Source organism: Salinicola corii (genome assembly GCF_008298015.1).
Taxonomy (GTDB): Bacteria; Pseudomonadota; Gammaproteobacteria; order Pseudomonadales; family Halomonadaceae; genus Salinicola; species Salinicola corii.
The window spans coordinates 1-57,671 of record NZ_VTPX01000013.1 but is presented as its reverse complement, the minus strand read 5'-3'; the positions used below and the strand labels follow the sequence as shown (position 1 = coordinate 57,671).

General features: G+C 63.4%; 47 protein-coding genes (1 of these 47 running past the window's edge). 21 read left to right on the top strand and 26 right to left on the bottom strand.

The annotated features are described in order from the left end of the window. On the top strand, positions 1–319 hold the end of the coding sequence (hpxO, locus tag F0A16_RS18075; protein WP_149436849.1) for an FAD-dependent urate hydroxylase HpxO. It extends 857 nt beyond the left edge of the window; only the last 319 of its 1,176 coding nucleotides appear in the window; its start codon lies off the left edge, out of view; its stop codon occupies positions 317–319. Between the two features lie 55 nt (positions 320–374). Here the strand turns inward: hpxO and ttcA are convergent, their stop codons facing one another. From ttcA to F0A16_RS18060, 3 genes are all read right to left on the bottom strand, one after another. Beyond that, positions 375–1,229 (bottom strand): tRNA 2-thiocytidine(32) synthetase TtcA, encoded by an 855-nt coding sequence (gene ttcA / locus F0A16_RS18070; protein ID WP_149436847.1) that lies wholly within the window; start codon positions 1,227–1,229, stop codon positions 375–377. 76 nt (positions 1,230–1,305) lie between these two features. Next, positions 1,306–1,923 (bottom strand): 3'-5' exonuclease, encoded by a 618-nt coding sequence (locus tag F0A16_RS18065; protein WP_149436845.1) that lies wholly within the window; start codon positions 1,921–1,923, stop codon positions 1,306–1,308. A gap of 10 nt (positions 1,924–1,933) precedes the next feature. Continuing rightward, a complete protein-coding gene (locus tag F0A16_RS18060) occupies positions 1,934–3,751 on the bottom strand; it encodes a DUF294 nucleotidyltransferase-like domain-containing protein (RefSeq protein ID WP_149436908.1) in 1,818 nt (605 codons plus the stop codon). A 781-nt stretch (positions 3,752–4,532) separates the two neighbouring features. On the opposite strand from F0A16_RS18060, the gene F0A16_RS18055 reads away from it, so the two are divergent. The 4 genes from F0A16_RS18055 (at position 4,533) to F0A16_RS18040 (ending at position 11,260) form a co-directional block, all read left to right on the top strand. Further along, the gene (locus tag F0A16_RS18055) at positions 4,533–4,793 is read left to right on the top strand and encodes a DUF4212 domain-containing protein (protein ID WP_149436843.1); all 261 of its coding nucleotides are present in this window, start codon (positions 4,533–4,535) and stop codon (positions 4,791–4,793) included. Between the two features lie 6 nt (positions 4,794–4,799). After that, entirely contained in the window at positions 4,800–6,581 is a 1,782-nt protein-coding gene (locus F0A16_RS18050; RefSeq protein ID WP_149436841.1) for a sodium:solute symporter family protein, read from the top strand. Positions 6,582–6,673: 92 nt separating this feature from the next. After that, complete coding sequence (locus F0A16_RS18045) at positions 6,674–7,189, top strand: hypothetical protein (RefSeq protein ID WP_149436840.1); 516 nt, start codon at positions 6,674–6,676, stop codon at positions 7,187–7,189. 102 nt (positions 7,190–7,291) lie between these two features. Further along, the gene (locus F0A16_RS18040) at positions 7,292–11,260 is read left to right on the top strand and encodes a hybrid sensor histidine kinase/response regulator (RefSeq protein WP_149436838.1); all 3,969 of its coding nucleotides are present in this window, start codon (positions 7,292–7,294) and stop codon (positions 11,258–11,260) included. A 389-nt stretch (positions 11,261–11,649) separates the two neighbouring features. Here F0A16_RS18040 and rpoD read toward each other — a convergent pair whose 3' ends face one another. The 3 genes from rpoD to rpsU form a co-directional block, all read right to left on the bottom strand. Further along, the gene (gene rpoD, locus F0A16_RS18035; RefSeq protein WP_275401766.1) at positions 11,650–13,530 is read right to left on the bottom strand and encodes an RNA polymerase sigma factor RpoD; all 1,881 of its coding nucleotides are present in this window, start codon (positions 13,528–13,530) and stop codon (positions 11,650–11,652) included. 256 nt (positions 13,531–13,786) lie between these two features. Continuing rightward, positions 13,787–15,694, bottom strand: coding sequence for a DNA primase (dnaG, locus tag F0A16_RS18030; protein ID WP_149436834.1), 1,908 nt, complete (start codon positions 15,692–15,694; stop codon positions 13,787–13,789). A gap of 188 nt (positions 15,695–15,882) precedes the next feature. Beyond that, positions 15,883–16,098 carry a 30S ribosomal protein S21 gene (rpsU, locus tag F0A16_RS18025; RefSeq protein WP_075560838.1) on the bottom strand — a complete coding sequence of 72 codons (216 nt, stop codon included), beginning with the start codon at positions 16,096–16,098 and terminating at the stop codon, positions 15,883–15,885. Between the two features lie 276 nt (positions 16,099–16,374). Between rpsU and tsaD the strand changes: the two genes are divergently transcribed. After that, positions 16,375–17,403: a tRNA (adenosine(37)-N6)-threonylcarbamoyltransferase complex transferase subunit TsaD gene (gene tsaD / locus F0A16_RS18020; protein WP_149436832.1), complete on the top strand. Its 1,029-nt coding sequence runs from the start codon at positions 16,375–16,377 to the stop codon at positions 17,401–17,403. Positions 17,404–17,405: 2 nt separating this feature from the next. On the opposite strand, the gene F0A16_RS18015 is transcribed toward tsaD, so the two are convergent. Further along, entirely contained in the window at positions 17,406–18,032 is a 627-nt protein-coding gene (locus F0A16_RS18015) for a glycerol-3-phosphate acyltransferase (protein ID WP_149436907.1), read from the bottom strand. Between the two features lie 193 nt (positions 18,033–18,225). Here F0A16_RS18015 and folB point away from each other — a divergent pair, with 193 nt between their 5' ends. The 4 genes from folB to F0A16_RS17995 all read left to right on the top strand — a co-directional run bounded on the left by folB (position 18,226) and on the right by F0A16_RS17995 (position 21,520). Then, positions 18,226–18,579 carry a dihydroneopterin aldolase gene (folB, locus tag F0A16_RS18010; protein ID WP_149436830.1) on the top strand — a complete coding sequence of 118 codons (354 nt, stop codon included), beginning with the start codon at positions 18,226–18,228 and terminating at the stop codon, positions 18,577–18,579. Next, the gene (gene folK / locus F0A16_RS18005; RefSeq protein WP_149436828.1) at positions 18,579–19,109 is read left to right on the top strand and encodes a 2-amino-4-hydroxy-6-hydroxymethyldihydropteridine diphosphokinase; all 531 of its coding nucleotides are present in this window, start codon (positions 18,579–18,581) and stop codon (positions 19,107–19,109) included. The genes folB and folK overlap by 1 nt, the downstream gene beginning before the upstream one ends. Before the next feature lie 185 nt (positions 19,110–19,294). Next, positions 19,295–20,815: an ATP-binding protein gene (locus F0A16_RS18000; RefSeq protein WP_149436826.1), complete on the top strand. Its 1,521-nt coding sequence runs from the start codon at positions 19,295–19,297 to the stop codon at positions 20,813–20,815. Positions 20,816–20,827: 12 nt separating this feature from the next. Next, positions 20,828–21,520 (top strand): response regulator, encoded by a 693-nt coding sequence (locus F0A16_RS17995; protein ID WP_149436823.1) that lies wholly within the window; start codon positions 20,828–20,830, stop codon positions 21,518–21,520. Between the two features lie 75 nt (positions 21,521–21,595). Here F0A16_RS17995 and F0A16_RS17990 read toward each other — a convergent pair whose 3' ends face one another. From F0A16_RS17990 to ptsP, 4 genes are all read right to left on the bottom strand, one after another. Then, on the bottom strand, positions 21,596–22,132 hold the full coding sequence (locus F0A16_RS17990) for an O-acetyl-ADP-ribose deacetylase (RefSeq protein ID WP_149436821.1): 537 nt from the start codon (positions 22,130–22,132) through the stop codon (positions 21,596–21,598). 70 nt (positions 22,133–22,202) lie between these two features. Next, positions 22,203–23,993 (bottom strand): PTS fructose-like transporter subunit IIB, encoded by a 1,791-nt coding sequence (locus F0A16_RS17985; RefSeq protein WP_149436905.1) that lies wholly within the window; start codon positions 23,991–23,993, stop codon positions 22,203–22,205. A gap of 11 nt (positions 23,994–24,004) precedes the next feature. Continuing rightward, a complete protein-coding gene (gene pfkB / locus F0A16_RS17980; protein WP_149436819.1) occupies positions 24,005–24,967 on the bottom strand; it encodes a 1-phosphofructokinase in 963 nt (320 codons plus the stop codon). Then, positions 24,967–27,864, bottom strand: coding sequence for a phosphoenolpyruvate--protein phosphotransferase (gene ptsP, locus F0A16_RS17975; protein WP_149436817.1), 2,898 nt, complete (start codon positions 27,862–27,864; stop codon positions 24,967–24,969). The genes pfkB and ptsP overlap by 1 nt, the downstream gene beginning before the upstream one ends. 279 nt (positions 27,865–28,143) lie before the next feature. Between ptsP and cra the strand changes: the two genes are divergently transcribed. From cra to F0A16_RS17960, 3 genes are all read left to right on the top strand, one after another. Then, on the top strand, positions 28,144–29,127 hold the full coding sequence (gene cra / locus F0A16_RS17970) for a catabolite repressor/activator (protein WP_149436816.1): 984 nt from the start codon (positions 28,144–28,146) through the stop codon (positions 29,125–29,127). An 89-nt stretch (positions 29,128–29,216) separates the two neighbouring features. Then, positions 29,217–31,121 carry a metallophosphoesterase family protein gene (locus F0A16_RS17965; protein ID WP_338100616.1) on the top strand — a complete coding sequence of 635 codons (1,905 nt, stop codon included), beginning with the start codon at positions 29,217–29,219 and terminating at the stop codon, positions 31,119–31,121. Beyond that, positions 31,118–31,579, top strand: coding sequence for a GNAT family N-acetyltransferase (locus tag F0A16_RS17960; RefSeq protein WP_149436814.1), 462 nt, complete (start codon positions 31,118–31,120; stop codon positions 31,577–31,579). Before F0A16_RS17965 ends, F0A16_RS17960 begins: the two co-directional genes overlap by 4 nt. 76 nt (positions 31,580–31,655) lie before the next feature. Here the strand turns inward: F0A16_RS17960 and F0A16_RS17955 are convergent, their stop codons facing one another. The 8 genes from F0A16_RS17955 to F0A16_RS21805 all read right to left on the bottom strand — a co-directional run bounded on the left by F0A16_RS17955 (position 31,656) and on the right by F0A16_RS21805 (position 40,784). Further along, positions 31,656–33,242, bottom strand: a complete 1,587-nt coding sequence (locus F0A16_RS17955) for a SulP family inorganic anion transporter (protein WP_149436812.1) — start codon at positions 33,240–33,242, stop codon at positions 31,656–31,658. A 45-nt stretch (positions 33,243–33,287) separates the two neighbouring features. After that, positions 33,288–33,932, bottom strand: a complete 645-nt coding sequence (locus F0A16_RS17950) for a carbonic anhydrase (RefSeq protein WP_187776070.1) — start codon at positions 33,930–33,932, stop codon at positions 33,288–33,290. A 555-nt stretch (positions 33,933–34,487) separates the two neighbouring features. Next, positions 34,488–35,288: an MOSC domain-containing protein gene (locus F0A16_RS17945; protein WP_187776069.1), complete on the bottom strand. Its 801-nt coding sequence runs from the start codon at positions 35,286–35,288 to the stop codon at positions 34,488–34,490. 37 nt (positions 35,289–35,325) lie between these two features. Continuing rightward, positions 35,326–35,775: a DUF4385 family protein gene (locus F0A16_RS17940; protein WP_223119822.1), complete on the bottom strand. Its 450-nt coding sequence runs from the start codon at positions 35,773–35,775 to the stop codon at positions 35,326–35,328. 113 nt (positions 35,776–35,888) lie between these two features. Beyond that, on the bottom strand, positions 35,889–38,489 hold the full coding sequence (locus tag F0A16_RS17935) for a TRAP transporter permease (protein WP_149436807.1): 2,601 nt from the start codon (positions 38,487–38,489) through the stop codon (positions 35,889–35,891). Positions 38,490–38,794: 305 nt separating this feature from the next. Beyond that, positions 38,795–39,769: a TAXI family TRAP transporter solute-binding subunit gene (locus F0A16_RS17930; RefSeq protein ID WP_149436804.1), complete on the bottom strand. Its 975-nt coding sequence runs from the start codon at positions 39,767–39,769 to the stop codon at positions 38,795–38,797. Between the two features lie 336 nt (positions 39,770–40,105). After that, positions 40,106–40,588 (bottom strand): DUF192 domain-containing protein, encoded by a 483-nt coding sequence (locus F0A16_RS17925; protein ID WP_149436803.1) that lies wholly within the window; start codon positions 40,586–40,588, stop codon positions 40,106–40,108. A 31-nt stretch (positions 40,589–40,619) separates the two neighbouring features. Beyond that, on the bottom strand, positions 40,620–40,784 hold the full coding sequence (locus tag F0A16_RS21805; protein WP_187776068.1) for a hypothetical protein: 165 nt from the start codon (positions 40,782–40,784) through the stop codon (positions 40,620–40,622). A gap of 238 nt (positions 40,785–41,022) precedes the next feature. Here F0A16_RS21805 and F0A16_RS17920 point away from each other — a divergent pair, with 238 nt between their 5' ends. From F0A16_RS17920 to F0A16_RS17890, 7 genes are all read left to right on the top strand, one after another. Beyond that, on the top strand, positions 41,023–41,892 hold the full coding sequence (locus F0A16_RS17920) for a DMT family transporter (RefSeq protein ID WP_149436801.1): 870 nt from the start codon (positions 41,023–41,025) through the stop codon (positions 41,890–41,892). Then, positions 41,889–42,347: a GNAT family N-acetyltransferase gene (locus F0A16_RS17915; RefSeq protein WP_223119821.1), complete on the top strand. Its 459-nt coding sequence runs from the start codon at positions 41,889–41,891 to the stop codon at positions 42,345–42,347. Before F0A16_RS17920 ends, F0A16_RS17915 begins: the two co-directional genes overlap by 4 nt. 83 nt (positions 42,348–42,430) lie before the next feature. Then, positions 42,431–42,925 (top strand): putative pterin-binding protein, encoded by a 495-nt coding sequence (locus F0A16_RS17910; protein WP_149436799.1) that lies wholly within the window; start codon positions 42,431–42,433, stop codon positions 42,923–42,925. Next, entirely contained in the window at positions 42,922–44,520 is a 1,599-nt protein-coding gene (locus tag F0A16_RS17905; RefSeq protein ID WP_187776067.1) for a GGDEF domain-containing protein, read from the top strand. Before F0A16_RS17910 ends, F0A16_RS17905 begins: the two co-directional genes overlap by 4 nt. Positions 44,521–44,720: 200 nt before the next feature. Then, positions 44,721–44,939, top strand: coding sequence for a DUF1656 domain-containing protein (locus F0A16_RS17900; RefSeq protein WP_149436795.1), 219 nt, complete (start codon positions 44,721–44,723; stop codon positions 44,937–44,939). Then, the gene (locus F0A16_RS17895; RefSeq protein WP_149436793.1) at positions 44,939–45,937 is read left to right on the top strand and encodes an efflux RND transporter periplasmic adaptor subunit; all 999 of its coding nucleotides are present in this window, start codon (positions 44,939–44,941) and stop codon (positions 45,935–45,937) included. Before F0A16_RS17900 ends, F0A16_RS17895 begins: the two co-directional genes overlap by 1 nt. Positions 45,938–45,942: 5 nt before the next feature. Beyond that, a complete protein-coding gene (locus F0A16_RS17890; RefSeq protein ID WP_149436791.1) occupies positions 45,943–48,006 on the top strand; it encodes an FUSC family protein in 2,064 nt (687 codons plus the stop codon). 22 nt (positions 48,007–48,028) lie between these two features. Here F0A16_RS17890 and F0A16_RS17885 read toward each other — a convergent pair whose 3' ends face one another. From F0A16_RS17885 to F0A16_RS17860, 6 genes are all read right to left on the bottom strand, one after another. Further along, a complete protein-coding gene (locus tag F0A16_RS17885; protein WP_149436789.1) occupies positions 48,029–49,066 on the bottom strand; it encodes a trans-3-hydroxy-L-proline dehydratase in 1,038 nt (345 codons plus the stop codon). Positions 49,067–49,084: 18 nt separating this feature from the next. Continuing rightward, the gene (locus F0A16_RS17880; protein WP_149436787.1) at positions 49,085–49,852 is read right to left on the bottom strand and encodes an ABC transporter ATP-binding protein; all 768 of its coding nucleotides are present in this window, start codon (positions 49,850–49,852) and stop codon (positions 49,085–49,087) included. After that, positions 49,852–50,628 (bottom strand): ABC transporter ATP-binding protein, encoded by a 777-nt coding sequence (locus F0A16_RS17875; RefSeq protein ID WP_149436785.1) that lies wholly within the window; start codon positions 50,626–50,628, stop codon positions 49,852–49,854. The genes F0A16_RS17880 and F0A16_RS17875 overlap by 1 nt, the downstream gene beginning before the upstream one ends. Positions 50,629–50,781: 153 nt before the next feature. Next, on the bottom strand, positions 50,782–51,795 hold the full coding sequence (locus tag F0A16_RS17870; protein ID WP_239023879.1) for a branched-chain amino acid ABC transporter permease: 1,014 nt from the start codon (positions 51,793–51,795) through the stop codon (positions 50,782–50,784). 1 nt (position 51,796) lies between these two features. Then, the gene (locus F0A16_RS17865) at positions 51,797–52,711 is read right to left on the bottom strand and encodes a branched-chain amino acid ABC transporter permease (RefSeq protein WP_149436783.1); all 915 of its coding nucleotides are present in this window, start codon (positions 52,709–52,711) and stop codon (positions 51,797–51,799) included. A gap of 121 nt (positions 52,712–52,832) precedes the next feature. Beyond that, on the bottom strand, positions 52,833–53,954 hold the full coding sequence (locus tag F0A16_RS17860) for a branched-chain amino acid ABC transporter substrate-binding protein (RefSeq protein WP_149436781.1): 1,122 nt from the start codon (positions 53,952–53,954) through the stop codon (positions 52,833–52,835). Between the two features lie 430 nt (positions 53,955–54,384). Between F0A16_RS17860 and F0A16_RS17855 the strand changes: the two genes are divergently transcribed. After that, complete coding sequence (locus F0A16_RS17855) at positions 54,385–56,937, top strand: membrane-bound PQQ-dependent dehydrogenase, glucose/quinate/shikimate family (RefSeq protein ID WP_420853084.1); 2,553 nt, start codon at positions 54,385–54,387, stop codon at positions 56,935–56,937. A gap of 206 nt (positions 56,938–57,143) precedes the next feature. Here the strand turns inward: F0A16_RS17855 and F0A16_RS17850 are convergent, their stop codons facing one another. Continuing rightward, a complete protein-coding gene (locus F0A16_RS17850; protein WP_149436777.1) occupies positions 57,144–57,344 on the bottom strand; it encodes a hypothetical protein in 201 nt (66 codons plus the stop codon). Positions 57,345–57,671: the final 327 nt, after the last annotated feature.

Sequence of the window (57,671 nt, the reverse complement as noted above, 5' to 3'; positions counted from 1 at the left end):
GGCGATTCTCGGGGATGCCGCCCACGGCATGGCTCCAGATCTGGGCCAGGGCGGCTGCCAGGCGATGGAGGATGCCTGGGTGCTGGCGCGAGCGCTGGATAGCGCCGGAGGCGACGTGGCGAAAGCTCTGAAAGCCTACGACGAGGCTCGCGCCGAGCGTGTCGGGGAGATCGTCAGCCGCGCCCGCAAACGCGCCGAGACCACGCACGGCGCCGAGCCCGCCGCCACCCGGGCGTGGTACGCCGAGCTGGCCGCAGAAGATGGCAGTCACATCATGGCGGGGATGCGCAAGACGATTCTGGGCGGCCCGCTGGGCTAGAACGCCAAAGGCCCGCCGGACATCGCCCGGCGTGCCTCTGGAACTCCGTGCTCGATCAGGCCTCGCGGGTGAGCAGGTCGAACGCGTCGATCCGCGTCTCCTGCATCCGCCGCTGTTTGGCTTCCAGTCCCTCGAAATCGAACAGACTGCGATCCGCCAGTTGGGACGGCGCGACGTTGGTCAGCGCCTTGAACATGGTTTCCAGTCGCCCGGGATGCTTGGCTTCCCACTCCGCCAACATCTCCTTGACCACCTGGCGCTGCATGTTGGGCTGCGAGCCACACAGGTTGCAGGGGATGATCGGAAACCCCATCTGTCGCGAGAATTCGGCGATATCGGCTTCACGACAGTACGCCAGCGGACGAATGACGATGTTCCTGCCGTCATCCGAGAGCAGCTTGGGCGGCATCGCCTTCAGCGAGCCACCGAAGAACATGTTGAGGAAAAGCGTCTCGAGGATGTCTTCGCGGTGATGCCCCAGCGCCACCTTGGTCGCCCCGATCTCCTCCGCGAAACCGTAGAGCGAACCACGCCGCAGACGCGAGCAGAGCGCGCAGGTCGTCTTGCCCTCGGGCGTCTTCTCCTTGACCACCGAATAGGTGTCGCGCTCCAGGATGTGGTAATCCACGCCCTTGGCGTCGAGGTATTCGGGCAGCACGTGCTCCGGAAAGCCCGGCTGCTTCTGGTCGAGATTGACCGCAACCAGATCGAAGTTCACCGGCGCGTTGCGCTGCAGGCTCATCAGGATCTCCAGCATGGTGTAGGAGTCCTTGCCGCCAGACAGGCACACCATCACCTTGTCACCTTCATGGATCATGCCGTAGTCGATGATCGCATTGCCGACCTGACGGCGCAGGCGCTTCTGCAGCTTGTTGAATTCGTACTTCCGGGTATCAATGGATGCTTGCATGGGTCGGGCGACACAGATGGGTATGAAGGCGCGCTCATGCTATCACTGCGCCCAGCGAGTTGCGATGCTCCAACCTCTAGCGTGCCGTCAACGCACCCTTCTTCAGGCGTATGTACATCAAGGCGGTGGTCACCGCATCGCCAAGGGCGGTGTGGCGACCCATCACCGGCACGTTGAGCGCCTCGGCGACGCTCTCGAAATCCACCGTTGGCGACATCTGCGGCTGCGTCCGGTGCAGTTCTCGCAGATAGAGCCGCGCCATGTCGATGCAGACGTTGGGCAGGCCGAAGGCGAATAGAGGCCGCAACTGGCGGTCCAGCACCGCCAGGTCGTAATCGATGCACCACCCCAGCAGCGGACGGTTGCCAACGAAATCGAGAAACTTTTCCAGCGCCGCCTCCAGCGCGTCGCCATCTTCCAGGTCGACGCCGCGCATCCGATGAATCTTGATAGAGTCCCCGCGCAGGCTGGCCGGCGGCTGGAGGCGCAGATCCAGCGAGTCGCTGGTCAGCACCCGCTCGCCCTTGATGCGTACCGCGGCAATGGAGACCAGTTCGGCGGTCCTGGTGTCGAGTCCGGTGGTCTCGCAGTCGATAGCCACCATCTCGTCGCCCGTGTAGGGGTCGAACAGCCAGCCATGGCGGCCATCGGCTTGACGTCGGCGGTCTAGCGTACGGCGTAGCGAACGTATCATCGCGGCCTCGTCAGTATTCGAGATGAAACCGGTGCGTCAGACGTTGCTGGAAATCCTTGACGATATGCAGCGCCTGGCGCAGCAGGTCGCGCTCCAGCGAGGACAGATTCTGAACCACGACCAGGTTGGGCTCTTCGCTGTTCTGCCGTCCGTCGAGGTGGGTCAGTTGTTGCTTGAGCCGCAATTCGATGAATAGCGCCAGCGCCTCGCCGAGATCCGCGGCAAACTCCGATTCCAGCCGCCCCTGTTCGACGAGTACCTCCAGCCGGGCCGACGTCGATGTCTCGCCGATACGACACTCCAGAGCCAAGGTGCGCACCCCGTGCACGATCGGGAAGATGCCGCCCTTCTTGATGTCGATACCGTGCCTGGGCTTCCTGAGCGTGCCGAACAGAGTCAACGGTGCGGCGAAATGCAGTGCAGCCCTAGCCAGGTAGGAAAGCAGCAGTTCGTCTCGAGAGCAGTTGGCGAAGAGATGCTCGCGCAGGCGCTCCAGCAGACGGGTATCGCCGGCCACACCGCGAGCATCCAGCATGATCGCGAGGTTCATCAACGACGCGCCGTCGCGACGTTCGGCCCAGCGTGTAATCTTCCGCCGCCAACCGCTCTCGTTGTCGACCCAGGCAGGGTTCGAAACCATGATATTGCCCGGGCAAAGCGGATAGCCCAGCGTATGGAGCGTTTCGGTGAATCTCTGCATGACGATCGCGCGATCGGGCCAATCGCTATCGTCGGCGACGATCAGGGCGTTGTCCTGATCGGTCTTGAGTATCTGCTCACCACGGCCTTCGCTACCCATGACCAGTAGACAACTCTGGGCGCGGCAGCGGGGAGCGACAAGAAACTGGAAAGCCTTGTCTACGATACGACCGTTGAGAGCCGCGAGCAGATCCATGACGAAGCGGAGCTTGATCCCCTGGGTCATCATTCCCTGGACCAGCGCCGGCAGCCGCGCGCTGGCACGAGCCAGTGCCTCGAGAGTGTCGGCCTGTTCGAGCTCTAGGCCTACCATGTAGGAGCGGCTCGAGAAATAGCTGAGCACGTCGGTCAACTCGACCACGCCGACCAGCCGATCCCGTTCGACCACCACCACCCTGGCCACTTGATGTCGGGTCATCTGTACCAGCGCTTCGAACAGATACTGATCGGGACCGGTGGAAACCAGCTCGAAGTGAGCGATGGCGATGACAGGTCGCGCCTGCGTCGCGCCTTCCATGACCAAGGCATTGAGCAGATCGGTTTTGGTCACCACGCCGAAGCGACCGCCCTTGCCGACCAGCAGACTATCGGCATGGCTCTCGTTGAGCCGGGAGACGGCCGCGGCGATAGTGGTGGCCGCGTCGACGATCAACGGCGCCCGCATGCATTCGCTGACCCGTGCGAGCATAAAGCCCGCCATGTTCACGCCACTTTCGATGCGGCGCTCGGCCAGTAGTCGGGTCTTTTGCGCCAGCCCGCGACGGAAGAATTCGGCGAAAGTCGAATAATCGTCGCAGAGGCGCAGGAACAACGCCCTGGGTATCACATAGCAGAGACTCTCCTGCTCCACCTTGAAGCGATAACGGCTGCTGCCGTCGAGGATGCTGATGGCCCCGAACAGGTCGCCTGCCGTGTAGTGGGCGATGCGCGACTGGCTAATCGGCGCGTGAGGATCGAACTCTGCGACTTCGCCCTTGTGAATGATGTAGACGAACTCGCCTGGCTGGCCGGCTTCGAGGATGACCGCGTCGCTATCGAAATAGATCAGATCGACGCCACGCAGCACACGCTCACGCCCAATGTCGTCGAGCAGCGTAAAAGGCAACTGAGAAAGATCGATGTCGACCATCAGGCGGTCCCCGTCGCAACGGCGCCGCACCATCGTCGGATACCTTGCGGCGAACACCCCGAGTGATGGTGAAGGCACGACTCGAGGCTTAGCCGGCCAGGCCGGGGTGCCTCGCGACAGTCCGCTCGTACTGTCGTCTCGGCCAAGTTAATTTCCCCCTGCAAAAAGGCGCCATGAAGTCGAAGTCTAGGAAAAAATTCACTATCAATGGCCTTTGGCATCACTCTATTCCGGTAATCTTCATATCGCGACCGATTTTTGGTCCCAAGTCAACTTGATGACAACGACTATTGAGTTTTACGGTCATGATTCGTGAAATTACAAAGACGCAAACCATCGATCTATAACTGCCGCCCAGACTCGATACCATTATTACACTCACACACAGACTTTCGTTCCTGGATACCAGCATGCGTCTCGGTTCCACCCCTGACTCATATTTAACTGGCTAACCATACACGAATGACAACTGCCGCTTTTCCGATACTAAGGTAGGGTATTCAACATCTTGTTTTCATTAACCAATATTGCTATCAAGGATTCAGGGCAATCACATGCCGGGAATGCATCTCGCCAAAGACCAATAGTTCAAACAAAGTGCAACTTTAGTCGCTATACGACGTGTGATCGAAAAGCGCCGATCGGGCGACCCTTCCAGCGCAAAATTCATACACAGGTGAATCACTCAGGATAAATGTGGTTTGTAGATGAGCGATTGTTTTGCCGAATACACATAAACGAAGAGCCACTTCTCACCCTCAATAACGCGGAGCACGATAATATGGCAGATGACAAATCCAAAGCTGCTGCCTATTGGAAGGCGAATCTTCGCCTGATAACCGGCTGCCTGATCGTCTGGGCGCTGGTCTCCTATGGCTGCGCCATCCTGTTACGCCCCTTGCTCGCCGGCATACCGGTCGGCGGTACCGACCTGGGTTTCTGGTTCGCGCAACAGGGTTCCATCCTGGCCTTCATCGGCTTGATCTTCTTCTATGCCTGGAAGATGAACCGGCTGGACAAAAAATTCGGTCTCGGGGAGTAAGCCGGCATGAGTCAATTTGCAATCAACGTTCTCTTCGTCGGCGGCTCTTTTGCCATCTACATCGGCATTGCGATCTGGGCCAAGGCCGGTTCGACCAGGGACTTCTACGTCGCTGGCGGCGGTGTCCACCCGATCACCAACGGTATGGCGATCGGCGCTGACTGGATGTCCGCCGCCTCGTTCATTTCCATGGCGGGAATCATCGCCTCGGCAGGTTATGGCGCCTCCACCTTTCTAATGGGCTGGACCGGTGGCTATGTCCTGCTGGCCCTGCTGTTGGCCCCCTACCTGCGCAAGTTCGGCAAGTTCACCGTCCCTGAATTTATCGGCGACCGTTTTTACAGCAAGTCGGCGCGCATGGTCGCGGTGATCTGCCTGATCGTGGCCTCGCTCACCTACGTCATTGGTCAGATGGCCGGTGCCGGGGTGGCCTTCTCGCGCTTCCTGGAGGTCGACGCGACCACCGGCCTCATCATCGCCGCCATCGTCGTGTTCTTCTATTCGGTCCTGGGGGGAATGAAGGGCATCACCTACACCCAGGTGGCTCAGTACATCGTGCTGATCGTCGCCTACACCATTCCGGCGGTATTCATCTCGCTTGAGTTGACCGACAACCCGATACCGCCGCTCGGCCTGTTCTCCGATCACAGCGCCTCCGGCGAGCCGCTATTGGCCAAGCTCAACGAGGTCGTTACCGCGCTGGGTTTCAATGAATACACGGCGATGGTCGACAACAAGCTGAACATGGTGCTGTTCACGCTATCGCTGATGATCGGTACTGCTGGGCTGCCGCACGTGATCATGCGCTTCTTCACCGTGCCCAAGGTCGCCGACGCGCGCTGGTCCGCCGGCTGGGCACTGGTGTTCATCGGCCTGCTCTACCTGACGGCGCCGGCCGTGGCCTCGATGGCCCGCCTCAACCTGGTGACCACCATCTACCCGGACATGGCCGCCCAGGTCGAGAACTACGAGGATGCCGCCGCCAATCCCATCGCCTATGCAGACCGTCCTGACTGGATTCGCACCTGGGAGGAGACCGGGCTGATCTCCTTCGACGACAAGAACGACGACGGCAGGATCCAGCTCTACAACGACGCCGCCGACTTCTCCGACCGCGGCTGGCAGGGCAACGAACTGGAGGTCAGCAACGACATCCTGGTGCTGGCCAACCCCGAAATCGCCAACCTGCCCGGCTGGGTGGTCGGCCTGATCGCGGCGGGGGGCCTGGCTGCAGCGCTATCCACCGCGGCAGGCCTGTTGCTGGCGATCTCTTCGGCGATCAGTCATGACCTGATCAAGGGGGCGATCAATCCGAAGATCACCGAGAAGGGCGAACTGCGGGCAGCGCGTATCTCGATGTCCGTGGCGATCGTGGTCGCGACCTATCTCGGCGTCAATCCTCCCGGGTTCGCCGCCCAGGTCGTGGCACTGGCCTTCGGTATCGCCGCCGCCTCGCTGTTCCCCGCGCTAATGATGGGAATCTTCTCCAAGCGCATCAACAACAAGGGGGCAATCGCCGGCATGCTCTCGGGCCTGATCTTCACCCTGGTATACATCTTCGTCTACAAGGGCTGGTTCTTCATTCCCGATACCAACAACCTGCCGGACACCGAAGCCAACTGGGTGCTGGGCATTTCGCCGCTATCCATCGGCGCCGTAGGCGCGATCCTCAACTTCGCCGTGGCCTACATGGTGTCCAGCGTCACCGAGGAGCCGCCGCAGGAGATCCAGGACCTGGTGGAAAGCGTACGCTACCCCAAGGGGGCTGGTGTCGCGATCGATCACTAGGCGACAATGCCATCCTGATCAACCAGGTTGACGGGTTTCAATCGAATCGGGCTTCCCAGCGGGAAGCCCGATTCTTTGCGCAAGGAATCACCATGATATGGCATTTGGTCGCGGCGGCCTCGGCTGGCGTGGGCGCCGCCGGCATAGCGCTGTTGTTGCGTTCTCTCAGCGGTGGGCGCCTGCCTCGCTGGATCATTCCCGCCTGCGCGGGACTGGGCCTGCTGACCTACCAGATCAGCTACGAGTACGGCTGGTATGAATCCAAGCGCCAGCAGTTGCCCGAGTCGGCGGCGGTGGTATCGACCGAGAAGGGCCGGATGGTGTGGCGCCCGTGGACCTATCTCTATCCGCTGACCACGGCGTTCAGCGTGGTGGATCGCGACAAGCTGGTGACATCACGAGCCGACGGCGAGCGCCTCGTCGAGTTCGTTCTCTATCGTTTCGAAATGCAGTATCGCGACGTGCTGACCCATCAGGCGTACCTGGTCAACTGCAGTACCCGCGAGCGGGTTCCGCTCGTCGGCGATAGCCGCCGGCCCGATATCGACCGTCTGCGTCGCCTTGCGGACGACGACCCGCAACTCGAGACGGTATGCTTCAAGCGCTGATGTAACACGAACACGCTGCAGCACTGCCACGGCGCGCGGGGTCGTGGCTGCCCGCCGGGCCGAGGTTGCCCTAGAATGGCCGCAGACCAAGGGAGAGAGTTCATGTTTGAAGGCGGATTGTTGATCATCGTGGCACTGCTCTACGTGGCCACGCTGTTCGCGATTGCCTGGCGAGGGGATCGCCATGCCAGACGACATGGCCCGGCGAGCCGTCGGCCGATCGTCTACAGCCTGGCGCTGGCGGTCTACTGCACCTCCTGGACCTTCTACGGCAGCGTGGGTCAGGCTGCGACCTCAGGCTGGTCGTTCGCCAGCATTTTCGTCGGCCCCGTGCTCGCCTTCCTGCTGTTCTGGCCAGTGATCACCAAGATGATCCGCGTCGCCAAGCGACAGAACGTGACCTCGATCGCCGACTTCATCGCGTCCCGCTACGGCAAATCGCAGTCACTGGCGGCGTTCGCCAGCCTGATCGCGCTGATCGGCACGCTGCCGTACATCGCGTTGCAGCTGAAGGCGGTTTCCACCGCGTTCCGGGTCATGACCAGCGACGGCCACGCAGTGAAAGCACCGATCGTTGACGACACGGCCTTCTACATCACCATTTTCATGGCGGCGTTCGCGATTCTCTTCGGCACCCGGGATACCAACGCCACCGAGCACCATGAAGGGCTGATCCAAGCCATCGCCTTCGAGTCGGTCGTCAAGCTGCTGGTCTTTCTGGTCCTGGGCGCCTATGTCACCTGGGGCATGTTCGATGGCCTCGGCGAACTGCTGACGCGTGCCGACACCTACCTGAAATTGCAGCAGCAGCTTACCGAGCAGAACTTCGACACCAGCTTCTGGACTCAGACATTGCTGGCGATGCTGGCGGTCTTCTGTCTGCCTCGTCAATTTCACATCACGGTGGTCGAGAACACCCATACCGACGATGCCAAGCGGGCGCGCTGGCTGTTCCCGATCTACCTAATCGCCATCGGCTTCTTCGTGCTGCCGCTGGCCGCGGCGGGACTCTCGCTGTTCGCCGGCGAAGATCTGGCCCCGGACAGCTACGTACTCGCGCTACCGATCGTCGCAGACCAGCCGTGGCTGGCGATGATGACCTTCGTCGGCGGCCTCTCGGCGGCGACCGGCATGGTGATCATGGCAGTCGTCTCCAACGCCATCATGATCTCCAACGAGATCCTGCTGCCGGCGCTGTTCCGGCTGCGCTGGTTCGAAAAGAAGCCTCGCGACTACGGCCGTCTGGTACTGCGCGCCCGACGACTCACCATCGTCGTCATTCTCGCCCTGGCCTATCTCTTTTATCAGTTGGTCGCCGAATACAGCTCGCTCGCCGCCACCGGCCTGCTCTCCCTCGCCGCCATCGCGCAGTTCGCGCCAGCGGTGCTGGGCGGACTCTACTGGAAGCGCGGCAATCGCCTGGGCGTGGTGACCGGACTCAACGTCGGTTTCGCGATCTGGGCCTACACGCTGTTGATGCCGGCGCTGATCCAGGCCAATCTGCTACCGGAAGCCTGGCTGGTGGGCGGCCCGCTGAGACTGGAGTGGCTATCACCGCTGCACCTGTTCGGCCTCAACGTCACCGACAGCTTCGCCCACGGCGCTATGCTGTCGCTGGGCTTCAATCTGTTCTTCTATATCTTCATCTCGCAGTTGACCCCACAGCGGGTCGTCGAGCGTATCCAGGCCTCGCTGTTCGTCGACAGCATCGAGACTCGACAGACTACGGTCAACCGCCCCTGGACCGGGGCGACCACCATGGGCGACCTCAAGGTGCTGTGCGAACGGTTCCTGGGCAAGTCGCAGGTCGAGCGGGCCTTCGACGACTACGCCCGGCGTAACGCCAAACCGGTGGATAACAACACCCGGGCTTCGATCGACGTCATTCAGTTCACCGAGCGCCTGCTGGCGTCAGTGCTCGGTGCATCGTCATCGCGAATCGTGGTCAACTCAGCGCTCCAGGGCCGCGGTATCGGGATTTCGGATGTCATATCGATCGTCGACGAAGCCTCGCAGGTACTGGAGTTCAATCGCGCCCTGCTGCAGGCGACCATCGAGAACATCAACCAGGGCATCGGGGTGGTCGACCAGAATCTCAATCTGGTGGTGTGGAACCAGCGCTATCTGGAGATCTTCCGTTTCCCGGACAACCTGATCCGGGTCGGCACGCCAATGGAGAAGGTGTTCCGTTACAACGCCCACAACGGCGAATACGGCCCGGGAGATCCGGAGGAACACGTCGAACAGCTGATCGAGAACATCCGCAGCGGCCAGCCCCATCGCTACGAACGCTACCGCCCCGACGGTTCGGTGCTGGAGGTACTGGGCAACCCGATGCCGGGCGGCGGGTTCGTCTACACCTATCAGGACATCACCCAGCAGAAGCGTACCGAGGAAGCGCTGATTCGCTCCGAGAGCAACATTCGCATCTACACCGACAACGTGCCGGCGCTGATAGCCTACTTCGACAAAGAGTGCCGCTATCTCTTCACCAACCGCGCCTACGAAGCGGCCATGGGGATCGATCGCAACGCGGTGATCGGGGAGCGGGCGGAGAACGTGCTGCCGCCGCAGACGGCGCGCCAGCGAACACCCTGGATGCGGCGAGCATTGCGCGGCGAGCGGGTCACCTTCGAGATCTCGCTCGACGATGGCGACGGTGGCGTCCGCTACATGCTGGTGACCTATACCCCCCATTTCGGCGAAGGCGGGCGAATTCTCGGCTTCTTCGCCCTCTACCAGGACATCACCGAACGCCGGCTGGCCGAGATCGCCCTGCGCGAGACCAACGAAAACCTGGAGGAGCGAGTGCGCGAGCGCACCCAGGCGCTGTCCGAGGCCAACGCGGCGCTACGCCAGGAGAACCGGGTCCGTGCCGAGGCCGAGCAGGCGCTACGCCAGGCCAAGCAGACCGCCGAGGATGCCAATGCCTCCAAGACCCGCTTCCTCGCCGCAGCCAGTCACGACCTGCTGCAGCCGCTGAACGCCGCGCGACTCTTCACCTCCGCACTCGGCCAGCAGATCGTGGACGCCGACCACGGGCGCACCATAGGCCACATCGACAACTCCCTGCAGGCCGCCGAGGAGTTGCTGGGCACGCTGCTCGACATCTCCAAGCTCGATGCGGGCGCACTCACCCCGCGCCGCAGCCAGTTTCCGCTGGCCGATATCCTGCAGCCGCTACGCGCGGAATTCGAAGTCATGGCAGACGATCGCGGCCTCGATCTGGACATGGTCACGACCGACCGCTGGGTCGACAGCGACGCCCAGATGCTACGTCGCATCGTGCAGAACTTCCTTTCCAACGCGCTGCGCTATACCCAGCATGGCCGCGTTCTGCTGGGCTGCCGGCGCCGCGGCGATCGCGTGGCGATCGAAGTGTGGGATACCGGCCCCGGCATCCCGGAGTCCAAGCTGAGCGAAATCTTCCAGGAGTTCCGGCGCCTCGACCAGGCGTCGCGCCACAAGGAGAGCGAACGCGGTCTGGGCCTGGGCCTGTCGATCGCCGAACGCATGAGCCGGGTCCTCGAGCATCCGATCCGCGTGCGTTCATGGGTGGGCGCAGGCACGGTGTTCTCGGTCTCCGTGCCGCTGGTCGCCGACCGCCGAGGCGCCGTCAAGCCGGAAGAGGTAGCATCCACCAAGCGGGTCAGCAACAAGCTTGCGGGCACCCGCATTCTTTGCATCGACAACGAGCGACTGATTCTTGAGGGGATGAAAGCAATGCTCGAGGGCTGGGAGTGCGAGGTCTACACCGCCACGTCGATCGGCGGCGCCAAATCGGCAATCCGCAACATGGGGGGCGACCCGGACGCGATCCTGGCGGATTACCATCTCGACAACGAAGTCACCGGCATGATGGCGCTGGAGGCACTGGAGGAGCTCTGCGAACAGGCGGTTCCCGGCATCGTCATCACCGCCGACCGCACCGAGGAGGTCGCCGAGGAGATCAAGCGTGGCGGCTACCAGATCCTGCTCAAGCCAGTCCGCCCGGCCGCCCTGCGCGCCTTGATGACGCGCACGCTGCAGGCAAGCCGTGCGGCGAAGCTATCCGGGGACGACGAATCTTGAGTAAACGACTCATTTCGATTCCGCCACCCAGCGACGCCTATTCAGGCCGGCGCTGAGCGATGAATCGTTCAACCGGGGCTTGCGACATGGATGTCGCAAGAGGCGCGTTGGGCAGGATGCCCTTTTGCGCCGACCCGAGTTGATCGATTCAGTGTTCAGGGTTTCGCAGGTCTGTGGCGTCAATGAGAGGGGGAGCGGCGAGGGGGCGAGCGTTAAGCCCCCTCGTCAGTACGACGCTGAGCCACTGAAGATGCTCGACAGTGAGGTTCTCGACTCAGCTTATCGCGCCCCACTGTTACCCGAGATAAAACAAAGCCCCGCCAACCTCTCGGTCGGCGGGGCTCGTCGTTCGTGCCCGCGATAGGGCTTCGCGATAGCGCTTCGCGCGCTTACTCGTCGAGGAACGAACGCAGCGGCTCGGAGCGTGAAGGATGACGCAGTTTGCGCAGCGCCTTGGCTTCGATCTGACGAATACGCTCGCGGGTGACGTCGAACTGCTTGCCGACCTCTTCCAGCGTGTGATCGGTATTCATGTCGATGCCGAAGCGCATGCGCAGCACCTTGGCTTCGCGGGCGGTCAGGCCGCCGAGCACGTTGCGAGTCGCTTCGATCAGACCTTCGCCGGTAGCGGAGTCGATCGGCAGCACCATGGTGCTGTCCTCGATGAAGTCGCCGAGATGCGAGTCCTCGTCGTCGCCAATCGGCGTCTCCATGGAGATCGGCTCCTTGGCAATCTTGAGCACCTTGCGAACCTTGTCTTCCGGCATCTCGAGGCGCTCGCCCAACTCTTCCGGGGTTGGCTCGCGGCCCATTTCCTGCAACATCTGACGCGACACGCGATTAAGCTTGTTGATGGTTTCGATCATGTGTACCGGGATACGAATGGTACGCGCCTGGTCGGCAATGGAGCGAGTGATCGCCTGCCGAATCCACCAAGTGGCATAGGTCGAGAACTTGTAGCCACGACGATACTCGAACTTGTCCACCGCCTTCATCAGGCCGATATTGCCCTCCTGGATCAGGTCCAGGAACTGCAGGCCGCGGTTGGTGTACTTCTTGGCGATCGATATGACCAGGCGGAGGTTGGCCTCGACCATCTCCTTCTTGGCACGCCGCGCCTTGGCTTCGCCGATGGAAAGACGACGATTGACTTCTTTCAGTTGGCCCACGCTGAGCAGCACCATCTCCTGCTCGAAACTGATCTTGCGCTGCGCCCGCTGCACATCGCCACGGAAAGGCTCGAGACGATCGGCGTACTTGCCGTGCTTGGCGACAAATTCGTCGAACCAGCTACCGGAAGCCTCGTTACCCAGAAAAGAACTGATAAACGTCTTGCGCGGCACTTTGCCTTGCTTGACGAACACCTGCATGATCGCCTTTTCCTGACCACGAATCTGGTCGACGCTGATCCGAACCTGACCGACCAGTCGTTCGAAGTGCTTCGGCGAGAGCTTGATCGGCGAGAACAGTTCGGCCAGACGTGCCTGCTCGGCGTTGGCTTCTTTGGAGCCCCGTCCGTGCTTCTCGATGGCCGCCTTGGCGGATTCGTTCTGCTCGCGAATCTGCTCGAAGCGCACCCGCGCTTCCTCAGGGTCGGGGCCGCCTTCGCTGGAGTTATCGTCTTCTTCGCTGTCTTCGTCGTCGTCTTCATCGTCGCCGCCGCCGATATCGGCTTCGACTTCTTCGGGCATCTCGACCTCGGCGACACCGGGGATCCCTTCGTCGGGATCGATGAAACCGGAGAACAAGTCCGATAGACGCCCCGGCGCCTCCTCATCCTGGGTCTGATCGTAAACGCCGAGGATGGAATCCACTGCCCCGGGAAGATAGGCCAATGAGGACATCACCTCCCGCAGGCCTTCCTCGATTCGCTTGGCGATCTCGATTTCACCTTCGCGGGTCAGCAGCTCCACCGTCCCCATCTCGCGCATGTACATACGCACCGGATCGGTGGTACGCCCGACATCGCTCTCCACCGCTGCCAATGCCGCCACAGCTTCTTCCGCCGCCGATTCGTCGGTGGAATCGTCGGACATCATCAGCGTATCTTCGTCAGGTGCCTCCTCAACGACGTTAATCCCCATGTCATTGATCATGGAGATAATGTCTTCCACCTGATCGGGATCGGCGATATCTTCGGGGAGGTGATCGTTCACTTCGGCGTAAGTCAGGAAACCCTGCTCCTTACCGCGTGCGATCAACTCCTTCAAACGTGACTGCTGTGCATTTCCAGCCATAGAAACCCTACTCGACGAAGAAGAATGAAGCACCTGGGGTGACAGCGCGACGCCCCAAAAGCCGGCTAGTATAGCGCGCCCCCGCTTTTTGCTGCCAGCTTCTATTACCTTTCCCGCCAGGTGTGCTAGTGTGTTTGGTTACCTATCTGGTGGCGATCGCCGCCAATTCAACCTATTCAACCCTGCTCTCGGCCGACAACCTCGCTGATCGACCACTTCACGCTTCCCTGCCGACAGTCTCGATCTTTTGTTTTGATTAACCCGCGTCGCCGTCGATGAGCCGCATGACTCACGACCCCTCGGCCAACTTGCCGATCAACTCCCGCAATCGCTGTTTCTCCGCGTCGCTCAGCGCACCCGGCCGACGACTCTTTTCCAGCAATTGCCGGTACTCCTCGACCGGCGTCAATCTCGCACTCTCGCGCTCGAGATAACGCACCCAGTTGTCCAGCTCGCTGGCTCGCACATCGCGAGGGATCGCAAGCTCTCGACGAACCAACTGATCGAGCCGCTCCCCATCCGGGCTGCCGTGAAAATGAGCCAACAACACCTGAGGAGTGCGATAGCGCCCGGCGCGCAGCAACTGCACTACCTCGCGACATAACCGCCCATCGGGCACCTCGGTGGGGCACCAGTCGACCGATTCCGGCAAGCCGTCGACCAACCCCGGCTCGTGTAGCAACAGATGCAATATCCGAGCCGGAATGGTCAGAGAAAGCGTAGCAGTTCCTGAGCGAGTTGCCGGCAGCCTGTGCCGACTTACCCGATTATTACCATTATCGACCGTCGAGCCCGGGTCTGAAGTGGCTTCGGCATCGCCCTCCGCTGTCATCATCAGCGCCTCGTAGCCGGTGACATCCGTCGTCACCGCCGGACGCGGCATGGGCGCAGCGTGATTGACGAACCAGTCGGCAAACTGCGCCTGCTCGATCCCGCTGCGAGTCGACAACTCCTTTACCAGCAACGACTTGAGGACCCCTTCGGGGAGGAGCCTGAGCGCCTCCAGCACGGCCGTGACAAAACGCTCTCGGCCTTCGAGCTGCTTCAAATCGCGTCCTTCCGCCGCCTGTTCGAACAGGAATTCCGATAGCGGGCTGGCGCAGGTGATGCGGTCCTCGAACGCTTCCCTCCCCTCCTGGCGTACCAAGGTGTCGGGGTCCTCTCCCTCAGGCAGGAACAGGAAGCGGACCTGACGACCGTCAATCATCGACGGCAGTGCCGTCTGCAACGAGCGACGCGCCGCTTGGCGGCCCGCATTGTCGCCGTCGAAGCAGAACACCACTTCGTCCACCAGTCGAAACAGCCGCTGCAGATGATCGGTCGTCAGCGCCGTGCCCAGGGTGGCACAGGCGTTACGTATGCCGAACTGCGCCAGAGCCACCACATCCATGTAACCTTCGACCACCAGCATCCGCGAGAGTTGCCGGTTAGCCTGACGCGCCTCGAACAACCCGTAGAGTTCGCGCCCCTTGTGGAAGACCGGTGTCTCCGGCGAGTTGAGGTACTTGGGCTTGGCGTCGCCCAGCACCCGCCCGCCAAAAGCGATGGTGCGTCCTTTCCAGTCCCGGATCGGGAACACCACGCGGTCGCGAAAACGGTCGTAGGTGCGCCCGGTCTCCTCGCGGTGCACCAGCAGTCCGTACTCGACCTGAACCGCCTCGCTGATGCCCTGCTCGAGCAGATAGCGCTTGAGCGACTCCCATTCATCCTCGGCGTAGCCAATGCCGAAGTCGCGAATGACCTCCTGACTCAGGCCGCGGCGGTCGAGATACTGGCGGGCCTGACGCCCACCGCCGAGCGCCAGACGCTCACGAAAGAAACGCGACGCCAGTTCCAGCAGGTTGACGCCCTCTTCACGCTTCTGCTGGCGCTGCCGGGCCCCCGGATCCTCGCCACCTTCCCGCTCGACCTGCATTCCCGCACGGGAAGCCAGCTGTTCGACGGCTTCGGGAAAACGCAGGTTGTCGAACTCCATCAGGAAGCGCAGGGCATTGCCATGAGCGCTGCAACCAAAGCAGTGATAGAACTGCTTGTCCTGACTCACCGTGAACGACGGCGAATTTTCCTGATGAAACGGGCAGAGACCGCTGTGGTTACGCCCGCTTTTCTTGAGCTGAACTCGCTCGGAGATCACATCGACGATATCGGTGCGCGCCAACAGGTCATCGATGAAGCGCTGGGAGATCTGTCCGGCCATGTCGAGGGGCTCTGGAGAATCGGACTGAAGGCTAGATAGGCTCTATGCTGCCCTTGAATATAGACCAGCCAGAAGAGCCCTGCCCATGTGCCGACATCGGTGAATGGCGGCGGGGTAAAAACAAACGGCCACCTTGGCGGCGGCCGTTTGATCGTCCCTCTGGGTGACCAAGGTCACCGCAGTACGGATCAATACAAGCGTTCGAAACGCTTACGTTCACGCTGCAACTTCTTGGCGTGACGCTTCACGGCAGCCGCAGCTTTACGCTTGCGAACCGCAGTGGGCTTTTCGTAAGTTTCGCGACGGCGGACTTCGGACAGAACTCCGGCTTTCTCGCAGGAGCGTTTGAAGCGACGCAGTGCGACGTCGAACGGCTCGTTATCACGTACTTTAACAGCGGGCATGAAGCACTCACCTACCTTGGGAATTGAGTTCGGTTTGAACGCACACCCGAGAAGACGATCCGGGCGGATTCAGACGGCGTCACGAAAGATGGTCAATCTTCCGCCGATCTCGTCTGCCACGCCACATCCCGGATCTTCAGGGCGCACGACCCAGTCCTGCAGAGCAGAGCATTCTAGTCTCGCCCACGAACCAATGCAAATACCTTTTCGACGGCGTAAACTAGCGCGCCTTCCGCTTCAGCATTTCCCTCAACGACACCGACGGATGATTCGACCATGCGCGTGCTGGGTATCGAAACTTCGTGCGACGAAACCGGCGTCGCTCTCTATGACACCGATGCCGGGCTGCTGGCCGATGCACTCTACAGCCAGGTAGCGCTGCACGCCGAATTCGGTGGTGTGGTGCCGGAGCTGGCCTCCCGCGATCACACTCGCAAGCTGCTGCCGCTGGTCGATCAGGTGCTGGCCGACGCGCAGTTGGCCAAGCAAGACCTGGATGCCATCGCCTACACCGCCGGGCCCGGACTGGTCGGCGCACTGATGGTCGGCGCCTGCACCGCTCACGGCATGGCGCGCGCACTCGACATCCCGGTGCTCGGCGTGCATCACATGGAAGGCCATCTGCTGGCACCGATGCTGGAGGAGACCGCGCCCGCGTTTCCGTTCGTCGCCCTGCTGGTCTCCGGTGGACATACGCAACTGGTCGACGTGCGCGGCCTGGGCGACTATCGTTTGCTGGGCGAATCCGTCGACGACGCCGCCGGCGAAGCCTTCGACAAGGTCGCCAAGATGCTCGAGCTACCCTACCCCGGCGGCCCGCAGGTCGCCGCACTGGCCGAGCGGGGCCGCAGCGAACGCTTTCGTTTCCCCCGCCCGATGACCGATCGACCGGGGCTCGACTTCAGTTTCTCCGGGCTCAAGACTCACACCTTGACCACTCTGCGTCAGCTTCACGAGCAGGACGCCTTCGACGATCAGGCTCAGGCCGATGTCGCCCGTGCCTTCGAGGATGCCGTCGTCGATACGCTGATCATCAAGTGCCGGCGAGCCCTCAAGGAGAGCGGCCGGACAAGGCTGGTCGTCGCCGGAGGCGTCAGCGCCAATCGACGCCTGCGCGAGACGCTCGATATCGCGCTGACGAAGCTCGGGGCCAGGGCATTCTACCCACGCGGGCGTTTCTGCACCGATAACGGCGCGATGATCGCCTACGCCGGCGCACAGCGACTGATCGCGGGGCAGCATAGCCAGACCCTGCAGCCCCGCCCCCGCTGGCCACTGGCGGAACTGACGCCTCCCGGGTGCTAGCGCTAGTCCCGGCCATCGATCTCGCGACGATCGTGCAGCGCGTCTTCTTCATCGAAAGGGGCTGCCAGCATCGGCTCGTGCGCCTCGCGGCGCTGCTCCCGCCACAGCCGAATGTTCCAGGCATGCCGCGCCAGCACCAGCAACGAAAACACGCAGATGACGCCCGTCATCCGCGGCACCAGCCAGTAACTCAGCAGCGGGGCCAGCAGCGCCGACGCCAGCGACGCCACGGCCGCCGTGCGCACTCTCCAGGCGAGCAGAAACCAGCAGAGCGCGCAGATCAACGCAACCGGCGTCGCCAGCATCAACAGCACGCCAAACGCACTGGCCACCGCCTTGCCACCTCGCCCCCGATGCCAGACCGGGCAGCTGTGCCCTACCAGCACACTCAACCCCACCAGCCCCTGGGCCCAGACCGAGAGCGACAACATACCGGCCAGCCACAGCACCGGCATTCCCTTGACTGCATCGATGACCAGCGTCACCAGCGCCGGACGCCAGCCGAAGGCCCGCAGAACATTGGAGAATCCCGGATTCCCCGAGCCTGCCCAGCGCGGGTCGCTCAGCCCCCAGGCTCGGCACACCCAGATCGCACCGAGCAGCGAACCACTGAGGTAGCCAGCCGCCATCAGCAAGCCGGTGACAACGATCGGAGGCAAGATGTCATTCCCCTTGACCGCACAAAGCGGACATCATCGAGAGCCCTGATTCTGCCACTCTCATCGCGTACAATCGACGCCACCTTGGACGGTGCGTCGGCTTCGACTCACCACTCGCACGATGAACGCTGACGGAAATCATCAGCGCTGACGAGGAGTTCGCGTGGATCAGGTAATGATCGAAGGCTTGAGCCTGGAGACGGTGATCGGCGTCTACGATTGGGAACGCAAGGTGCGCCAACGCCTGGAGCTGGACCTGGAGCTTCGTACCGACATTCGTCCGGCGGCCCGTGCGGACGATCTCTCCCAAACACTCGACTACGCCGCCATCTGCCAGCGCCTCTCCGATTACGCCGACGCCAACGCCCATGGCCTGGTCGAGACGTTTGCGGAGCGCGTCGCGGCACTGTTGATCGACGAGTTCGGCATCCGTCATCTACGCCTGACCGTTCGCAAGCCGGGCGCCGTGAGGGCTGCACGCGCCGTGGGCGTGCGCATCGAGCGTAGCGTCGACTGATGCCGCTGGTCGCTCTCGGGCTGGGCAGCAACATCCAGCGCCAGCAGCATCTGACCCGGGCACTGGAGGCACTGGAGGCCCTCGCCACGCCTTACCCGCTACAGCTCTCCCGGGTCTTCGAGAGCCCGGCGGTCGATTTCGACGACGAGCGCCCGTTCTACAACATGATCGTGGCCTTCGAGACAGAGCTCTCCCCGGCGGCGATCGATCGTCACTGCAAGGCGATCGAACGGGATAACGGCCGCCCGGCCGGTCCGGCCAAGTTCGTCGCCCGCACGCTGGATATCGACCTACTGCTGTGGGGCGATAGGGTCGAACAAGGCGGCGCTCGTCGGCTACCGCGGGAGGACATCGACCGCTATGCTTTCGTTCTCCATCCGCTGGCGGAGCTTCTGCCGGGGCACCGGCATCCGGTCAGTGGACTCACTTTCGCCGAACTGTGGGCATCTTTCGACGCTGCCACCCAGCCCCACTGGGCGATCGACTTCGTCTGGGGCAAGCGACGGATATCCCGAAGCGACGAGGTCTGATGTCGAAGCCGCTCTCTACCGCGCTCCGCCCCCGGCGCAACGGGGCAAGACGCCCAGAGCCGGAAGTTCGAAGCGTAGTGACACGTGCAGCAATCTCCACAATTTTTGCCGATTGCCTGAACCGTCACTGCCATGCGTTGCGCCACACTTAGGGACCGTCACCAGCCGTGAAAAAGCCTGCCCCTATGTCTCTATCGCTCAGTAGTCGACGTGACTGGCCGCGGCTGTCACGCCTGAGCTTCAAGCTTTTCGCCATCATCCTGGTCACCAATGTGCTGATCAGCGGCTTGGTATTCGTGTTCGTCTCGCGAAGTCTGGATGAGGGATTCGTCAATTACCTGGAACGCAGCCAATCGACACGGGCCGAGACCCTGGCCAACGCACTGGGCGAGCAGTGGACGCAACGCGGGAGTTGGCAGTGGCTGCGCGACAACCCTCGCGCCTGGCAAAGTCTGGTTCGCAGCCAGCTATGGTCGAGCGACCGCCATCCCCCGACCGGGATCGACCGACAGCTGTCCGACGCCCGCGGCTACGTGCTGCTGGACGAACTGAGTAATCCGGTGATCGGAGAACCACTGCTCAAGCAGCCACCCCAGGATCTCGACCTGGACATTCCGCCACCGCCGGAGCCGCACTTCGTTCCCATTCGCAGTGGCGACAAGTTGGTGGGGCAACTTGGCTATCTCCCTCCGGAACGCCTCATGGCGCGCATGGATCAGATATTCCTCGAGCGCCAGCAGCGCAATCTAACGATCATCGTCGGCTCGCTATTCCTCACCTCGCTATTGCTGGCGGGCGGGCTGGCCTGGTGGCTGGGTCGTCGCGCCCGTTTCATGACGCTGGCGACCCGACGACTGACCTTGGGAGACTACAGTGTGCGCCTGTCCGAACGCGGTCGCGACGAGCTGTCGCGCCTCTCCGCGGATTTCAATCAGTTGGCCGAAACGCTCGAGGCCAACCGGCGTGCGAGACAACGCTGGGTCGCGGATATCGCCCATGAACTGCGCACGCCGCTGGCAGTGCTGCGCGGCGAGATCGAAGCCATGCAGGATGGCGTGCGTCCGTTGTCGCCGGACAACCTGGGCTCGCTTCAACAGGAGGTCGACCAGCTCGGGCATCTGGTCGAGGACCTGCGGCTGCTCGCCCAGAGCGACGCTGGCGCGCTGGACATGCATCTGGTTCCGGTGGATCTCGAGGAGTCGCTGGTTCAGCGGCTCGAGGACAGCGAATTGCGCCTGGAGAGTCACGGCCTGACCCTTCAACTCGACACCGTTCCCATCTGGGTACGCGCCGACAGCCAGAGACTGCGCCAGCTATGGGACAATCTGCTCTCCAACACCATTGCCTATACCGACGGCCCCGGTACACTGCGCGTCACGCTGCGGCAACGTCACGACCAGGCGGAAGTGATCTGGGAGGATACTCCGCCAGGCGTGCCGGCCGACGAATTGCCTCGTCTGACCGAGCGGCTGTATCGGGTAGAAGGCTCGCGCAACCGCCGTAGCGGCGGCAGCGGGCTGGGCCTGTCCATCGCCCGAGCGCTGATCGAGGCTCAGGGTGGCGTACTGACGCCTTCGGCTTCGCCACTGGGCGGGTTGCGATGGACGCTGGCATTTCCACTGGACCTGCCAGCCGAACCCTCCGCCGAGCCCTACCCTCCCGCCATGGAGTCAGCCAGTAGCAATGGCAGCCATACCAACCGATAGGGAGCCGGTTTGATGAACGACACCATTCTGATCGTCGAGGATGAACCCAAGATCGCACGCCTGGTCGCCGACTACCTGTCGAAGAGCGGCTATGCCTCCGACCACATCGACCACGGCAACGCCGTCATGGAGTGGCTGGAGGAGAGCCAGCCGATACTGGTTCTGCTCGACCTGATGCTGCCTGGCACCGACGGCCTCACGCTGTGCCGCCAGATTCGCGAGCGATTTCCCGCCATACCGGTGATCATGCTGACCGCACGGGTCGAAGAGGTGGATCGATTGCTGGGGCTCGAGCTGGGCGCCGACGACTATATCTGCAAACCTTTCAGTCCCCGGGAAGTCGTGGCTCGCGTCAAGGCCGTGCTGCGACGGAGCCATGGCATCACGGGCGCGGACGAGGCAACCCCCGAAGGCGACCATTTGACCCTGGACGAAGATGGCTGGCGCGCCATGGCAGGGAGCGAGGACCTCAATCTCACCGCCGTCGAGTTCCAGTTGCTCAAGGTGATGATGCACAGCCCGGGCCGGATATTCTCCCGCGACCAGTTAATGGATCACATGTATCGCGACCATCGCATCGTCTCCGAGCGCACCGTCGATAGTCACGTCAAGAAACTGCGTCGCAAGATCGCCGACGTCTGGCCGGAGCGAGACATTATCCGCTCGGTCTACGGGGTCGGCTACAAGTACCAGCCGGAAGAGTGAGGCCATCGTCCGGCCGGTCCCGGGAAACGAGGATGGCCCTCCCCTGCCTTAGCGGTTCTTCCTCGGCGGCGCCCCCTACAGGGAAGCGCTCTTCAGGAATCCATCGGCGTCTCTCGCCGAGAAGAACACCAGCGTCACTTCCAGGCCGGGCAGAGCGGGCAGCCGCTCGCGCATCACGTCCGCCACGATGCCAGCGGCGGCGGCGGCCGGATAGCCGTAGATGCCCGTCGAGATGGCCGAGAACGCCACCCGCTCGAACCGATGCTCGGCGGCAAGATGCAAGGCGTTACGGTAGCAGTCGGCCAGCCGTTCGGAACGATCTTCCGATTTGGCGAATACCGGCCCGACCGTGTGGATGACGTGACGCGCCGGCAGCTTGAAGCCGGGCGTCATCGCCACTTCACCGACGGGCAACCCGTCCGGCCAGATCGTGCGTCGCAGTTCCCGACACGCCTTGAGCAGCTCAGGGCCTGCCGCACGGTGAATCGCCCCATCGACGCCGCCGCCGCCCTGCAGACTCTTGTTGGCGGCATTGACGATGGCATCGCCCTCGAACCGGGTGATATCGCCCTCGGCGACGGTCAGGCGATCGCCCTGCCAGTGAATCTTCATTGCGACCTCCGCTAGGCAACACGCGCTTTTGTCATCCACCAACGTAGGTCGCGATACCCACTTTCGCGAATCAGGACGCCTGGCGACTCACCCCGGCAGTGTCGGGCGGGGCCGGGGCGACCGGCACCGTATCCGCCTCGCCACGCTTGAGCAGTGCGTAGCCGACCCCGGTGATCACCGAGCCGGCGGCAATGGCCAGCAGGTAGAGCAGCGCCAGGTTGACCGCGTTCGGGATCAGCAGCACGAACAGACCGCCGTGGGGTGCCATCAGCTTGACGCCGAACCACATCGAAAGCGCCCCGGTCACCGCGCCGCCGAGCATCGAGACCGGAATCACCCGCAGCGGATCCTTGGCGGCAAAGGGGATCGCCCCCTCGCTGATGAAGCAGAGGCCCAGCACGAACGACGCCTTGCCCGCTTCACGCTCGGCCTGGGCGAACCGGCTGCGCCTCAGGAACGTGGCCAGCCCCATGCCGATGGGCGGCACCATGCCCGCGGCCATGATCGCCGCCATCGGCATGTAGGTCTCGGTCGACAGCAGCCCCACCCCGAAGGTATAGGCTGCCTTGTTGACCGGCCCGCCAAGGTCGAAGCACATCATCGCGCCGAGCAGCACGCCCAGCAGGACCGCGTTGGTCGACCCCATGTTGTTGAGGAAGGTGGTCAATGTCGACAGCAGCGCCGCCACCGGGGTGCCGACCACATAGATCATGACCAGCCCGGTGAACAGGCTCGCCAGCAGCGGGATGATCAGGATCGGCTTGAGCGACTCCACGCTGGCCGGCAGCTTGACGTAGCGCGTCACCGCCTTGGCCGAGTAGCCGGCCAGGAAGCCCGCAAGGATCCCGCCGATGAAACCGGCCCCCAGGGTAGAGGCCAGCATCCCGCCGATCATCCCCGGCGCGATGCCGGGACGGTCGGCGATGGAGTAGGCGATATAGCCGGCCAGCACTGGTACCATCAAGGCGAAGGCGGTACCGCCGCCGATCTGCATCAGCGCCGCTGCCAGCGTCCCTTCCTGCTCGTAGGCCTTGATCCCGAACACGAACGAGAGCGCGATACAGAGCCCGCCCGCCACCACCATCGGCAGCATGAACGAGACACCGGTCAGCAGGTGCTTGTAGAACCCGCGCTCCTTCGCGCTCTTGCGCTCGCCGCCAGCCCCTTTTTCGCTGCCGGCCGACTCTACCTGCGCCTCCTCGAAGGCCTTCTGGATCGTCTGCTGAGGCTGCTTGAGTGCGCTGCCGGTGGAGGTGCGGTAGATCGGCTTGCCGGCGAAACGGGTGTCGTCAACCTCGATGTCGCAGGCCAGCAGCACGATATCCGCCGCCTCGATGTCCGCTTCACCGATCGGATTCTGCGCCCCCACGGAGCCCTGGGTCTCGACGTGGATCCGGTGGCCCAGCGCCCGGCCGGCCTGCTCGAGGGCCTCGGCGGCCATGAAAGTGTGCGCGACCCCGGTTGGGCAGGCCGTCACCGCGACGATATGTCTGGCCCGAGAAGGATCCGCCTCGGCCACCGCCGGGGCATTCGCAGGTTCGCTGGCGGCGTCGAACGCCGTCGCCTCGCGGGCGGCACGCTCGAGAAACGCCTCGGGATCGGGCAGCGCCTGCTGGACCGCTGCGCGATAGAGCCGCTTGCCGACGAAGCGCGACGGCTCGGGCACCCGATCGGCGGCCACCACGACCAGATCTGCCTCGACGATCGCCTGTTCCGATACCGGCGCGACCGATTCGAGTTCGCCGTGCATCTCCACCCGGGGCTGCCAGCCGCGACGCAACGCGGCCTGCTCCAGACGCCTCGCGGCCAGAAAGGTCGTCGCCATGCCGCCGGGGCAGGCCGTAATCAGAATGACGTTCATGCGTTCACCGTTCATGCCCCCTCCTGACGTGCGCCGCCGCAGCGAACGACACGCGTCTGTTGCAGTAATTGCTGGAAATCCTCGACGTGTGGGTTGCCGACGCCGACATGCCGGACCGCTTCTGCCGCCAGCGCCGTTGCCTGGCGCAGTGCATCCTGCGGTGACTGACCCGCGATCACCCCATGCAGCAGGGCGGCCAGCAGGGTGTCGCCGGCTCCCACCGTACTCTTGACCTCGACCCTGGGCGGGGTTGCCCGCCATGCGCCGCGCCGGCTGATCCACAGCGTCCCCTCCGCGCCGAGCGACAGTATCGACTCCTCGATGCCGGCCGCGTGCAGCCGCCGGGCCGCATCGAGCTGTGATGCCGGTTCGTCCAGCGGACCGCCGGCCCACTCGGTCAGCTCCTGCTCGTTGGGCTTGACCGCGTGAGGCGAAACCGCCAGCGCTGCCGTCAGCGCCGGCCCGCTGGTATCGACCCAGATCGGGATACCGTCCGCCTTGAGCGTCTCGATCAACCTCGCCAGTGCCTCGGGAGAAACGCCAGGCGGCAGGCTACCGGTGACCACCACGGCCGACGGCGCCGAGATCTCGCAGCATGCGACCAGCGCGGCGGTCAGCTCGGCCAGTGCGGCCTTGGAGACCTCGAGCCCAGGACCGTTGACGTCGGTCACCCGACCGTCGTCCTCGGCCAGCTTGGCGTTGATCCGGGTCTCGCCGGGCAGGCGCAGGCTGGCATCCTCGATGCCGTCGCGCCGGCACGCCTGGACGAACGCGGTATCGTTGTCAGCGCCCAGAAAGCCCGACAGCGTCACGCGGTGGCCCAGCGCCACCAGCACCTGGGCCACGTTGAGCCCCTTGCCGGCCGCCGCCAGATGCGACGACCGCGTGCGATTGACCGCCCCCGGCTCGAGTCGCGGCAACTGGATCGACAGATCCAGCGCCGGATTGAGCGTCACCACCAGCACATGCGCCATCAGAGTGTCTCCAGCGCATCGCGCACGGCCTGGCTGGTGGCCTGGGCCAGTGCCGTCTCGGCATGCAGCCGCGCCGTTGCCTGGGTGATGCCGCGCAGGCGGGCCTTGACCATCGGCACCTGGCGCACCGACACCGATAGCTCGTCGACGCCGAGACCGACCAGCACCGGCACCGCGGCGGCGTCCGAGCCCAACTCTCCGCAGACGCCGACCCATTTGCCCTCGGCATGGGCGGCATCCACGGTCATCTGGATCAGCCGCAATACCGCCGGATGCAGGCCATCCGCCTGGGACGAGAGTTCGGGATGGCCACGATCGATCGCCAGGGTGTACTGGGTCAGGTCGTTGGTGCCGATGGAGAAGAAGTCGACCTCCGCCGCCAGGCTAGGTGCCAGCAGCGCCGCGGAAGGAATCTCGATCATCACCCCGACCTGGACGTCCGCCGCGCCGATCTCCTGCTGCAGCCGGTCGACGATCGCCCTGGCCTGGCGGTACTCGTCGACGTCCTTGACCATCGGGAACATGATCCGCAACGGACGATCACCGGCGGCGGTCAACAGTGCCCGCAGCTGGGTTTCGAGGACGTCGGGGCGGGTCAGCGCCAGCCGGATGCCGCGCAGACCGAGAAACGGATTGTCCTCCGCCGCCACCGGCCAGTAGGGCAGCGGCTTGTCGCCGCCGACGTCCAGCGTGCGCGCCACCAGCGGACGGCCATCGAGGGCATCGAAGGCGCGTTGGTACTCACCGATCTGGGTCTCCAGATCCGGCGCCTCCGGATGCGCCATGAACAGGAATTCGGTGCGCAGCAGCCCGACGCCCTCGGCGCCCTGCTCGACGGCATCCGCGGCGTGGGCGGTGTTGCCCAGGTTGGCGGCGACCTCGACACGTCGGCCATCCGCCGTGCGGCCCTCCTCGAACCGCGAGCCGTGGGCCTCGCGGCGCAGCCGCTCCAGCTCCTTGAGCCGCAGTTCGGCGCGATCGCGGCGCTCCGCGCTGGGACGCACGATCACCCGGCCGAGATCGCCATCGAGGATCAGTTCATCGTCGTTGGCGAGCGTCAGTGCCCGCGGTCCAGCCCCCACCACCGCGGGAATGCCCAGCGCCCGCGCCAGGATGGCGCTGTGGGAAGTGGCGCCGCCGCGGGCGGTCAGCAGTCCCCGCACCTGGGCGGTATCGAGACGCGCCACGTCGGAGGGCCCGATGTCGTCGGTGACCAGAATGTACGGGCGCTGCGGCGGTGTCGGCATCTTTACCCCGCACAACACGCCGAGCACGCGACGCCCCACGTCACGAAGATCCGCTGCCCGTTCGGCCAGGAGGCGGTCCGCCAGCACTTCCTGGGCACGGGCGGCGGTATCGATCGCCTGCCACCAGGCGGCTTCGGCGCTCAGGCCATCGCGCATGCCTTCGAAGGCCGCTTCGTGCAGCTCAGGATCGTCGAGCATCTCGGCGTGCATGGAGAGAATCTCGGCCACGTCGCCGCCCTTGGCGGTGCCGATCAGCGCGCGCAGCTGGTCACGCGCCTCGCTCAGGCTGGCACCCAGGCGCTCCCGCTGGCATTCGGCATCCCCTTGTTTCTCCGGCGTCAGATCGCGAGCCCGCTCGGGATAATCGAAGCTGGGCGCGCGCATCACGAAGACCGGCGCGATCGCCAGGCCCGGCGAGGCGGCGGTGGCCGGCAATACCGTGTCGTCGGCGACAGGCTCCTGCGCGGCCTCTTCCGTTGGCGCCGCGGTCTTGTCTCGAGACGCGTGATCGGCGAGGCCGCCGTCCGCCAGCGGACGCACCGACTCACCGAGCCCGGCCTTGACGGCGGCGACCATCGCCGCCAGCGCCGCCTGGGCCCCCTCCCCCTCGGCGGAGAAGATCAGCGTCTGACCGCGTCGGGCGCCGAGCCCGATCACCTTGGTGAGGCTGGCGGCGGAAACCGTCTCCGCCGCGCCCTCCATCAAGCGCACGCGAACCGGCAGCGACTGCTCGCGGGCCGCCTGGACCAGCAACTTGGCAGGCCGCGCGTGCAGGCCATGCGCATTGAGCAGCGTTGCCCGAGCGGTCTCGGCACGGCTCGACTCGCCGGACAACCGCGCCAGGACATGGTCCGCATCGGCATCGACCAGCGCCTCGCCTTCGCCGCTATCCAGCAGATCCGCCAGCCGCTCCAGCAGCGCCCGGTGAACGTCGCCTTGCGTCGCCACGCAGAAGACGCCATTGACCACGCCCTTCGGACCGCTGAACGACCGCTCCGGTGTCGCCAGCGCCAACGCCGGCTGGCTGACACCGAGGGAAGCGCTCACCAGCCACAGCCCCTGACCGAGCGCGACCGGCTCCTGCTCGGTGATCGCGGCGACGAAGCGTGCATCGACGCAATCCGCCTGGCGCAGTCGCGCCGCCGCCGCCAGCGCCAGCTCGAAACGGTCCCGTGCCGGGAAACCCAGGCACAGCGTGCCGGCGTCCAGGCGGGCCTTGGCCGGCGGTTTGGCGAGCAGTGCCACCATCGCCTCGGCGCTGTCAGTGTTGGCGATGCGCTCGGCGCCCCCTTCGTCATCGAGGACGTGGGTCAAGCGGCGCAGCACCTCGAGATGCTCGTCGCTGGCGGCGGCGATCGCCACCAGCAGGAACACCCGGTTGCCGTCGTGCCAGGTCACGCCTGACGGGAACTGCAGCAGCCGGACGCCGGTCCGGTGGATCTGCCCGCGGCTCTCCGGGGTGCCGTGGGGAATGCCGATACCGCTGCCGAGGAAGGTCGAGCCCTGCGCCTCGCGGGCATGCAGGGCATCGCGATAGTCGGCTTCGACCAGGCCGGCCTCGTGCAACGAGGCGGCGGCCTGATCCAGCGCCTCCTGCCAACTGTCGGCCTGGCAATCGAGCGCCGCGTCTTGCGGCTGGAGGGTCAACATAACGATCTCTCCGAGTGGGTCGTTCGATGCACGATCGCGGCCCGCCAGCCGCAGCGGAATCGGCGGGGCTGGCGGATTCATGGATACCAGCTGAATCGTGTCACCTCAATGGCACCAATGCTCTCTGCTGACGCGCGGTTTGGCAAGCTAGACCTTCGCCTCACGCCCGTCCCGGCACGGTCGTCGCCGAAATCGGACTGGGCCGACAGGACCCGACGCGGTATCGTTCAGACCGTGAAAATGCGCCGCCCTCTCCCATGGACATCGCAGGAGCCCTGCATGAAGCTTGCCGATATCGCCCGACTGGCCGGCGTTTCCCGCACCACCGCCAGCTATGTTCTCAACGGCCAGGCCAAAGCGAGGCGCATCAGCGAAGCCACGGTGGCACGGGTGCTGGCCGTCGCCAATGCCCACGACTATCGAATCGATGCCCAGGCGGCGGCACTGCGGGGAGGCGACAGCCGCACCCTGGGCCTGATCGTGCCGGATCTGGAGAACGGCAGCTACGCACGGTTGGCCAAGCGTCTCGAGCATGGCGCGCGCCGGCAGGGCTATCAGTTGTTGATCGCCGGTTCCGACGACGACCCGCAGAGCGAGCGCGAAGTCGCGAAATCCCTGCGCGCCCAGCGCTGCGACGTGCTGTTGGTGGCCAGCAGCTTGAGCCCCCAGGACCCTTTCTATGTCGAACTGCTGGCGCAGGGACTACCGATCATCGCCATCGACCGACCACTGGATCCCGAACGCTTCGTCAACATCGTGACCAACGGTCGCGCCGCCGGCGAGATGTTGACCCGTTCGGTGCTGGCCAACGAGGTGACGGACGTGGTGTGGCTGGACGCCGTACCGGATCTCTCGATCAGCACCGAGCGGCGGCGCGGCTTTCTGGATGCCCTGGCCGGCGAGGCCCGGTGCCGTCCCCACTGCCTCAGCGGCGAGCGCTACGATCACGATAGCGGTGCCTCGCTGATGCAGCGGTTGCTGGATGACGACGGCTTGCCGGACGCCATCGTCACCGCCTCCTATACCCTGATGGACGGACTGCTCGACGTGCTGCTCGAACACGGCGCCCCACCGGCGGATCTGCGCCTGGCCACCTTCGGCGACGACCGGCTACTCGATTTCCTGCCCTGCAAGGTGAACTCGCTGCCCCAGGACCACGACCGTGTCGCCGAACAGGCGCTGACGAGAGCCATGCAAGCGGCCCGTGGCGACTACAGGCCGGGGCTGGACGTGATCGACAGGACGCTCAAGCGACGGCGCTGAACGCGATGCGATGGATCCTCCCCGGAAGCGTGGCCGGGAGCCACGACTGAAGTATGCTTGGCCCATTGATGCTTTCAGGAACCTGCGACTTGTCAGACGACCTCCCCGACATCCTGGCCGGGCCGATACTCCGCCGGGCGGCGCCCCAGCGATTGGTGCTGTGGCTGGCCGCATCGCGCCCGCTCGAGTTCCGGCTGACCCTGATCACCGACGACGCGTCGTGGACACACCCGTTGGCACCGGCAACGACCCGGGTGGAGGTGGGTACCCGTGCCCACCTCCATCTGATCGACCTGGAGCTGGATGCCGCCCTGCCCCAGGATGTCCGCATCGCCTACGACCTCGCCTATCGTGGCGAGTCCGAGTGGCACTCGATCGGCGACTGGGGCAAGTCACTGTGCTACGGCAGCGAGCCGCTACCTACGCTGGTGCTGCGCTCGCGCTATGACAACCTGCTTCATGGCTCCTGTCGCAAACCCCACCACCCCAGCGAGGACGGCCTGGTGCGCGCCGACCGCTGGCTGGACGGCTGCCATGACGACGCCGCCGCCAGACCGGCGGTACTGCTGCTGACCGGGGATCAGATCTACGCCGACGACGTCGCCGGCCCGATGCTGGCCGCCATCCATGCGTTGATCGCCCGCCTCGGTCTCCACGACGAATGCCTGGAAGGCACGGACATCGCCAGCGGCAGCGAACTCTACGCCCGCGACGAGACCTACTATCATCGTGACGAGCTGCTGCCGGCGATCCGTTCCACGGAGGCACTGCGCGAGAAGTTCTTCGGTGGCGTGCGCAAGCCGATCTTCACCACCGCCAGCGCGGAAAACCACCTGGTCACCTTTGCCGAACTGCTGGCGATGTACCTGCTGGTATGGTCGCCGACACCCTGGCGGCTGATCGAGGTCGAGATGCCGCAACTGGCCGCGGAGGAGCAGGACCGCTACCGCGACGAGCAGCGGCATATCGAGGCGTTCGTCACCGGTCTGCCGGGCGTGGCACGCCTGTTCGCCCATCTGCCCACGCTGATGATCTTCGACGACCACGACGTCACCGACGACTGGAACCTCTCCGCTGCCTGGGAGGCCGCGGTCTACGATCACCCCTTCTCGCGCCGGATCGTGGGTAACGCCCTGATCGCGTACCTGTTCTGCCAGGGCTGGGGCAACGATCCCGATGGACTGGCCGAACCGCTGAGCGCCAGTCGCGAATGGCTGGACTCCGCCAGCGGCGACGGCGCTTTCGACTGCCAGTTGCAGGACCGGCTGGTGACCCGGCTGCTGCGTTTCACCGGCTGGGGCTACACGATCGAGTCGACGCCTCGACTGGTCGTGCTGGATACGCGCACCCGGCGCTGGCGCAGCGAACGCCGCCGACACCACCCCTCGGGGTTGATGGATTGGGAGGCGCTGAGCGAGTTCCAGCAGGAGCTGCTCGGGGAGCCGTCGGTGATCATCGTCTCCCCGGCGCCGATCTTCGGCGTCAAGCTGATCGAGGGCATCCAGCGTGTGTTCACCTGGTTCGGCAAGCCGCTGCTGGTCGATGCGGAGAACTGGATGGCACACCCCGGCGCCGCCCAAACCATGCTCAATATCCTGCGCCACAGCCGCACGCCGCAGCGTTACGTGATCCTCTCCGGCGACGTCCACTACTCCTTCGTCTATGCGATCACCATCCGCCAGCGTCGCGACAGTCCCCGCATGTGGCAGATCACCAGCAGCGGCCTCAAGAACACCTTCCCCGATACGCTGCTCGACTGGTTCGACCGTCTCAATCGCTGGCTCTATGCGCCTTGGTCGCCGCTCAACTGGCTCACCAAGCGTCGCCGCATGCTGATCGAGCCTTACCGACCCGAGCGCCGCTCGAAAGGCGAGCGGCTGTGGAATCGCGCCGGTATCGGCCAGGTCTGCCTGGACGATCACGGCGCCCCGAGCGAGGTGACGCAACTGGGGGCAGACGACTGCGACACACGTTTCTCCAAGGAGCCCCGATGAGCGCGATACGCCTGGCCCGCGCCACCGACCGGCAGGCCGTGGAAGCGCTGGTCACCGCGGCCTACGGCCATTACGTCGAGCGTATCGGCAAGACACCCGGTCCGATCCGCGATATCGGCGACAATCGCTATGCCCGTCATATCGCGGCCGGCCACGTCAATCTGCTGGTGGAAGGCGACGAGGTGGTCGGACTGCTGGTGCTGATCCCCAAGCCCGATACGCTGCTGCTCGACAACGTGGCGGTGGCTCCCGCCGCGCAGGGTCGCGGATTCGGCCGCAAGCTGATGGAGATGGCGGAGACCCGGGCCAGGCAGTTGGGCTTCGATAACGTGACGCTCTACACCCAGGAACTGATGCACGAGAACCTGGCGATCTACCGGCGCTACGGCTATGTGGAGACGCATCGCGTCGAGGAGGTGGGGTTGAGACGGATCTACCTGCGCAAACCGCTCTCCTGAGAGCTGGCTTCATGCCAACGCGAACCGCCGCACCCCGGCAAGGGCGCGGCGGTCGAGACGGGGTCGCCACCGGTGGTCAAACGGCCCGCGCCACGCCTTGGGCCGGCTCGACATCGCCGAACGTGCCGGAGGTACCTTCCACATCGCGCAGCTCGACCACGATGCCGCGGGAAGACGCGTTGCCGACGAAACGGTCGATATCCTCGCGAATGTCCGGATCGATGTAGTTGGCGCCGGTGGCATCGATGATCAGCTCGCCGTTGTCCGGCACCGTATCGAGATACTGGCGCATCTCCTCACGGTTCAAAAACGAGACGTCCTGCTGGAACTTGAGCAGCATGTGATCGCCACGCCGGGTGCAGGCAATCGCCGAACGATAGCCGGACTGCAGCAGGAAGTAGAGACTGCACACCAGCCCCACCAGCACGCCCATCAGCAGATCGGTGGCGAGAATCGTGATCACCGTCACGGTGAACGGGATGAAACGACGCATCCCCTCGCGATACTGCTCCATGAACAGCGCCGGCTTGGCCAGCTTGTAGCCGGTGTGCAGCAGGATCGCCGCCAGCGTGGCCAGGGGAATCAACTCGAGCCAGACCGCCAGAAACGCCACGCTCACCAGCAGCAGGCCACCGTGAATCAGGCTGGACAGCCGCGTGCGGCCCCCCGCATTGGCGTTGGCGGAGCTGCGCACGATCACCGCAGTGACCGGCAGCGCCCCGACCAGCCCGCACACCATGTTGCCGATGCCCTGGGCCTTCAATTCGCGGTGTGGCGGCGAGTGACGCTTGAGCGGGTCCAGCTTGTCGATGGCCTCCAGGCTCAACAGCGTCTCGAGGCTGGCGATGATGGCGATGGTGATGGCGACCGTATAGACCGCCGGGTTGGCCAGCGCGCCGAGATCCGACCGGGTCATCTGGGCGATCAGCTCCGAAGGTCCGGACAGGCCGTCGAGATCGATGTGATGCCCCGCTCCCAGCGCCCAGCCAGGCATCGCGCCGCCCACCAGGCGATCGATGGCGATACTGCCGAGCACCACCAGCAGCGGCCCCGGGATCAGTGCCAGCGCCCGGTGCCGCTTGATCATCGGCTGCTCCCACAGCACCAGCAGCGCCAGACTGAACAACGCGATCAGCGTGGCCAGCGGCGAGATATCGCTGAACAGCGCGACCGGTTCGGTGATGGATGGCATCTCCTCCAGGGGGTGTCCCAGTGCCATGGGGAATTGACCCAGCACCAGGATCAGACCGATGCCGGCCAGCATCCCCTTGATCACCGAGGTCGGCACGAAGGCACCGATCCGGCCCAGCTTGAAGATCCCCATCAGCAGTTGCAGCGCGCCGGCCAGCACCACCGCGATCAGGAAAGCGGAAAAGCTGCCCAACTGTTCGATCGCATCCAGCACGATGACGGTCAGGCCGGCCGCCGGACCGCTGACGCTGAGCGCCGAGCCGCTGAACATCGTCACCACCAGCCCGCCCACCATGCCGGCGACAAGACCGGCGATGGGAGGCGCGCCGGAAGCCAGTGCGATCCCCAGGCAGAGCGGAATCGCTACCAGAAAGACCACGATCCCCGCCGGGATATCGCGGGCAAGATGCCGGAAAGAGAAGGTGTCGGGGTTGTCGCGTTGTGCCGAAGCCGTTTGCGTCGGTGTCGTCATTGTCGTGTCCTCGGATCCTTGAGTCACAGCGTGTCGGCGTTCGATCTAGCCGGCCGCTGCCTGCTGCCAGTTCTGATCGGCCCATTCGGCCTCGCGGCGGTAGACCTCCTCGAGGTGTCCGGTGGCCAGGTCATAGACCCAGCCATGCAGGCTCGGCGCCCGGCGCGCCTCCCAGCTGTCGCTGACCAGCGGCAGCGAGGAGAGCCGCTCGACCTGGGCGATGACGTTGAGTTCGACGACGTGGTCGACCTTGTCGCTCAAACGCGAGAACCGAGCGAGTTCCTCCTTGCGCTCGGCGACCAGTCGCTTGACCTGGCCCAGGTGCTTGTCGACGTAGGGCAGCGCCTGCAGCGCGTCCCCACCGGCGACTGCCGCCTGGATCCCGCCACAGCCGCGGTGACCGCAGACGATGATGTGATCGACCTTGAGCGCGTGGATGGCGTATTCGAGCACGCTCGAGACGTTGGCATCGTCCTCGTGAACCAGGTTGGCGATATTGCGGTGGATGAAAAGCTCCCCGGGTTTGGCATTACAGATCTGCTCCGCCGGTACCCGACTGTCGCAGCAGCCGATCCACAGCGCGGATGGCGATTGCCCCTGATGGAGCCGCTCGAAAATTTCCGGGTCGGAAGCTTTCATGTTGTCGGCCCAGGCCCGGTTCTCGAGTAGCAAACGGTCGAAAAATTGCATGTCCAGCACTCCTGTACGGTGACGATTGGAATCCCTGTCGCTCGACGCCGATGGGCTCGATGGGGCCCACGGTCCCCACGCACGGCACGCGAGGGTCGGTCGAAGCACCGGTCCTTCGGACCGGACTCCCCGCTCTCCCTCGCATGAGACGAAAGGCGCAGGCTTCACATAAAGTCGTAAGGCGGGAGCACCGTTCCAGGCAAGCGAAAATCGCTTTGCCGCCTGCAAATTTTGTAAGGCGGTGTGATTGAATGTTGATTCAGGAAAGCGAGATGCCGATGCCGTCGAGACAGCTTCGTGCAGCCGATCGGCCATCGCCCGGCGGCAAAGAAACGTAAAAACGGGGTTACCGCGATGTGGTTTTCTTCAAGATGAACGGTGCATGACAGGGAGTGTCACGGCAGGTGACAGCGGGCAGGAAACATCAAATATTTAACAAAAACTAATGTAACAGAACACTCGACAACCTGACGCGAAGATGAATGTTTTCGAGGGAAAGTTAACCTCAACGCAGCATGAACGTTACCCGCCGATAACGTTCATGCCGGGTTCATCTCAGCTCAAGAATTCCAGCACCTCGATGGTGTCGCCCACCTGGATCTCTCCGCTGTTTTCCGCCACCAGATTCTGACCGAAATAGACCTTGCCTTTCTCTCCCCGGCGATAGCCGGCCAGCGTCTTGAGTGGTTCCTTGTCGGCACGCTTCTCCCCCCTGAACGGGTCGACCGTCACCATGGCGCAGCGCGAGCAAGGCGCATCGACGCGAAACGTCACCTCGCCGATGCGAATTCGCTTCCAGCCATCCTCAGCGTAGGGCTCTGTGCCGGTCGCGACGAGGTTGGGTCGGAATTGCGCCATGACGTGTGTGCCATCGGTACGGGCGTTGAGATCCTCCAGCGAGGCCTCGGAGATCAGCAACAGCGGATAGCCGTCGGCGAAACTGACTCTGACTCCGATCGCGTCCCGATAGCGCGGGGACCGCTCACCCAGCCACAGCAGCCGCGCCGGTTCGCCGGCGGCGTCACTGAACCACTCATCGAGCGAGGTGTGCGTGGTGGTGGCGGTGAAGGAGTCGGCCCACACCTGGGTATCGAAGGGATGCCCCGAGAACTCCCGACGGGCCACATCCACCGGGGGCAGGACGTCATGGGTCAAGGTCAGGCGCTCTCCGTCGAACTGCGCTCGGACTCGCTGAAGCCCCGGATGCGTTCGCGCGGTCAGAAAGGTGCCGTCGGGCCTGACCACCATGAACCGGCGGTCGCCGGCGAGGCCTTCCTCCTCGACTCGGGCACGTTGCAGGGACGAGCCCGCGGTGGACTTGATCGGATAACGATGGATGGTGGCAAGCGTGGGCACGAAAGGCTCTCCTGTCGAAAAATGATCGGTGACGCGCTCAGCCCCGGGCGGATCGCAGGCGACGCTGGTATTCGCGTTTGGCCTGCTGGTAGACCTTGTCGCCACGCAAGCGGTCCAGCGCCGAACGATAGTGCTCGGCGATGCGGGCCTTCTCGGCATCGGCGTTGCCCGGTCGTCGCTGGCGCCCCGTGGCGTCCCTCTTGCGCCCGCCAGGGTAGCGCGCGTAGCGTCTCGCGCGGGTATAGCCCATTTGCAGATACTTGCGCGTCATGTCCATGCCCACGAAATCGCCGCGTTCGCGATAGCCGCGAAACCGCGCGGAGAGATCGCGGACTGCCTGCCTGGCATCGGCTTCGTTGCGAATCGCCCACAGCGGAAGCAGTTCATCCTTGTAGGGTTGGACATGGAAGACGCCGCGTTCGCCATGGCCGATACGGTAGCATTCGGGATGCTGGCGATAATCGATGGATGCATCGGGAAAGCTCACGCTCACCTCGCTTCTGGTCAAGATGACGTCATCGCTGGCGGCGCGATGACGACCCCGGGATGAAAAACGACCGCCTCGTGAGAGACGGCCGTCATGTCGACACGGGCCCGGCGTCAGGCCGTTGCCGGTCGCTCGGGCTTGCCGGCCGAGGGTCCCCGGCGACGCCGCTGGAGCGCGACGACCAGCCCGAACATCAGCAGCGCCGGGATCCACATCAGCTCTTTCGGCATTTGCGACGTAGGGATACGTACCGAGACGATCTGCTGATCGAAGTCGAAACCCAGCTTTTCCGCCTGACTGCCGAAATCGGTCATGTCCACCAACGTCTTGCCGTCTTCCTGCATCAGGTGCAGACCCAGGCTCTGCAGCCGCTCGGCACCGGTCTCGCCCTCCGTCGCCGGCACCTGGATCACGAAGCTGGTCGGCGCGCCGTAGGCATCGAGCCCCTCGATCCGCGTCATCAGGTGACCGTCGGGGCCGATCTCGCCCAGCGCCTGTTCGAATTGCGCCGGTGGCACCTCTTCGTAAGGCGCATCGACCATGTCCATCCAGAAGCCGGGGCGAAACAGCGTGAAGGCTACCAGCAACAGTAGCAGGCTCTCGTACCAGCGGCTCCTGACCAGCATGAATCCTTGCGTCGCCGCCGCAAAGATCAGCATCGCCACCGTTGCCACGATGAAGATGATGATGCCATGGAGCCAGTCGACATTGATCAGCAACAGATCGGTGTTGAAGATGAACAGGAAGGGCAGCGCCGCCGTCCGCAGGCTGTAATAGAACGCCTGGAAACCCGTTCGAATTGGATCCGCGCCGGAGATCGCCGCCGCCGCGAACGAGGCCAGCCCCACCGGCGGTGTGACGTCGGCCATGATGCCGAAGTAGAACACGAACAGATGCACCGCGATCAGCGGCACGATCAAACCGTTCTGCTCGCCCAGCTGTACGATCACCGGTGCCAGCAGCGCGGAAACCACGATGTAATTGGCGGTGGTCGGCAGTCCCATGCCCAGGATCAGGCTGAGAACCGCGGTGAGCAGCAGCATCAGCAGCAGGTTGCCCATCGACAGCGTTTCGACCAGATCCGCCAGCACCAGGCCGACACCGGTCTGCGCGACGGCGCCGACGATGATGCCCGCGGTCGCGGTGGCGATACCGATACCGATCATGTTGCGGGCACCATCGATTAGTCCGTCCCACAAATCCATGCCGCCACGCTTGATGTCGCTGGCCAGTTCGCTCTTGCCACGGAAGAAGGCGTCGACCGGCCGCTGCGTCAGGATGATGAAGATCATGAAGGCGGTGGCCCAGAACGCCGACAGGCCCGGCGACAGTCGCTCCACCATCAGACACCACACCAGCACGACCACCGGCAGAATGTAGTGCAGCCCCACCATCACGGTGGGTTTGGTACGCGGCAGTTGGGTGATCTCCTGCGAAGGGTCGTCCACTTCCAGTTCGGGGTAGTGGGCGCCCATCTTCAGCAGCGCGATGTAGATGGCGCCGATGCCCAGGGCGATGACCCAGGAAGCCGAATCTCCCAGCACCGGCTTGAGCCAGCCGATGCCATAGTAGACGGCGAACGCCAGCGCCATGATGCCGACCAGCCCGGTCAGGAAGCCGAGAATCTTGTTGAGCCAGGGCCGCTGCGGGTTGCCGCTGGGCAGTCCCTGCATCCCGGCCTTCATCGCCTCGAGATGAACGATATAGAGCAGTGCGATGTAGGAGATGACCGCCGGCAGGAAAGCGTGCTTGATCACTTCGATATACGGAATACCGACATATTCGACCATCAGGAACGCGGCCGCGCCCATGACTGGCGGCATGATTTGACCGTTGACAGACGAGGAAACCTCGACCGCGCCCGCCTTGGTCGCGCTGAAGCCGACGCGCTTCATCATCGGGATGGTGAAGGTGCCGGTGGTCACGGTATTGGCGATCGAGGAACCAGAGATCAGGCCGGTGAGACCGGAAGAAACCACGGCGGCCTTGGCCGGGCCACCGCGATAGTGCCCCAGCAGCGAAAACGCGACCTTGATGAAGTAGTTGCCGGCGCCGGCCTTGTCGAGCAGCGCGCCAAACAGCACGAACAGGAACACGAAGCTGGTGGACACCCCCAGCGCGATCCCGAACACCCCTTGCGTGGTCAGCCACTGGTGATTGACCAGCCCGGAGAAGCTGACGCCACGATGGGCCAGGATCCCCGGCATGTAGGGTCCCGCCAGCGAATAGACCAGGAAGACCAGCGCGATGATCATCAGCGGCGGTCCGAGCGCGCGGCGTGTCGCCTCGAGCAGCAACACGATCCCCACCACGCCGACGATCACGTCCTGCAGAATCGGCGCGCCGGGGCGCTGCGACAGCTGGGCGTAGAAGAAGTAGAGGTACGAGGCGCAGAACGCCCCGACCAAGGCCATCACCCAATCGAGGATCGGCATGCGCTCGCGTGGCGAGCGCTTGAACGCCGGATAGGCCATGAAGGCCAGGAAAACGGCAAATGCCAGGTGAATGGAACGCGCCTCGGTGGCGCTGAAGACACCAAATCCGACGATGAAGGGAAGCGGCGAGGCGATCCAGAGCTGGAACAGCGACCACAGCGCCGCCACACCGAGCAGGAGGCGGTTGGGCGTTCCGGTCAGTTTGCGACCACCGGTATCGGTCGCGGCCAGTTCTTCCAGCTTGGCCTGATCGGGGCCGGAAGTCTTGTTATCGGTCATGAGCAGATCCTGACATGAGGAAACACTGAATCATTGCCTGCGCGAGCGAATCGTTGCGCAACGAAAACCCGGAGCGCCAGCCCGGTCCTCTTTCGCCGATTTTTGCCTTTTCTTGCCTTCGCTCGCCGACTTTTCGTACAAACCCTTGGCGACCGGTGAGTGAACCGACATCGACACGATTATCGGTTCACGCCTGATTCGATGCGACGATCATCGTCGCGGGGATTCCATCCAACGGCGCGGCGGTTGCAGACAACCACCGCGCCAGAGTGTCAACGACGTCTCTCGAGAATGACGTCGAGCCGTTACAACCAGCCCTGCTCCTTGTAGTAGCGCTTGGCCCCTTCATGCAGCGGGGCGGAGAGGCCCTGGCTGATCATGTCTTCCGGCGTCAGGTTGGCGAACGCGGGGTGCAGGCGCTTGAAGCGATCGAAGTTGTCGAACACGGCCTTGACCGTCTGGTAGACGACCTCGTCGTCGACGTCGGCGGACGTCACGAAGGTCGCGCGGACACCGAAGGTCTCGACGTCGTCCGGGTTGCCCTCGTACATGCCGCCTGGAATGGTGGACATGCTGTAGTAGGGGAACTCATCGACCAGTCCTTTGACGGCATCGTCGTTCAACGGGACCAGGTTGGAGGCGACGGTGGTGGTCGCTTCCTGGATGGCGCCGTTGGGGTGACCGACCACGTATGCCATGGCATCTATGTTGTTGTCGGCCAGCGCTGAGGCCATCTCGGCGGCACCGAGCTCGGAAGATAGCGAGAAGACGCTGGTGTCCCAGCCTTCCGCATCCATCAGCACTTCCATGGTGGCGCGCTGGCCGGAGCCCGGGTTACCGATATTGACGCGCTTGCCTTTCAGGTCCTGGATGGAGTTAATGTCGGCATCCTTGCGCGCTAGGATGGTCAGCGGCTCACCGTGGAGCGAGAAGACCGAGCGCAGGTTCTCCATCGGCTGATCGAACTGCGCCTTGCCGTTGTAGGCATTGAACTGGACGTCGGACTGAGCGACCCCCATGTTCAGTTCGCCGGACTTGATGCCGTTGATGTTGGCAACGGAGCCACCGGTGGACGGCGCGTTACACCGAATGCCGCTCTCCTCGGCGCTGCGATTGACCATCCGGCAGACGGACTGGCCGACGACGTAGTAGACCCCGGTCTGACCACCGGTGCCGATGGTGATGTACTGCTGATCCTGCGCCATGGCCGGCGTGGAGATCGATACGGCGCCCATCAGGGCGGAGGAGAGAACGGCTGCGGTTAATGCGTGGCGTTTCATGCGCATACCTCGAATATTTCCCGTTTATTGTGTTGATCGGCGTTCCGATCGCGAAGACAACAGGCCGACCGGCGTGCATCAGGGTGTGATTCAGATCGCACCGTGCCCGTGACTTACCCATTGCAACATAACTTAGCCCCGACGGCGCGCTATCATATAGCGAGTTTTTGGCCGGAAAAACCATCGGAAGGCACGGATTCCGCCCTCTCAGGCAAGAACCGACCTATCGGTCAATCCCCGGACACCGTCACTGAGGGCTTTTCCGGTGATCCCGGGGACATGGGCCGCCTCCCGACCACCATTATCGGAATGACTCATGCCGGAAGCGAATGCGCGTCATGGTGATTCCATCCAGGGCGCCAGCTCGATACGGTCGCCCACCTCGATCCGGCGTTCGACGAAGTAGCCTGCATTGGCTTCCAGTGCGGCCCGGAAGCGCGCCCCCGCCGGGTAGACGGGGCATTGACTCGACGACTCGGCGCGGCAAGGAGACATGGTCTTCAGCGAGCGTATCACGCCGTCCCCGTCGATGAAGGCGATATCCAGAGGAATCCGCGTTCGATACATCCAATAGGCGCTCGTCGCCGGCTGTTCGACGCCGTATAGAAAAAGCATCCCTGCGTCGGCGGGAAGCGAATCGCGCTCCATCAGACCTCGTGAACGCTGCTGCGGAGTCTCGGCGACCTCGACCTGCAGCGTGTACGTGCGTTCGCCATTGTCGAGGGCCAGGGCCTGGCGCGGCAGTGTTTCCCCCCAGACCGGCATCGTGACCAGCGTCGACAACACCCAGGCGGCGTGAACTACGGCTCTCGACACCATGTCTCTCCCTCCCTGGTCGCCAGGCTGACCGTCAAGCCTTCTCCTCCTCGTCGGACTCACGCTGACGCTGGCTGTTCTGCGCCGTGGTCGCCTGGCGCGTAGCGGACTCGCCGCTCCCGTGTCGGTGATCGATGTAGGACAGCACGAACAACTGGGCGACGAGAAAACAGACGCAGAAGATGATTCCCTTGATCATGGATTGGACTCTCGAGTGCGAGGATTTCAGAAGAAGTAGCAAGGAGTATGGGTCAGCTTTGCGTAGGGTAACGCATTCATCGAGCTGAGGAATGCCGATTCCTCTACCCGGTGACCGCCCGCTGAAGCGCTCGGTGTGAGGTGACATCTCAAAATAACCTTGCTCTCGCTCGAGTCGCTGAGACAATGGGCCATCCGGCGCCACTTTCAACGACGCCTTTCAATGACGAGTACTGCACGTGCCTCTCAAGGATTTACTGATCGGCCTGGGTATCATCGCCATCTGGGCTTTCAATATCATCGTGATCAAGCTCGGCATCGAGGATCTGCCGCCGCTGCTGGTGACGGTACTCCGCTTCATTCTGGTCGCCGTGCTGATCGTGCCGTTCACTCGCATCTCGCGTCAGCAGCTCGCCTGGATCCTGCTGCTGGCCATCACCTTCGGCGGCCTGCACTTCCCGCTGCTGTTCCTCGGCCTGCAGCACTCGGAGGCTGGCACCGGCGCCCTGCTGGTGCAGATGGGTACGCCCTTTGCCACGCTGCTGGCTGCGATCTTTCTCAAGGAAAAGCTTGGCCCGCGGCGAATCTTCGGCTTGATTCTTGCCTTCGGTGGTGTCGTCGTCCTGGCCGGAGGCCCATCATTGCCGCCGCCGGCCTCGACCGCCCTGCTGCTCGCCAGCGCCCTCTTCTGGGCTGTCTCGACCATGATCATCAAACTCGCGCCGCCGATTGCCCCGTTGACCATGACCGGCTGGATCTCACTGTTCGCGATACCGCTGGTCGCTGCGGGCAGTTGGCTATTCGAAGACGACCAGTGGCACGCCTTGCAGAACGCTGGTCTGGCCGGCTGGGGGGCGGTCGTGTATACCGCCGTGATGTCATCGATCGCCGCCTACGGACTCTGGTACTGGCTCCTGCAAAAGCATCCCGTCAGCCGCGTTGTACCATTGACTCTGCTGATGCCGGTCTTCGCCGTCATTCTCGGGGTATGGCTGCTCGACGACCCGCTGGGCATCAATAAGGTAGCTGGCGGCGCCATGGTCGTCGCCGGGCTGGCCGTCATCAATATTCGCTTTAGCCGCCACCGTAGATCGAGTCCTGCCTCATGAAATCCGGTCCAATACCCGACATTCTGCCCATGACCATCGACGATCACGCGGACTTCGCCGCGATGATGTCGCGCACCCCGGGCGTGGTGCTCAGAAATGCCGATGGCTACGCGGCAACGCAGCGCTATCTCGCGCGAAATCCCGGGCTGAGCTTCGTCGCGCGACCTGCCGTCGGAGACGGCATCGTGGGCTGCGCCATGGCGGGACACGATGGCCGCCGCGGCTACCTGCAGCATGTCATGGTCGACCCGGACTATCGCCATTTGGGACTGGCCCGAGCGATGGTCGATCACTGTCTGGCGGCACTGCTGGAAGCGGGCATCGAGAAAGTGCATCTCGACACACTGGCAGACAACCACGATGCCCACCGCTTCTGGCGTCATCTGGGATGGGATGATCGCCGCGATGAGATCGTCAAGTTCTCCCGCATTCTGATAGCTGACGCCAACGCCTGAAACAGGGTGTCGAAGGCGCCAGGACGACAACCCCGAAAACCGTCGCCATGCCGATAACACAAGAAAGTCCGGGAGTCGCCATCATGTTACGCCCACTCATCGTCGGAGTACTGATCGCGTTGTCGCCATTGCCAGTAAGGGCGGATGAGCCGCCCTACCCCGCGGACATGCCGCTACTGACGCTCGTCGATTCCCGCGGACAGGTGCTGGCGTCGTTCACGCTATCGAGCCTGGAAGCGTTGCCCAGTCGCGAGGTCACGGGTTCGATCCCGGACACCAGCGATCCCGAGGCTCGCTGGTCAGGGGTATCGATGAACGTCCTGCTGGGAAGCCAGTCGATCGCCGCGCCCGACAGGATGCTCGCCGTGGGCCTCGACGACTACAGCGACATCATTCCCCGTTCGGACCTGGAGCACTACGATCCCATCGTCGCCTACCGCCGAAACGGCCAGTATCTCGCCGTCGACCGTTATGGGCCGCTGGTCGTCATGTACCCCTACACCGACTATCCCGAACTTCACGAGCGCACCTACTACAGCCGCACCGTATGGCAACTGAGCGAACTGCAGCTACAGTGACCGGACCAGACGTCGCAGCAACCGGCAAGGGCCGGCGCTGGCCGGTCATACTGTTGATCGCGCTCGCCGCCGCCATGATCGTCGCCTCGCTTGCGGGACTCAGGCTGATCTCGGAGAAAGGCGATGACTACGCCTCCCCCGGCCTGCACACCGAAGTGTGGCAGAGCTACCAGTTGCGCTCGGAACTACAGCGTCTGCTCGACACCGCCCACGCCGTCGATGACGGCCAGGCCGGCGCCACCTCGCTGATCCTGCGCCTGGGCGTCATGCGCAACACTCTCGATCCTTTCCGCCACACCCCCGTCTTCGACTATCTGCCGCAACCCAGGCCCGAAGTACACGAGACGATCGAGCGTCTCGATTCGCTCAGCGCGGGCTGGATGCAGCGGTTGAACTGGCAGGACCAGGCCAGCGCCAGGCGCGTGGCCGCCGATATGCTGGCCGAGCTGCCGGCGCAATTGCGTCCGGCGCATGACCTGATCGTCGTCTCCAATATCGCCGTCGCGGCGCAGCTCGACAGGGAGCGCCAATCGCTGCAGCAAACGTTTCACTGGCTGACCGTCACACTGATGCTGCTGGCCTGTGGCTGCCTCATTCTTGCGCTACGCATTCTGAGCTCACAGCGGCGCTCACAACGCCTCGCCGGAGAACTGCAGGCGCTCAACAGCTCACTGGAGCGTCGCGTTCAGAGTCGCACACGCCTGCTGCACGAGCGCGAGGCGCTACTGCGTACGATTCTCGACTCGACGCCGAGCGATGTCACCCTGATCAGCGCCGACCAGCGACGGGTGTTCTACGTGAGCGACGACCTGCTGACCCAGACGGGTACCCGGCGTGCCGAGGACTTCCACCTCGAGGCACTGTTCGATAATGGCGACGACTATCGACAGCTCGTCGCGCGACTGGGCCGCGGGGAGACCTTGCATCAGATGGAGGCGCGGCTCTGCCCGAGCTCGCCTTACTGGGCCCTGCTGAGCGCGAGGCCGTTGCGCATTCATGCCCAATCCGCGTGGCTGATCTGGAGTCTCGACATCACCCGGCGCAAGGCGATGGAGCACGAGCTACAGCAGCTGGCCTCCACCGACGCCCTGACCGGCCTCTATAACCGGCGAGCGCTGTTGCGTGCCGCGGTGATGCAACTACGCCGGGAGCGGCGCGCCCCGCTGAGCGTGCTGTTGATCGATATCGACCACTTCAAGCGGATCAACGACGAATATGGCCATCCGATAGGAGATCAGGCGCTACGCGCACTGGCCCGCCAGCTCGGTGACCTGATGCAGGACGACGCCCTGCTCGGCCGCATCGGTGGCGAGGAGTTCGCCGTCATGCTCTCGGGCATGTCCCCCGAAGCCGTCGCCCTGACGGCCGAACGCTTGCGCGCCGCCGTCGCCGGAGCCCCCTTGATCGTGAATGATGACATAACGCTATCGATGACGCTGAGTATCGGTCTCACCCAGCGCCACGAGAGCGATAGTCTCAAGAGCCTGATGATGCGAGCCGACCGTGCTCTCTACCGAGCCAAGTCAGAAGGTCGCAACCGATGTTGCCATCTGCCCCCCGTCGAGTTTACTCCCTCGGAGTTCGACGAGATTTGAGACGCCATCCCCGCTCCATGATGCATCGATTGGCGAGGCCGGCTCTCGAATCGAGTCGAAAATCTCCGGTTGGTGCTCGAGTCCCCGGTTTCCAGCTAGACTGCTCGACAGACGTCACGCTCGTGCCCCCATGTCTCTGACAACAACTTAAATAGCGTGCTAATATTATCCATTTGTCACGCCATCGCCACAGGGGAAATATGGGTATACAGGAAATCGCCGTCGGCGGGATCTTCATCAGTCCCTTGCTGCTCTACACCCTGTTCGGCTTCGTCGCGACCGTCATCCTTCGTTCGTTGCTGCACTGGGTGGTCGGGCAGCGCGCGCTGTGGTACGAAGCCTGGTTCGACGTCTCGCTGTTCGTGCTGTTCACTGCCGGTATCACTTTTCTGTTTTCCGTCCTGCTCGAGAGTACTTGATGCGCAATTCGCTACGTATCCTCATGACCCTCGTCATCGTCGCGCTCGCCGTGGCCGCCGGTGTCTGGCTATGGAACTACTACCTCTTCACGCCATGGACGCGCGATGCCCGCGTGCGCGCGGAGGTCGTTACCATCGCCCCGGACGTTTCCGGTTGGGTCCGCACGCTGAACGTCAACGACACCGGCTTCGTCGCCAAGGGCGATACGCTGTTCGAAATCGATCCCGCGCGTTACCAGGCGGCCCTGGATCAGGCCCAGGCCACGGTGGAGAATCGCGAGGCCACCCTCCAGCTGCGCCAGACGGAAGCCCAGCGTCGCAACCAGCTGAGCAGCCGCTCGATCAGCGCGGAAGATCGTCAGATCGCCCAGATCAACAGTCGCGTCGCCGCCGCCAATCTCAAGCAGGCCCAGGCCGACCTGGCCAGCGCCAAGCTCGACCTGGAGCGCACCCGCGTCGTGGCACCGATCAGCGGTCATGTGCTCAACCTGCAGCTGGCCGCCGGCAACTACGTGACTCGCGGTACCCCGGTGATGGCGCTGGTACAGTCGGACTCCTACTACATCATGGGCTATTTCGAGGAGACCAAGATGTCCTCCATCGACGTCGGCGATCCGGCGGAGGTGATTCTGATGAACGGCGATACGCACCTGCGTGGCCATGTCGCCGGTATCGGTCGCGGCATCGCCGACACCAACACGAGTCTCAACAACCAGCTGTTGCCGCAGGTCCAGCCCACCTTCAACTGGGTACGACTGGCTCAACGCATTCCAGTTCGTGTCACTCTGGACGATATCCCGGACGACACGCTGCTCAGCGCAGGGATGACCGCGACTGTCAGAATTCAGCATGCGGACGGCGACCATCCAACCGAGCACGCCAATGAACCCGCCAGCACCGCCACGCCGAGCAGCCGGTCTGCCGATCGACGGCCGACGGAGCAGGTACAGTCGACCGGTGCGGTTCCGGCAGAGAACGCCGCCGAAGCGCCGCAGTGAGCATCATGCCGCCGCTCGTCAAGACTTACCTGATGCCCGATGCCACGGCGGTCAAGTTCGCCATCAAGACGACCGTGGCGATGATGATCGCGCTCTATCTGGCGCTCTGGTTCAATCTCGACCGCCCCTACTGGGCGTTGATTTCGGCCGCCTTTCTGCAGATTCGACCGATGAGCGGCATGGTGATCGAGAAAGGTATCTGCCAGATCAGCGGTACCTTCATCGGTGCCGTGGCGGGTATCGCTATCATGGCGCTCTTCGCCCAGGCCAGAATTCCGGCGCTGATCACCCTGACGCTATGGATCATGCTGTGTACCTACGTCGGCTCGCTATGGCGCAATAACTATACCTACGGCTGCCTGATGGCGGCCGTCACCGCCATGCTGATCGTGGTGATCTCCAATGGCAGCACGCCCGGCGGCATCTTCAACATCGCGGTGGCGCGGCTATCGGAACTGGGCCTGGGCGCCATCTGCGCCACCCTGGTCAGTTCGCTACTGTGGCCTTCCCGGGTCGGCAAACATCTCTCGTCGCAGGCCGACACTGTCATCAACGAAGCATTCGAGAATGCCGCCCTGCGCCTGGAGGCCAGCGACGACATTCCCGCCATGCAGAAGGCGTTGCGAGGCAGCCTCGGCCCGTTGACGGTGCTGGAAACGGACAGTCAGGCGGCACGCTTCGAAGGGCCGGAGGGGCCGGGCCGAATTCGCGCTACCCACGTGCTGACCCGGCGAACGCTGCGTTTCCTGGCCAACCTTCAGGCGCTGCATCAGATGCTGCACGATCACGCCGACAAACTGGATCCCCGCAGCGCCGAGATCGCACGACAGGTCGCCCGGGGCTTCCGCGAGGCGGAGCACGTCAAGGGCGTCCCAAAGGCCAGGCAGGAACTCCAGGAACTTCGCCACCTCGTGCATGAAAGCGATGAAGAGGGCATGGCGCCACTGGACCGTCGCGCTCGTCTGGGGCTTCGGGAATCGATCGGTCACGCCATGGTGATGCTGGATGCCCGCGAGGCGATTGCCTCGCCCGGCACGCACAAGCTGCGCTCGACCTCTCTGGCCTGGCATCGCGATCATCTCGCCGCCGGCATCAACGCGCTGCGCTCCGGCCTGGTGTTCGGCACGCTGGCCACCTTCTGGATTCTCACCGCCTGGAACAGCGCCATGGTCGCCATGCTGCTGGGCACGCTGTTCTCGTCGTTTTTCGCCAGCCGCGACAATCCGGTCGCGATCACGATGATGTTCTACAAGGGCATGCTTGCCGCCATTCCCAGTGCGTTCCTGTTCGGCCACGTACTACTGTCGCAGGCCAACGGTTTTCCGATGCTGGCGATGCTGTTCGGCACGCCGCTGTTCCTGGGACTTCTCGGCGCGACCAATCCGGCCACGATGGGCTACTGTCTAGCCTTCACGATTTTCAATATTCTGCTGACCATGCCAGGCAACAACATGGACTTCTCCTTCGACAGCTTCGCCAACCGAGCTGTCGCGGTGATCATCGGCCTGACCTGCGTGGTGATGGGTTTCCGGCTGCTGCCCGGACTGGGTACGCGTCTGCGCCGACGCCGCCTGATCAACGCCATCTCCAGAGATATCCGCCACCTGCGGCGGCGTTCTATACGCGATGCCGAAACCCACTTCAGCGGCCACATGGCCGATCGCATACTGCAGTTGGCGCAGCACGACGACATGTTGCCCGAAGACCAACGCCACTTGTTCATTCTCGGGTTGACCGGGCTGGACCTGGGAACCGCGACGCTGCGCCTGCGCGATCGACTCGACGACGCACGGCATCCCGTGATCCGGCGTGCCCATCGCCAGTTGCTGCGGGCGCTGGCCAGCGGCTTCGAGGAGAGCGCCAATGGCCGCCAGCCGCAAGGCATTCGCGAGGCGGGCAAGCGCCTGAACGAAGCCATTGCCGAGCATGGCGACGTTCCCGCCGATCGCCGCGTGCTACTGGAGGGGCTGGTGGAGCGTCTCGAACTGGCACTGGAACGGCTGGGTCGCATCATGGCCGAGCGGCCGCATATCAAGCCCGACCGACAGCCCGAACCCGCCACCCCCTGATCGTGACCGGCGGTCCGGCGTCTCACATCCCGCCGATTCGTGGCCAGGTGTCGGCAAGCCGGTAGCCGCCAGGCCACGGATCCTGCGGATCGAGGGTGTGCTGGTGGGTGCCGGTGATGAAAGCGCGCCCGCGGATCAGCGGCGTGACCGCTGCCACGTCGCCGACGCGCGTGGTCCCGTCGAGTCGGCAGACAAACCGTGAATCGATGATCGATTCGCCGATGAATGTCTCGTTCAATCCGAGTTTGCCCTGGGCGTGCAGCAACGCCATGCGCGCCGAACAGCCGGTACCGGTGGGTGAACGGTCGAGCTTGCCGGGTTGGATCGCCACCGTATTGCGTCCGAGCCAGGCGTCGCCCTCCCGCGTCAGCGGTGCGGCGATCTGGCAGAACGAGACGTGCCGCCAGTCGGGATTGGCGGGATGGTGGAAACCGAACTGCGCGTTGACCGCGTCGGTGATGCGGATACCGACTTCGACCAGTTCTCGCGCCTCGTCCGGCACCAGCCTGAAGCCGAGATCCTCGGCATCGACGATCACGAAGCTGTCGCCGCCGAAAGCCGTATCGACGCGCAGCGTGCCCACCCCCGGGACCTCCAGTTGCAGATCCCGCTGGTCGACGAAGGCCGGCAGGTTACGCACGGTGACGTCGAGGACGCGGCCACTCTCGCAGCGCGCCACGACTTCTATCACGCCACCGGGGGCCTCGAGCACGAGATGGGTTTCCGGCTCCCGCATGGGAAGCATGCCGGTCTCGAGCAGTACGGTTGCCACGCACAGGCTGTTGGAACCGGACATCGGCGGCGTGTCTTCCGGCTCCATGATGATCCAGCCCATCTGTGCGCGGGGATCCTTGGCCGGTACCAGCAGGTTGACGTGGCGGAAGACGCCGCCACGCGGCTCGTTGAGCATGAAGTCGCGCAGGGTCCGGTCGCACGCGATCCAGCGCGACTGCGCCCACAGCGTGTCGCCAGGCGGTGGCGCCACCCCGCCCACGATGACGTCCCCCACTTCGCCTTCGGCGTGACAGCTGACGCTGTGAATCACACGACTGGTCTGCATTCGATACTCCCGAGCCTGCTACTCGCCAACGCCCAGATAAGCCTTCACGATCGACTCGTCCTGGCGAAGCTCAGCAGCCGCGCCCTGCATCCGAATCTTACCGTTCTCGATCACGTAGGCGTAATGCGCCAGGCGCAACGCCAGGCGCGCGTTCTGTTCGACCAGCAGGATCGTGGTGCCAGCCTCGTTGAGCCGCTTGATGATGCGCATGATCTCGGTCACGAGCTTGGGCGCCAGCCCCATCGAAGGCTCGTCGAGCAGCATCACGCTGGGGCCGTGCATCAACGCGCGCCCCATCGCCAGCATCTGTTGCTGGCCGCCGGAGAGCAGCGAACCATCCTGATGGCGGCGCTCGTGCAGGATCGGAAAGAGTTCGTAGACTTCGTCGAGTCGTTGCCGGCGCAGCGCGTTGTCCTTGACCGTGAACGCGCCCAGTTCTAGGTTCTCCTTGACCGTCAGCCCGCGCAGGATGCGTCTGCCCTCGGGCACGTGAACCACGCCGCGCCGGGCGATCTCGTGAGCCGCCAGCTTGGCGATCGACTCACCCTCGAGCTGGACCTCGCCCCGCTGCGCCCGGACCAGCCCGGAAATGGTCTTGAGCGTGGTCGACTTACCGGCCCCGTTGCTGCCCAGCAGGGTCACGATCTCCCCCTCGTGGACATCCAGCGAGACACCTCGCAGCGCCTGGATCTGGCCGTAGAAGGCTTCGACATCGCGGATGCCGAGACGCACCTTGCCCGGTCGCGTCCCGGTTGCCGGCGCGTCGGTCCGGTTGATCGTCTGCATCACAGTGCCAGCTCCTCGTCGTCCTGGCCGAGATAGGCCTCAATCACCTTGGGATCGTTCTGCACCGAATGGGGGTCGCCCTCGGTGATCAGAGTGCCGTGGTCGAGCACACTGATGCGCTCGGAGACATTCATCACCAGGCTCATGTCGTGCTCGATCAGCAGCACGGCAACGCCGCGCTCGTCGCGGATACGCCGAATCAGTTCGATCAGCGCCTGCTTCTCGCCGCTGTTGAGGCCCGCCGCCGGCTCGTCGAGCAACAGAAGCTTGGGCTCGGTGGCCAGGGCGCGGGCGATTTCGACCCGGCGCTGGTGGCCGTAGGCGAGATTGGTCGCCAGTCGCTCCTGGTGGCCCATCAGGCCGACGAAATCGAGGCATTCGAGGCTGGTCTCGAGAATCTGGCGCTCCTCGGCGCGCTGACTCGGCAGCCGAAGAATGGCCGCCAACGCACCGGCTCGACTGCGACAGTGCTGCCCCGCCATGACATTTTCCAGCACCGACATCTCACGAAAGAGCCGCACGTTCTGAAAGGTCCGGGCGATGCCCATTCGGGTCACGGCATGAGGCTTGCGCTTGACGATCCGCTCGCCATCCAGCGTGATGTCGCCCTGCTGGGGTCGATAGAAGCCGGTGATCACGTTGAACATCGACGTCTTGCCGGCGCCATTGGGGCCGATCAGGCTATGGATACGTCCCGCGTCGACACCGAAGTCGACGTCGTGCAGTACGGTGTTGCCGGCAAAGCTCAGCGACACCTGTTTCAGTTGCAGCAGCATCAAGAACTCCTCGAAAAGGTGCTTACAGAACAGGCGAGCGAAGGCGAGACAAGGCAAAAATGGCCGAGGAGACGGAGTTTACTCGGGTAAATGAGTACTCCGAGGCCAGTTTTAACGCGGTATCGTCGAGCGCAGCCCTTTTGCAGGTACCTTTCATGAACGCTTCTCGGGCCAGATACCGCTCGGCCGGAACAGCATGATCAGCAACAGCAGCACGGCGAATATCAGCAGTCGCAGAGTGCCGAAATCGCGCAGCAGCTCGGGGCCGAGCACGACGATGAACGCCCCCAGGATGACACCGGGTATCTTGCCCATGCCGCCGAGCACCACCGCCAGCAGAATCAGCACGGATTGCTGGAAGCTGAAGCTCTCCGGCGAGATGGCGCCCAGGTTCACGGAGAAGAAGATCCCCCCGATGGCCCCGAAGATGGCGCCGGTGACATAGGCCGCCAGCTTGGTCGCGACCCGGTTGATCCCCATCGCCTCGGCGGCATCCTCGTCGTGGCGCACGTAGAGCCATGCCCGGCCCAGACGGGAGTCGAACAGCCGCTGGCTGGCGATATAGGCAAGCACCGCCAGTACCACGAAGACATAATAGAAATCGATCGAACTATCGATGTGCCAGCCGAACAGCGACGGTTCCGGGATGTGCGACAACCCGCTGGCGCCGCCGGTGATTTCCAGGTTGCGGGCGGTGAAGCGCACGATCTCGCCGAACCCCAGGGTCACGATGGCGAGATAGTCGCTGCGCAGCCGCAAGGTCGGCCCGCCGATGATGACCCCGGCGAGCGCCGCCGCCATCAGGGCAAAGGGGATTGCGGCCCAGAAATTGACGCCGAACTGCTGGGTCAGGATACCGACGGTATAGGCACCGACCGCAAAGAAGGCCGCATAGCCGAGATCGAGCAGCCCGGCGTAGCCGACCACGATGTTCAACCCCAGGCACAGCACCACGTAGAGCAGCGCGTTGGTCAGAATGACCGTGGTGTACTGGCTCGAGATCCACGGAGTGACGATCAGGATCGCCAGGATCGTGAGGTGAAGCGCCCGCCGCCGCCCCGGCGACTCGAAGGCCGCATAGAGTCTCTGGAGCGGATTGCGCGGTTTCGTCTTGTGAGCGTCATGCTCGTCCACATCGGGGCGCGTCGGTGGCGAATGCTTGTCCATGTCACATCCTCTCCACTTCGGATTTGCCCAGCAGGCCGGTGGGCTTGAACACCAGTACCAGGATCAGAATCGAGAAGGTGAAGACATCCTTCCACTCGCTGCCGATGAACGGAATGTGCGTACCGAAGGACTCCAGCAACCCCAGGATCAGACCACCCAGCATCGCCCCGGTGATGCTGCCGATACCGCCGATCACCGCCGCGGTGAACGCCTTGAGCCCGATCAGAAACCCCATGAAGTACCAGATGCTGCCGTAATAGGCGCCTGCCATCGTCCCTGCGGCGGCGGCCAGTCCCGAACCGATGAAGAAGGTCACCGCAATGACGGCGGAGACGTTGATCCCCATCATCCGGCACATGTCCTTATCGATGGAGACAGCACGCATGGCTCGACCGTAGAGCGTCCTGGAGACGAACAGCTCGAGCGCGATCATCAACACTGCGGCAGTCGTTACCAGAACGATCTGGTTATAGGAAAGAAAGAGATTGCCGAGATTGAAGCCCCCGAACCCAAGGTCGGTGCTGAAAGCGGTGTACTGGCCACCGGTCATCGCCAGCGCTGCGTTCTGCAGCCCCAGCGACACGGCAAGCGCGGTGATCAGAATCGACAGCCGAGGCGCGCCGAGCATCGGGTGATATGCCACGCGCTCGATCACCACCCCGAGGCAGCCGACGGCGAGCATCGCCAGCAACATGGCCACGAAGATGCCGAGCCAGCCGGCCCCGAGAAAGCCGGAGACCAGGGAGAGCCCGCCGAACCCCGCGAAGGCGCCGGTCATGTAGAGGTCGCCGTGGGCGAAGTTGAGCAGCTTGATGACACCGAACACCATGGTGTAACCGAGCGCCACCAGGGCATAGAAAGAGCCCAGCACCAGCCCGTCGACGAACTGCTGCAGAAAAGAATCGTACCAGGTCATGGCGTTTGTCTCTGGCCAGCGAACAGCGGATGAGAAAGACGAACGCGACGTGGAGGTCACACTCTACGAGGCGTTCCAACACCACCGGTTCGAGCCGAAGCCCGAACCGGTGATGCAGCCGTCATTTTTCGTAGCGGGTCCACTTGCCGTCCTGCCCCTCGAGCACCACGAAGTTGCTTCGCGCCAGGGTATGCTGCGGCGTGAAAGAGATTGGACCGGCCAGCCACTCCTGGCCGTCGGCACTGTTGAGCGCCTTGATGATGGCATCGCCATCGGTGGAACCGGCCTTGTCGATGGCCCAGGCCATCAGCTGCATGCCATCGTAGGCCAGCGGCGCGTAAGGCCCCGGTGCATTACCGAATTTCGACTGGTAGTCGCTGGCGAACTGCTTGGCAGCCGGCAGGAAGTCGGCCGTCGGATTGGAGAATGCGAACACGCCCTCGGCGGCCTGCCCGGCGATATTGAACAGCTCCGGCGAGTTGGAGCCGTCACCCACCGCGATGGTGCCCTGGAAACCGCGCTGACGTAGCTGGCGAATCAGCAGGCCGCCGTCAGCGTAGTAGGCCGTCCAGAATACCGCCTCGGCGCCGGAGCCCCGGATCTTGTTGACCAGTGCGGAAAAGTCCTGCTCACCCTTGTTGACGTACTCGAAGGCCGAGACGGTATGGCCGGCGCCGGTCCAGGCATCGCGAGTCAGGTTGGCCAGATCCTGCGAATAGGCATCACCCTGGTTGACGATGGCCAACTTCTCGATGCCCTTGCCTTCGAAGAAATCGAGCGCGGTCTTGGCCTGGTCGTCGCCGGTGGAGTTGATCATCACTGCGTTGCCAGGGTTGGCCGGAATCAATTGGGTCGAGTTGGCCGCCACGATGACGAACGGGATGTTGGCGTCGCCGTAGGTCTTGAGCGTCGGCTGGGTCGCACCGGAGCAGTAGCCGCCCACGACACCCGCCACCTCTTGCGATGCCAGTCGACTGGCTGCGTTGACCGACTGCTGGGGATCGCAGGCGGTGTCCCCGGTGATCAGCTCGATCTGGCGACCATCCAGCAGCCCGCCATCGGCGTTGATCTCGTCCGCGGCCAGCGATATGGCATTGAACATGTCCTTGCCGTAGGTCGCCTCGGAACCGGTCGTCGGCGCCTGCACACCGATGACGATCGGACCTTCCTGCGCCACGGCCAGAGACCCCGCGGCCAGACTGAGGACGGTCGTAGCGGTGACCAGCTTGAGAAATTTGTTCATACAACGATTACTCCCTTCAGCGCTTATTGTTTGTTCGTACTGCAAAGGGGTCGGGCGTTGCGCCCTTCCGTTCGAAACCGGGATCCAGGCGACGTCGATTCATCCTGCCACGAAAAGTTACGTTTCGACACTGTGCCTTTTGTAGACCCTAGACTTTTTGTATAAAATATACAAGCATCTCGACACCGCCATCCTATCGAACTCCGAAGCCTTTCTCTCGCTCCGCTGCGCCCCGCGCCCTTCGCTTTATATACCGACACGGCATTCGAAGCTGGATGTCTGGTTGAACAGCTTTCGGACTGAATTCATCGTCAGCTTCAATTACCATGACTATGCTGACTTGGTGCAATAGTTTGTCGCATGAAGTCAGCGGCCGCATCGGAGCATGCGGTCAATCGGATTAAATATATTTCATTCAAGGGAGAGTTCAGTGGCCACTACGACTTCTTCCCGCGGCGCTGGCAGCGTTTTTGCAAGGCTCGTCGGGATCATCGTTGCGCTTGTCGGTCTGGCTCTGGGAGCCGGTGGCGCTTATCTAGCGACTTTAGGCGGTTCCTGGTACTACCTAGTCGCCGGCGTGTTGATGCTGATTGCCGGCATTCAACTATTTCGCGGTAGAGTCTCCGGCGCCGCTATTTATGGTGTCGTCTTCGTAGGAACGTTCTTGTGGGCCGCTTGGGAATCGGGACTGAACTACTGGCGCTGGATTCCACGCCTGGATGTCGTGCTGATTCTCGCCATACTGGTTGCGCTCGTCACGCCCGCACTCAAAAATGGCCCGTCCCGCAAAGCCGGCTTCTCGCTGGCAGGCGTGCTATTTCTCGGCCTGGTCGTCGCGGGTGCCTTGGCATTCGTGCCCGGTCGAGGTTATCAACACCTCGAGGACATTCCAGCGGTCGCCGACGAGTCTTTCTCGACCGATGTCGGCAATGCGCAACCCGCCGACACTCCGGCAGACGCAGACTGGGCCGCTTATGGGCGTGATTCGGCTGCGACGAGATTCTCCCCTGCCGACCAAATCACCCCCGACAACGTGGGCGACCTCGAGGTTGCCTGGCAATATCGCACTGGCGATATGCTCGACCATCGCTGGGGTGCGGAGACGACACCGCTCAAAGTCGGTGACGATGTATTCCTCTGCACATCGCGCAATATTCTAATCTCCTTGAATGCCGCGACCGGGGAGGAGAACTGGCGCTACGATCCCCAGGTCTCCGAGGACGCCATTCCCTATACCGCTGCGTGCCGTGGTGTCACGTACTACGAGGTACCGGACGATCGCTCTTCGGCAGCCAACGATCAACCCGCTGCTCAGGGCGAATCCACGGCCGTCAATGGCGAACAGAGTGGCGATAATGATCAGCCATCGGATGGCACCGCATCGAGCCAACCGGCTGTTGCAGCAAATGACGACCCGTCGTGCCAGGCGCGCATCATCTCCGGCACGCTGGATGGCCGCCTGATCGAAGTCGATGCGGCTACCGGCGAACCCTGCGCCGATTTCGGTGACAACGGCCAGGTCGATATCAAGCGGAACATGGGCGAAACGCCAGATGGATACGTCTCCATCAATTCCGCCCCGGTTGTCGTGCGCAACGTGCTGGTTACCGGCCACCAGGTCCTTGATGGCCAGCGCCGCTATCCGCCTTCCGGCGTGATCAAGGGTTACGATGTCGTGACTGGCGAGCTGCTGTGGGCCTGGGATGCCGGCCGGCCGGATCAGAGCGAACCGTTGACTGGTGATGAAACCTACGTGCGTGGCTCCCCCAACATGTGGACCACCGCCGCTGGCGACAGCAAACTGGGGCTGGTCTATCTGCCGATGGCGAACAGCGCTGCCGATTACTGGAGCAGTTCGCGGACACCGGAAGAGAACGAATGGGCCAGCTCGATGGTCGCCCTCGATGTCGAAACGGGCCTGCCGAAATGGCATTTCCAGACAGCCCACAAGGACGTCTGGGACTACGACCCTGGTTCACAACCGACCTTGATCGACTTCCCTACCGGCAACGGCAAGGTGCCGGCGTTGGTGATGCCGACCAAGCAAGGTGACATCTACGTTTTCAATCGCGAGACAGGCGAGCTGCTCGGCGGTGGTGCCGAAGAGCGCCCAGTCCCTCAAGGCGGTGCCGAACCGGAGCAGCGCAGCGAAACCCAGCCATTTTCGCTCTACGCGACGCTGCGTCAGCCGGATATCGACGAGAAAGACATGTGGGGCATGACCCCATTCGATCAGTTGTTCTGTCGGATCCAGTATCGCCAGGCAAGCTGGGAAGGCATGTACACGCCGCCCACCGCCGAACAGCCATGGATCCAGTATACCGGTTACAACGGCGGCTCTGACTGGGGCAGCGTGGCGATCGATCCGCACCGCGGCGTGATCATCGCCAACTACAACGATATGCCCAACTACAACGAGCTGGTGCCGCGTGATGTGGCCAACAAGCTGGGCTGGGTGCCGCGCGAAGAGCTGAAGGAAGACAGTGGTGGTGCCGAAGGTGCGGGCGACCCCCAAGCCAACACGCCTTACGCGATCAATGTCAATGCTGGCTGGCGCGTGCCTTACACCGGCATGCTCTGCAAGCAGCCGCCGTATGGCCATATCCGCGCCATCGACCTGGCGAGTGGCGACACACTATGGGATCGCCCGCTGGGTACCGCCCGTGCCAATGGCCCCTGGGGCATCCGCTCGGGCTTGCCGATCGACATCGGTACTCCCAACAACGGCGGCTCCGTGATCACCGCAGGCGGTCTGATATTCATTGCTGCAGCAACCGACGATCTGATCCGCGCCATCGACATCGAAAGCGGCGAGACCGTTTGGCAAGCACCGCTGCCGGCCGGCGGTCAGGCCAATCCGCTGGTTTACGAAGCCAACGGCCGTCAGTATGTGGTCATCGTCGCCACGGGGCACCATTTCATGGAGACCCCCTCCGGCGACTACGTGATCGCCTATGCACTGCCGAAAGGTGACGGTTCCTGATCGCTCGCATCGATCACCCTGTCTGAGCAAGACTCAGGCAGGGTGACCCAGGCGAAAAGCCTTTCGACAGCCATGAATGACAGAAGCCCGAGATCCACTCATGCGGAACTCGGGCTTCTTTTTCGGACCGGACTATCAGCTCGGCCCCGCTGAAGGAGCGGCGGCCAGTTTTTTTATCACTAGCCTACCGCTACTTCATGGCAGAATTAATTCTGCGCATCTTCCGCTTTGTCCTGAATGTCATTGCCCGCGTCTTCCATGGCATCGCCAGCATTATCCACTGCGTTGTCGACGGACTCACCAGCCTCTTCGGCCGGGCCTTCGTCGTTATCGCAAGCGACCACGCCGAATGCCATGAAACCCACCAGCATTGCCATCGCCATTTTCTTCAATAGTTCGGTGTGCATCGAATCTTCTCCTTGGTAACCACTTCCATGTATTGCCCACCTAACATAGCCGTAGATCGAGAAATCATCCAATGGTAAACGCACCTTCCCCAATTCCTCCTAATTACCCACAGGCAATATAGAGATGTCGGCTTTTAGCGTCACGGCCCTTGCTGCCATTAAAGAGAACGCGTCTCATAGGAATACTAGCGTGGTCCGCGGTGATTTTCTTCGCGGCAAAGAAAAACCCCCAGCTTCTCGCGAAGCTGGGGGTTTGGGATAGAAGCCTGACGATGACCTACTCTCACATGGGGAGACCCCACACTACCATCGGCGCTAAGCGGTTTC

Coding starts and splice junctions, on each gene's coding strand:
- ttcA (WP_149436847.1), bottom strand. CDS start 1,229: ATGCAAGCATCCATTGATACCCGGAAGTACGAATTCAACAAGCTGCAG.
- F0A16_RS18065 (WP_149436845.1), bottom strand. CDS start 1,923: ATGATACGTTCGCTACGCCGTACGCTAGACCGCCGACGTCAAGCCGAT.
- F0A16_RS18060 (WP_149436908.1), bottom strand. CDS start 3,751: ATGGTCGACATCGATCTTTCTCAGTTGCCTTTTACGCTGCTCGACGAC.
- F0A16_RS18055 (WP_149436843.1), top strand. CDS start 4,533: ATGGCAGATGACAAATCCAAAGCTGCTGCCTATTGGAAGGCGAATCTT.
- F0A16_RS18050 (WP_149436841.1), top strand. CDS start 4,800: ATGAGTCAATTTGCAATCAACGTTCTCTTCGTCGGCGGCTCTTTTGCC.
- F0A16_RS18045 (WP_149436840.1), top strand. CDS start 6,674: ATGATATGGCATTTGGTCGCGGCGGCCTCGGCTGGCGTGGGCGCCGCC.
- F0A16_RS18040 (WP_149436838.1), top strand. CDS start 7,292: ATGTTTGAAGGCGGATTGTTGATCATCGTGGCACTGCTCTACGTGGCC.
- dnaG (WP_149436834.1), bottom strand. CDS start 15,694: ATGGCCGGACAGATCTCCCAGCGCTTCATCGATGACCTGTTGGCGCGC.
- rpsU (WP_075560838.1), bottom strand. CDS start 16,098: ATGCCCGCTGTTAAAGTACGTGATAACGAGCCGTTCGACGTCGCACTG.
- tsaD (WP_149436832.1), top strand. CDS start 16,375: ATGCGCGTGCTGGGTATCGAAACTTCGTGCGACGAAACCGGCGTCGCT.
- F0A16_RS18015 (WP_149436907.1), bottom strand. CDS start 18,032: ATGGCGGCTGGCTACCTCAGTGGTTCGCTGCTCGGTGCGATCTGGGTG.
- folK (WP_149436828.1), top strand. CDS start 18,579: ATGCCGCTGGTCGCTCTCGGGCTGGGCAGCAACATCCAGCGCCAGCAG.
- F0A16_RS18000 (WP_149436826.1), top strand. CDS start 19,295: ATGTCTCTATCGCTCAGTAGTCGACGTGACTGGCCGCGGCTGTCACGC.
- F0A16_RS17995 (WP_149436823.1), top strand. CDS start 20,828: ATGAACGACACCATTCTGATCGTCGAGGATGAACCCAAGATCGCACGC.
- F0A16_RS17990 (WP_149436821.1), bottom strand. CDS start 22,132: ATGAAGATTCACTGGCAGGGCGATCGCCTGACCGTCGCCGAGGGCGAT.
- F0A16_RS17985 (WP_149436905.1), bottom strand. CDS start 23,993: ATGAACGTCATTCTGATTACGGCCTGCCCCGGCGGCATGGCGACGACC.
- pfkB (WP_149436819.1), bottom strand. CDS start 24,967: ATGGCGCATGTGCTGGTGGTGACGCTCAATCCGGCGCTGGATCTGTCG.
- ptsP (WP_149436817.1), bottom strand. CDS start 27,864: ATGTTGACCCTCCAGCCGCAAGACGCGGCGCTCGATTGCCAGGCCGAC.
- cra (WP_149436816.1), top strand. CDS start 28,144: ATGAAGCTTGCCGATATCGCCCGACTGGCCGGCGTTTCCCGCACCACC.
- F0A16_RS17960 (WP_149436814.1), top strand. CDS start 31,118: ATGAGCGCGATACGCCTGGCCCGCGCCACCGACCGGCAGGCCGTGGAA.
- F0A16_RS17955 (WP_149436812.1), bottom strand. CDS start 33,242: ATGACGACACCGACGCAAACGGCTTCGGCACAACGCGACAACCCCGAC.
- F0A16_RS17950 (WP_187776070.1), bottom strand. CDS start 33,932: ATGCAATTTTTCGACCGTTTGCTACTCGAGAACCGGGCCTGGGCCGAC.
- F0A16_RS17935 (WP_149436807.1), bottom strand. CDS start 38,489: ATGACCGATAACAAGACTTCCGGCCCCGATCAGGCCAAGCTGGAAGAA.
- F0A16_RS17930 (WP_149436804.1), bottom strand. CDS start 39,769: ATGAAACGCCACGCATTAACCGCAGCCGTTCTCTCCTCCGCCCTGATG.
- F0A16_RS17925 (WP_149436803.1), bottom strand. CDS start 40,588: ATGGTGTCGAGAGCCGTAGTTCACGCCGCCTGGGTGTTGTCGACGCTG.
- F0A16_RS21805 (WP_187776068.1), bottom strand. CDS start 40,784: ATGATCAAGGGAATCATCTTCTGCGTCTGTTTTCTCGTCGCCCAGTTG.
- F0A16_RS17915 (WP_223119821.1), top strand. CDS start 41,889: ATGAAATCCGGTCCAATACCCGACATTCTGCCCATGACCATCGACGAT.
- F0A16_RS17910 (WP_149436799.1), top strand. CDS start 42,431: ATGTTACGCCCACTCATCGTCGGAGTACTGATCGCGTTGTCGCCATTG.
- F0A16_RS17900 (WP_149436795.1), top strand. CDS start 44,721: ATGGGTATACAGGAAATCGCCGTCGGCGGGATCTTCATCAGTCCCTTG.
- F0A16_RS17895 (WP_149436793.1), top strand. CDS start 44,939: ATGCGCAATTCGCTACGTATCCTCATGACCCTCGTCATCGTCGCGCTC.
- F0A16_RS17890 (WP_149436791.1), top strand. CDS start 45,943: ATGCCGCCGCTCGTCAAGACTTACCTGATGCCCGATGCCACGGCGGTC.
- F0A16_RS17885 (WP_149436789.1), bottom strand. CDS start 49,066: ATGCAGACCAGTCGTGTGATTCACAGCGTCAGCTGTCACGCCGAAGGC.
- F0A16_RS17880 (WP_149436787.1), bottom strand. CDS start 49,852: ATGCAGACGATCAACCGGACCGACGCGCCGGCAACCGGGACGCGACCG.
- F0A16_RS17875 (WP_149436785.1), bottom strand. CDS start 50,628: ATGCTGCTGCAACTGAAACAGGTGTCGCTGAGCTTTGCCGGCAACACC.
- F0A16_RS17870 (WP_239023879.1), bottom strand. CDS start 51,795: ATGGACAAGCATTCGCCACCGACGCGCCCCGATGTGGACGAGCATGAC.
- F0A16_RS17865 (WP_149436783.1), bottom strand. CDS start 52,711: ATGACCTGGTACGATTCTTTTCTGCAGCAGTTCGTCGACGGGCTGGTG.
- F0A16_RS17860 (WP_149436781.1), bottom strand. CDS start 53,954: ATGAACAAATTTCTCAAGCTGGTCACCGCTACGACCGTCCTCAGTCTG.
- F0A16_RS17850 (WP_149436777.1), bottom strand. CDS start 57,344: ATGCACACCGAACTATTGAAGAAAATGGCGATGGCAATGCTGGTGGGT.